Source organism: Paenibacillus elgii NBRC 100335, from assembly GCF_004000865.1.
Taxonomy (GTDB): Bacteria; Bacillota; Bacilli; order Paenibacillales; family NBRC-103111; genus Paenibacillus_G; species Paenibacillus_G elgii.
In genome coordinates, this window is the sequence record NZ_BIMB01000002.1 from 1 (window position 1) to 57671 (window position 57671).

Annotated in this window: 49 protein-coding genes (1 of these 49 running past the window's edge); 19 read left to right on the forward strand and 30 right to left on the reverse strand. The window is 52.1% G+C overall.

From position 1 onward, the window contains the following. Nucleotides 1-40: 40 nt before the first annotated feature. Nucleotides 41-634, reverse strand: coding sequence for a TetR/AcrR family transcriptional regulator (locus PEL01S_RS01565; protein WP_010497277.1), 594 nt, complete (start codon nt 632-634; stop codon nt 41-43). 103 nt (nt 635-737) lie between these two features. On the opposite strand from PEL01S_RS01565, the gene PEL01S_RS01570 reads away from it, so the two are divergent. The 4 genes from PEL01S_RS01570 to PEL01S_RS01585 all read left to right on the forward strand — a co-directional run bounded on the left by PEL01S_RS01570 (nt 738) and on the right by PEL01S_RS01585 (nt 3797). Then, nucleotides 738-1271, forward strand: a complete 534-nt coding sequence (locus tag PEL01S_RS01570; RefSeq protein ID WP_063186557.1) for a hypothetical protein — start codon at nt 738-740, stop codon at nt 1269-1271. Between the two features lie 190 nt (nt 1272-1461). Beyond that, a complete protein-coding gene (locus PEL01S_RS01575) occupies nt 1462-2226 on the forward strand; it encodes an ANT(4')-I family aminoglycoside nucleotidyltransferase (protein ID WP_127459009.1) in 765 nt (254 codons plus the stop codon). 202 nt (nt 2227-2428) lie between these two features. Continuing rightward, nucleotides 2429-3181, forward strand: coding sequence for an alpha/beta fold hydrolase (locus PEL01S_RS01580; RefSeq protein WP_063186559.1), 753 nt, complete (start codon nt 2429-2431; stop codon nt 3179-3181). Between the two features lie 4 nt (nt 3182-3185). Continuing rightward, nucleotides 3186-3797, forward strand: a complete 612-nt coding sequence (locus PEL01S_RS01585; RefSeq protein ID WP_063186561.1) for a TetR/AcrR family transcriptional regulator — start codon at nt 3186-3188, stop codon at nt 3795-3797. Nucleotides 3798-3845: 48 nt separating this feature from the next. Here PEL01S_RS01585 and PEL01S_RS01590 read toward each other — a convergent pair whose 3' ends face one another. Beyond that, nucleotides 3846-4337 carry a DUF6884 domain-containing protein gene (locus PEL01S_RS01590; RefSeq protein ID WP_127459010.1) on the reverse strand — a complete coding sequence of 164 codons (492 nt, stop codon included), beginning with the start codon at nt 4335-4337 and terminating at the stop codon, nt 3846-3848. 178 nt (nt 4338-4515) lie between these two features. On the opposite strand from PEL01S_RS01590, the gene PEL01S_RS01595 reads away from it, so the two are divergent. Then, nucleotides 4516-7653, forward strand: a complete 3138-nt coding sequence (locus PEL01S_RS01595) for a GNAT family N-acetyltransferase (RefSeq protein WP_163768608.1) — start codon at nt 4516-4518, stop codon at nt 7651-7653. Between the two features lie 6 nt (nt 7654-7659). Then, entirely contained in the window at nt 7660-8517 is an 858-nt protein-coding gene (locus tag PEL01S_RS01600) for an amidohydrolase family protein (RefSeq protein WP_127459012.1), read from the forward strand. A gap of 160 nt (nt 8518-8677) precedes the next feature. On the opposite strand, the gene PEL01S_RS01605 is transcribed toward PEL01S_RS01600, so the two are convergent. The 4 genes from PEL01S_RS01605 to PEL01S_RS01620 all read right to left on the reverse strand — a co-directional run bounded on the left by PEL01S_RS01605 (nt 8678) and on the right by PEL01S_RS01620 (nt 14035). Next, entirely contained in the window at nt 8678-9904 is a 1227-nt protein-coding gene (locus tag PEL01S_RS01605) for an RtcB family protein (RefSeq protein ID WP_127459013.1), read from the reverse strand. Continuing rightward, nucleotides 9886-11484 carry a limonene hydroxylase gene (locus PEL01S_RS01610; RefSeq protein ID WP_127459014.1) on the reverse strand — a complete coding sequence of 533 codons (1599 nt, stop codon included), beginning with the start codon at nt 11482-11484 and terminating at the stop codon, nt 9886-9888. Before PEL01S_RS01610 ends, PEL01S_RS01605 begins: the two co-directional genes overlap by 19 nt. Before the next feature lie 6 nt (nt 11485-11490). Continuing rightward, entirely contained in the window at nt 11491-12279 is a 789-nt protein-coding gene (locus PEL01S_RS01615) for a nucleotidyltransferase domain-containing protein (RefSeq protein WP_108531035.1), read from the reverse strand. Nucleotides 12280-12526: 247 nt separating this feature from the next. Then, nucleotides 12527-14035: a TROVE domain-containing protein gene (locus PEL01S_RS01620; RefSeq protein WP_127459015.1), complete on the reverse strand. Its 1509-nt coding sequence runs from the start codon at nt 14033-14035 to the stop codon at nt 12527-12529. 647 nt (nt 14036-14682) lie between these two features. Between PEL01S_RS01620 and PEL01S_RS01625 the strand changes: the two genes are divergently transcribed. The 3 genes from PEL01S_RS01625 (at nt 14683) to PEL01S_RS01635 (ending at nt 17919) form a co-directional block, all read left to right on the forward strand. Further along, complete coding sequence (locus tag PEL01S_RS01625; protein ID WP_127459016.1) at nt 14683-15999, forward strand: helix-turn-helix transcriptional regulator; 1317 nt, start codon at nt 14683-14685, stop codon at nt 15997-15999. Further along, on the forward strand, nt 15986-16807 hold the full coding sequence (locus PEL01S_RS01630; protein WP_127459017.1) for a WYL domain-containing protein: 822 nt from the start codon (nt 15986-15988) through the stop codon (nt 16805-16807). The genes PEL01S_RS01625 and PEL01S_RS01630 overlap by 14 nt, the downstream gene beginning before the upstream one ends. A 914-nt stretch (nt 16808-17721) precedes the next feature. Beyond that, on the forward strand, nt 17722-17919 hold the full coding sequence (locus PEL01S_RS01635) for a hypothetical protein (protein WP_127459018.1): 198 nt from the start codon (nt 17722-17724) through the stop codon (nt 17917-17919). Nucleotides 17920-17986: 67 nt separating this feature from the next. Here the strand turns inward: PEL01S_RS01635 and PEL01S_RS01640 are convergent, their stop codons facing one another. The 4 genes from PEL01S_RS01640 to PEL01S_RS01655 all read right to left on the reverse strand — a co-directional run bounded on the left by PEL01S_RS01640 (nt 17987) and on the right by PEL01S_RS01655 (nt 22853). Beyond that, complete coding sequence (locus tag PEL01S_RS01640) at nt 17987-19246, reverse strand: Gfo/Idh/MocA family protein (protein WP_127459019.1); 1260 nt, start codon at nt 19244-19246, stop codon at nt 17987-17989. A 51-nt stretch (nt 19247-19297) separates the two neighbouring features. Next, nucleotides 19298-20866, reverse strand: a complete 1569-nt coding sequence (locus PEL01S_RS01645) for an extracellular solute-binding protein (RefSeq protein ID WP_127459020.1) — start codon at nt 20864-20866, stop codon at nt 19298-19300. Between the two features lie 64 nt (nt 20867-20930). Next, nucleotides 20931-21815, reverse strand: a complete 885-nt coding sequence (locus PEL01S_RS01650; protein ID WP_010497303.1) for a carbohydrate ABC transporter permease — start codon at nt 21813-21815, stop codon at nt 20931-20933. Nucleotides 21816-21863: 48 nt separating this feature from the next. Further along, nucleotides 21864-22853, reverse strand: a complete 990-nt coding sequence (locus tag PEL01S_RS01655) for an ABC transporter permease (protein ID WP_082867185.1) — start codon at nt 22851-22853, stop codon at nt 21864-21866. Between the two features lie 260 nt (nt 22854-23113). Here PEL01S_RS01655 and PEL01S_RS01660 point away from each other — a divergent pair, with 260 nt between their 5' ends. Further along, entirely contained in the window at nt 23114-25345 is a 2232-nt protein-coding gene (locus tag PEL01S_RS01660; protein ID WP_127459021.1) for a helix-turn-helix domain-containing protein, read from the forward strand. 283 nt (nt 25346-25628) lie between these two features. Here the strand turns inward: PEL01S_RS01660 and PEL01S_RS01665 are convergent, their stop codons facing one another. Next, entirely contained in the window at nt 25629-26486 is an 858-nt protein-coding gene (locus tag PEL01S_RS01665; RefSeq protein ID WP_063186592.1) for a hypothetical protein, read from the reverse strand. 107 nt (nt 26487-26593) lie between these two features. Here PEL01S_RS01665 and PEL01S_RS01670 point away from each other — a divergent pair, with 107 nt between their 5' ends. Beyond that, nucleotides 26594-27523, forward strand: a complete 930-nt coding sequence (locus tag PEL01S_RS01670; RefSeq protein ID WP_127459022.1) for an AraC family transcriptional regulator — start codon at nt 26594-26596, stop codon at nt 27521-27523. Nucleotides 27524-27794: 271 nt separating this feature from the next. On the opposite strand, the gene PEL01S_RS01675 is transcribed toward PEL01S_RS01670, so the two are convergent. Together PEL01S_RS01675 and PEL01S_RS01680 are read right to left on the reverse strand one after the other, a co-directional pair. After that, nucleotides 27795-30308: an SEL1-like repeat protein gene (locus PEL01S_RS01675; protein ID WP_127459023.1), complete on the reverse strand. Its 2514-nt coding sequence runs from the start codon at nt 30306-30308 to the stop codon at nt 27795-27797. 14 nt (nt 30309-30322) lie between these two features. Continuing rightward, nucleotides 30323-30733, reverse strand: coding sequence for a hypothetical protein (locus tag PEL01S_RS01680; RefSeq protein WP_239551569.1), 411 nt, complete (start codon nt 30731-30733; stop codon nt 30323-30325). Between the two features lie 33 nt (nt 30734-30766). On the opposite strand from PEL01S_RS01680, the gene PEL01S_RS34890 reads away from it, so the two are divergent. Continuing rightward, a complete protein-coding gene (locus PEL01S_RS34890; protein WP_218032542.1) occupies nt 30767-31171 on the forward strand; it encodes a hypothetical protein in 405 nt (134 codons plus the stop codon). Between the two features lie 83 nt (nt 31172-31254). Here PEL01S_RS34890 and PEL01S_RS01685 read toward each other — a convergent pair whose 3' ends face one another. The 7 genes from PEL01S_RS01685 to PEL01S_RS01715 form a co-directional block, all read right to left on the reverse strand. Next, nucleotides 31255-31662: a hypothetical protein gene (locus tag PEL01S_RS01685; RefSeq protein ID WP_127459024.1), complete on the reverse strand. Its 408-nt coding sequence runs from the start codon at nt 31660-31662 to the stop codon at nt 31255-31257. A 22-nt stretch (nt 31663-31684) separates the two neighbouring features. Further along, nucleotides 31685-32188 (reverse strand): hypothetical protein, encoded by a 504-nt coding sequence (locus PEL01S_RS01690; protein ID WP_127459025.1) that lies wholly within the window; start codon nt 32186-32188, stop codon nt 31685-31687. Between the two features lie 445 nt (nt 32189-32633). Beyond that, on the reverse strand, nt 32634-33383 hold the full coding sequence (locus PEL01S_RS01695) for a class I SAM-dependent methyltransferase (RefSeq protein ID WP_127459026.1): 750 nt from the start codon (nt 33381-33383) through the stop codon (nt 32634-32636). Between the two features lie 181 nt (nt 33384-33564). Further along, entirely contained in the window at nt 33565-34485 is a 921-nt protein-coding gene (locus PEL01S_RS01700; RefSeq protein WP_127459027.1) for a DUF7638 domain-containing protein, read from the reverse strand. Nucleotides 34486-34725: 240 nt separating this feature from the next. After that, nucleotides 34726-34923, reverse strand: a complete 198-nt coding sequence (locus PEL01S_RS01705; RefSeq protein WP_108531051.1) for a DUF4177 domain-containing protein — start codon at nt 34921-34923, stop codon at nt 34726-34728. A gap of 52 nt (nt 34924-34975) precedes the next feature. Then, nucleotides 34976-35827 carry a barstar family protein gene (locus PEL01S_RS01710; RefSeq protein ID WP_127459028.1) on the reverse strand — a complete coding sequence of 284 codons (852 nt, stop codon included), beginning with the start codon at nt 35825-35827 and terminating at the stop codon, nt 34976-34978. Between the two features lie 85 nt (nt 35828-35912). Further along, nucleotides 35913-36641, reverse strand: a complete 729-nt coding sequence (locus tag PEL01S_RS01715; protein ID WP_127459029.1) for an ATP-grasp domain-containing protein — start codon at nt 36639-36641, stop codon at nt 35913-35915. 247 nt (nt 36642-36888) lie between these two features. Here PEL01S_RS01715 and PEL01S_RS01720 point away from each other — a divergent pair, with 247 nt between their 5' ends. After that, a complete protein-coding gene (locus tag PEL01S_RS01720) occupies nt 36889-37308 on the forward strand; it encodes a GNAT family N-acetyltransferase (RefSeq protein WP_127459030.1) in 420 nt (139 codons plus the stop codon). A 106-nt stretch (nt 37309-37414) separates the two neighbouring features. Here PEL01S_RS01720 and PEL01S_RS01725 read toward each other — a convergent pair whose 3' ends face one another. From PEL01S_RS01725 to PEL01S_RS01750, 6 genes are all read right to left on the reverse strand, one after another. Beyond that, nucleotides 37415-38482, reverse strand: coding sequence for a hypothetical protein (locus PEL01S_RS01725; protein ID WP_174806887.1), 1068 nt, complete (start codon nt 38480-38482; stop codon nt 37415-37417). Continuing rightward, nucleotides 38472-39047, reverse strand: a complete 576-nt coding sequence (locus tag PEL01S_RS01730) for a sigma-70 family RNA polymerase sigma factor (RefSeq protein ID WP_108531054.1) — start codon at nt 39045-39047, stop codon at nt 38472-38474. Before PEL01S_RS01730 ends, PEL01S_RS01725 begins: the two co-directional genes overlap by 11 nt. A 130-nt stretch (nt 39048-39177) precedes the next feature. After that, nucleotides 39178-40545 carry a sensor histidine kinase gene (locus PEL01S_RS34325; RefSeq protein WP_163768611.1) on the reverse strand — a complete coding sequence of 456 codons (1368 nt, stop codon included), beginning with the start codon at nt 40543-40545 and terminating at the stop codon, nt 39178-39180. A 1449-nt stretch (nt 40546-41994) separates the two neighbouring features. Then, the gene (locus PEL01S_RS01740; protein ID WP_127459032.1) at nt 41995-44307 is read right to left on the reverse strand and encodes a M4 family metallopeptidase; all 2313 of its coding nucleotides are present in this window, start codon (nt 44305-44307) and stop codon (nt 41995-41997) included. 396 nt (nt 44308-44703) lie between these two features. After that, entirely contained in the window at nt 44704-46359 is a 1656-nt protein-coding gene (locus tag PEL01S_RS01745; RefSeq protein ID WP_127459033.1) for an AMP-binding protein, read from the reverse strand. Between the two features lie 18 nt (nt 46360-46377). After that, complete coding sequence (locus PEL01S_RS01750; protein WP_127459034.1) at nt 46378-48339, reverse strand: NADPH-dependent 2,4-dienoyl-CoA reductase; 1962 nt, start codon at nt 48337-48339, stop codon at nt 46378-46380. A gap of 191 nt (nt 48340-48530) precedes the next feature. Between PEL01S_RS01750 and pdxR the strand changes: the two genes are divergently transcribed. The 3 genes from pdxR (at nt 48531) to PEL01S_RS01765 (ending at nt 51471) form a co-directional block, all read left to right on the forward strand. Then, nucleotides 48531-49934, forward strand: coding sequence for a MocR-like pyridoxine biosynthesis transcription factor PdxR (pdxR, locus tag PEL01S_RS01755; RefSeq protein WP_127459035.1), 1404 nt, complete (start codon nt 48531-48533; stop codon nt 49932-49934). Between the two features lie 98 nt (nt 49935-50032). Next, a complete protein-coding gene (locus PEL01S_RS01760; protein ID WP_127459036.1) occupies nt 50033-50785 on the forward strand; it encodes an HAD-IIB family hydrolase in 753 nt (250 codons plus the stop codon). Beyond that, nucleotides 50782-51471: a M24 family metallopeptidase gene (locus tag PEL01S_RS01765; RefSeq protein WP_127459037.1), complete on the forward strand. Its 690-nt coding sequence runs from the start codon at nt 50782-50784 to the stop codon at nt 51469-51471. The genes PEL01S_RS01760 and PEL01S_RS01765 overlap by 4 nt, the downstream gene beginning before the upstream one ends. A gap of 331 nt (nt 51472-51802) precedes the next feature. On the opposite strand, the gene PEL01S_RS35050 is transcribed toward PEL01S_RS01765, so the two are convergent. Both PEL01S_RS35050 and PEL01S_RS01770 read right to left on the reverse strand, forming a co-directional pair. After that, a complete protein-coding gene (locus tag PEL01S_RS35050) occupies nt 51803-51928 on the reverse strand; it encodes a hypothetical protein (protein WP_255320055.1) in 126 nt (41 codons plus the stop codon). A gap of 1 nt (nt 51929) precedes the next feature. Continuing rightward, nucleotides 51930-52139 (reverse strand): SMI1/KNR4 family protein, encoded by a 210-nt coding sequence (locus tag PEL01S_RS01770; RefSeq protein ID WP_127459038.1) that lies wholly within the window; start codon nt 52137-52139, stop codon nt 51930-51932. Nucleotides 52140-52302: 163 nt separating this feature from the next. Between PEL01S_RS01770 and PEL01S_RS01775 the strand changes: the two genes are divergently transcribed. Both PEL01S_RS01775 and PEL01S_RS01780 read left to right on the forward strand, forming a co-directional pair. Further along, the gene (locus PEL01S_RS01775; RefSeq protein WP_127459039.1) at nt 52303-53121 is read left to right on the forward strand and encodes an alkaline phosphatase family protein; all 819 of its coding nucleotides are present in this window, start codon (nt 52303-52305) and stop codon (nt 53119-53121) included. A 514-nt stretch (nt 53122-53635) separates the two neighbouring features. Beyond that, the gene (locus tag PEL01S_RS01780) at nt 53636-54673 is read left to right on the forward strand and encodes a glycosyl hydrolase family 18 protein (RefSeq protein WP_127459040.1); all 1038 of its coding nucleotides are present in this window, start codon (nt 53636-53638) and stop codon (nt 54671-54673) included. Nucleotides 54674-54746: 73 nt separating this feature from the next. Here PEL01S_RS01780 and PEL01S_RS01785 read toward each other — a convergent pair whose 3' ends face one another. Further along, nucleotides 54747-55925: a glycine C-acetyltransferase gene (locus tag PEL01S_RS01785; RefSeq protein WP_127459041.1), complete on the reverse strand. Its 1179-nt coding sequence runs from the start codon at nt 55923-55925 to the stop codon at nt 54747-54749. Beyond that, nucleotides 55897-56997: an L-threonine 3-dehydrogenase gene (gene tdh / locus PEL01S_RS01790; RefSeq protein WP_127459042.1), complete on the reverse strand. Its 1101-nt coding sequence runs from the start codon at nt 56995-56997 to the stop codon at nt 55897-55899. Before tdh ends, PEL01S_RS01785 begins: the two co-directional genes overlap by 29 nt. Before the next feature lie 215 nt (nt 56998-57212). On the opposite strand from tdh, the gene PEL01S_RS01795 reads away from it, so the two are divergent. Next, nucleotides 57213-57671, forward strand: partial view of a helix-turn-helix domain-containing protein gene (locus PEL01S_RS01795; protein WP_025849811.1) — the 5' portion only. Its footprint extends 102 nt past the window's final position; 459 of the gene's 561 nt are visible here — the first part of the coding sequence; its start codon is at nt 57213-57215; its stop codon lies off the right edge, out of view.

Genomic DNA, 57671 nt, shown 5'->3' on the forward strand with positions numbered 1-57671 from the left:
GTCCGAGACAGGCTCTTTATTCTTTCTGCCAGCGACAGCGTTACGGCACAAGCAAGCTGTCCAGATGCCGCGAAATGATCCCCGCAATTTCATCCGCACGGATAACCTCGGGCGCGATGACGCCGTGTACGAGCAGTCCGTCCACCAACGCGTGGAACCGTTTCGCTTCCAGCTCCGTGTCAAGCCCCGGCTTCAGCAGCTGCGACTCGACGAGGAATTCGAAGACGTTGCGGAACACGTCCCGCAGCGAATCGTGAATTTCCCGGCTCAGCGGCCTCAAGTCCGGCTCGGTCAGAGCAAAAGTCGAAAAGGCCACCCAGATTTGACTTTCCGCCAAGCGGTCTTCGTCCAGCGGCACGATTTGACCGATAAGCGTTTCGATATTTCTCCGGGGATCGCCGTCCTGCGGCAGCGACTGTATACGTTTTTTTATTCGTTCGGCGACAAGCCGCATGGAGAAAGCCAATAAAGCCGGTTGCGAATCGAAGTAATGACGCAGCGAGCCAAGAGACATGCCGGCTTCCCTGGCGACACTGCGCACGCTGACCCCTTCCAGCCCTTCCCGGCGAATAATCCGCCACACCGCTTCCGCCAACTGCTCCCGTCGTTCTTCATGATTTACGATTTTAGGCATGTCCCGATTATAGCACGGTTGTTTTTTTTAATACAACAATGCTAAAATAAACCCTGCTTAGTAATACAAGTGTATCAAAAAAAGAAAAGAAAGGACTGATTGTATGACGATAGCTGCATTTATTATCGGTTGTGAAATTGGCTTCTGGGTGTTCGTCGTCGCCGGACTTGTCTTCCGCTATATTTTGGGCATGAAACGAATCGGAGCTCTTTTGCTGGTCGCCACGCCGGTGGTCGATCTGGTCCTGATTATCGCGACCGTCATTGATTTGCGCAACGGGGCGACCGCGAGCTTCGTACACAGCCTCGCCGCCGTCTATATCGGCGTATCCGTCGCCTTCGGACACCGGATGATCCGGTGGGCCGACACACGGTTCGCACATCGGTTCGCAGGGGCCCCGGCGCCCGAACCTAAGCCGAAGCACGGCCCCGCCCATGCCCGTCGCGAGCGGCAGTCGTGGTTTCTTCACCTGCTGGCCTGGATGATCGGCAGCGTGACTCTGCTCGGCATGATCTGGTTCGTCGACGACGAAAGCCGGACGGCAGAGTTGTGGGGCATGATCTCGCGCTGGGCGATCATACTGGGGATCGACTTTATATGGAGCTTCAGCTATACCTTCTGGCCCAAAAAAGCATAGCCGGATTTAGCTGAAACCTTATGCTCTTCTCGCACGTAAGAGTAAGACAATCGTACATTTTTTGCCAAAAGGAGATCGATGCTCATGCCTCGCCTAAAAATCCCCCGTTAACCCCGGGGACCGCCGCCTCCGTTCGTTCGAAGCCATGCGTGAAACCAATCCCATATTTTACCAAGGAGCGTGCAAACGAATGAACGGACCACAGGCGGTAACCAAAGAAGAAAGACGGGCCATTGCCCGTGAAATTGCCGACCGGCTTAAGCAGGTTTACGGCGACAGCATTAAAGCGCTCGGCCTCTACGGCTCCATGGCGCGCGGCACGGACGGGCCGTTCTCGGACACCGAGATGCTTTGCGTACTCCGCTCGGGAGACGAGCCGGTCGACTTCAGCCACGAATGGGCGTCTGGGGCCTGGAAAGCCGAGGTGAACGTGTACAGCGAGGAAGTGCTGCTGCAGTACGCCCGGACCGTCGAGGATACATGGCCTCTGTCCCACGGCGCCTTCCTTACGGCTCTGCCGCTGTACGACCCGGACGGCTTTTTCGATGACCTGAAAGCAGCAGTCCTATCACCGGACGAAGCCGATTTCCGGGAAAATATCCGAAGCATTCTGGTCGGCGAAATGTTCGAATTCGCCGGTAAATGGCGTAATGCGAACGCCCAGGGCCCGCGGACTTACCTGCCTTATCTGGCTATGGAAACCGCGCATTACGGCGCGATGCTCATCGGGCTGCATCATCGGACGACCTACTCAACGGGAGCCAAGGTCATTCCCGAAGCAATGACCCTGCCCAACCGGCCTGACGGCTTCGATGCGCTGGCACAGCTCGTACTGTCCGGCGAGCTGTCCGACCCGGACCGCGTCTTTCTGGCATGCGAGGCTTTCTGGAGCGGCCTGCAAGCGTGGGCGGAAGAACACGACTATGCGTTTATCACGGAACAAATTCCATTTTAAAAGCAATACGGCTTAAAGGCCCGCATCCGCTGCGGGCCTTTTCTATGCCTGCGGAGATTTTTATATTGACTGTACGTTCAGTCATAAATTATACTAAAGCTGCAAGGACCATGGCATCTTTTCCCTTCGGTTCGGTTAAGCGTCACGGTCCGGTCATCATTTTATCCGCTGTTGCGGAAAATACGTCTAAGGAGGAATCACGATGGATCTTCACTACGAAATTCATGGTGCGGGCGACGAGACGATCGTCCTGCTACACGGGGGCGGGACAGATATGCGCACCTGGCGATTCGTCATTCCGAGGCTTGCGGCGAACTATCGGGTCATTGCATTCGACGGTCGGGGAGCCGGACAATCGCCGGCGCCTGTCGAGCCCGCCAATTACGTTGAGGATGTAAAAATGGTTCTTGACCACTTCGGCCTGGAAAAGGCCATACTCGTCGGCCATTCCATGGGCGGCCAGATTGCCGTCGACTTCGACCTGACGTACCCCGAGCGGGTATCCAAGCTCGGGCTTATCGCCTGCTCCGTTACGGGCTTCCGGAATGCGCCGGACATTGAGGAGCGGTTCCAGCGCGTTCTCGCCGCGGTGCCGGATGTGGAAAAAATGACCGAGTTTTCGCTTGATTTTCCGTCCTATGACGTCGTCAAAGCAAGTCCGCATCTAGAGCTTATGACCGAGATGATTCGACACAATATCAAGCGATGGTTCGATTGGAAAAGCGGCGAATCGGTATGGCCCCAGCCTCCCGCCATCGAAAGGCTGGACCGGCTTGCGGCGCCGACTTTGTTCATGATCGGCACACTCGACCGCCCAGACCTGTTCCCGCTCGCCGAGCAATTCGGGCAGCTTCCGAATGCCCGCCTCGTGTGGATCGACGGCGCGGATCATATGCTTATGCTCACCCATCCCGACGAGGTCTCCCATACGATTTTGCAGTTTCTGGAGGAGTAACGACATGCCCCGAACGCCAGAGGAAAACGAACGGATTCGCCGCGCCGCCCGAGATAAAATTTTACACGCGGCCACGGAGCTTTTTATCGAGAAAGGATTTCATTCCGCCTCCATCGACGATGTAGCCAAGCGAGCGGACATTTCAAAGGGCCTGCTCTACAATTATTTCAAAGGCAAAGAGGAGCTCTTGGCCGCCATGGTCGATCTTCGTATCGAAGAGGTGCTCGAAGTGATGCAGGCCGCGGCTGCCAAAGAAACCCCTGCCGAGCAGCTGCGCCATATCGTTGAAGGGGCGCTGGACAACGTCCGCGAGCAGCCGGAAGTATTCCGCTTCTATTTGAACTTGTTCACCTGTCCGAGACAGGATGAAGTCGTGGCCAGGCACGGAAACCGACTGCTGGGCGCCTACGCGGAGCAGTTCGAGGCCCAATGCGAAATGTTCGGCAAGCTGGGGGCTCCCGATCCCCGGAAACGGTCCCTTCACTTCTCCTCGACGCTCCAAGGCATCATGCTGATGTATACTAACTATCCTTCGGGGTTCCCGCTGGACGACATGAAGGCGCAAACGATCGAGGAGTTTTGCGGCAATCGGAATTTGCAGCCGGACGGCTCCTGACTTCCCGCAGCTTCCGCTCCGTCGATAGGACGACGGCGGGAGCTCCTCCTATTCCAAGCCTTCTTCCCTTGTTCCAACAACACCATCGAACGGTTCGTTGCGCTCCAGAGTGCGGTTCAGCTTTTGCAGCATATCCCCGATTCCCCTGCTCCCGACCAGCGGAAAATAAATCCGTGTCTCCTCGGAAAACACCTCAGGAACGATCTCGGTAAACTTTTTGCCGCCAAGCACGACAACTTCTTCAAAGCGGTCCAACCGTTTTTCGCTTACTTGACGTTTCAACTCGTGCAATGAAATGATTTCCGGGTGACCGCTGCCAAAGGCGACATTGTAATTTTCATAAAGTTTATCATCCGGAAGCAAAAAACCGTGCTTGGCCGACAATATCGCCCAATGGTCAAAATAACGGTCCGCATACGCTTGACATTTTCGGTGAAGGGGAGAAATGTACGCCTGTTTGGCCGGGCAAGGACCCGACGGTGCGGCGGCGGTATCCCATATTTTTTTGGCTCCGCAAGGAATGATGCACAGTCTGTTCACGTTCGTCCCGCTCCTTCCGTCGTTGTGCGCAATAACCTGCGCTTCCTTAGCTGCCTGCCGCTATTGCTTCGCCGCGGGAACGGTCATCCCCTTCTTTTTCCCGAACCTGCAACCTTCCCCCCTTCTCGGACGTATATCCATTATCTTCTATATTTTACTGAGCCGAGGTGGAAGCGAAATGACAACGCATGTGAACATCGTACATTACCACCCTGATTATGCGGAAAGCGTAGCCGAGATGTGGAACCGAAGCCAAGACGAATGGGGCGGCGGACCGGCCGTCCGGACAGCCGAGCAGATTCGCCAGGACGAGGAAAACTCGGATGCTTTGGCCGTCTTTCTCGCTGTCTGCGACGGTCAAGTCGTCGGATACTGCAGTTTGGGCGAATACCGCGAGGATACCGGCGCGCTGTACATCCAGCTGTTGAACGTACGCCCGGATTACCATGGCCGCAAAATCGGCAAAATACTCGTGCTGCGGGCGGTGGAGGAAACGATCCGCCTGGGCTGGCCTCGTGTCGATCTGTACACTTGGGAAGCCAATATGAAGGCGGTGCCGCTGTACAAGAAATGCGGCTTTTTCTGGGAAGACCGCGAGGACGCGACGCACTTCATGAACTTTATCCCCCAGGTGGCGGCTTGCGAAGCGCTTGCCCCCTATCTTCAAGATATCGATTGGTACGCCGATTTGAAGCGGACGATCGAAGTGAAACCGGACGGCCATAAAGCGAACGGCTTCGATACATACACTTACGCGTGGTCCAAGAACGGTCAATCGCTTCGCGTCGATATCGAGCGCAGAGGCCGCGGCATCTGCCTCATCGAAACGAAGGACTACTTGCTGTCCGCCGCCGCCGAACAGGCCGAGCCGGTGTTCGGAAGCGAGTATACTATAGAATACCGCATCGTGAACAAATCGGGCGCCCCGCTTAAGCTTGAGCTCCAGGGCGAATCGGACCGGAATGTGACCTTCGATTGGAAAAGCGAGCTGCAAGTGGACGGCGAAGAACAGATCGCCGCGCGCTTCTTCGTCGGAGCCATCGAGGAAGAGCAGAGCGAATGGCGTACCTGCCCGGCCGTGCAGACGCGGGTGCGAATTAACGGCCTGGAAGCGCTGCTCAAGGTCGGCGTCGTGCCGAAATTTCCGGCCGGCCTGACGATGCGGGTGCCGGATGCAAGGCATGCGCTTGGCGGGGATTACGTCCTGTACCTCGATATGGAAAACCATTTCCCCGAGACGGTCTCGTTCTCCTTCGAGCTGCCGGAACAAGCTTGGCTTGCGCTCGGGCAACGGGCTTTCGAAGCGCGCCTGACCGCGAAGGAGCGGATCTCGTTGGCGGTTCCGTACCGCCTGCTCGACCACGGCTTCTACCAAGCCCTGCTTCAAATCCGGGCCGTTCCGGACAACGGGCCGGAGGTGACGTTCACCCGTTTCGTTGGCGGAGCCTTCGGGGGACCCGGGGCGATGTTTACCGGAGAGACGGAGGACAACCGGGTTGCCGTGAACGGCAGCTATGAGATCGAATACGATAAAGATCACAACGAAACGTTCCTTCGGGCCTGGAACCGGAAGGACGAGCGGATCATGCTGCTCCCGCCGTCGATAGGCAAGCCGTATTCCGCCGAGTTTACCCAAAAGAAGCCGATACGTGTGGAGCCAAAAGAAGAACGGGGAGCGGTCGGCTTCCGCCATACGTACCGCTCGGATGCGTTCCCGCAGCTGCTGCTGCATCTTCACACGCTCCTGTACGCCGACGGAACGGCGAAGCTGTGGCAGGATCTGGAAAACGACTCGGACGCCCCCGTCGTCAGCGAAATGTGGGTCTCCCAGCGCATTCGTCACGACTTGTACGGAATCGTTCTGCCTTATGACGGTCAAATCGTCGAAACGACCGAATCCCACGGCATCGATTTCGAGTACTGGGACGGCTCCAAAATTAGCGAGCCTTGGCTCTTCGCCCGCGGCGCCAGAAGCGCAAACGGAATTTGCTGGTCCGATAATCACCGGATGAATATGGGCGATTGGTATTTGGAGCTGGAAACCCCCTTCGGACGGCTGGAAGCCGGAGAAACGAAAGCCTCGGATACGATCTTCTTGTCTATGGGCGGGTTCGACGATTGGACCTCGCTCCGGGATTTTGCCCTGAAGCGCATCGGGCAGGAAACGACTCCGCCGCCGATCGGCCATGTGGAGCTGACGGCCAATGAAGGAAATCCGTTCGTGCAGCCAGACGCGGAGGAAGTGCCGGTCACGCTTCGGGATGCGAAGCAGACCGTATGGGAAGGCGAGCTCTCCGCCCGCTACATGGATCCGGCCGAAACGCCGGAGCAGGTGCATTTGTCGCCTGACGAAGAGGCGGCGGAAGCCCGCTTCATGCTGCCTCGTCCGGCATCCCGCTGCCGCGTGGTCCGGGTGGAAGCGCGTCTAGGCGCGCATGAAGAGGCGTATCATGCCGCCTTGTTCCCGGTTTCCAGCGGAGAAGTCAGCGGTACGACATCGACCGAAGCCGGATATTCGGTGCTTGAAGCCGACAACGGAATCATTTGCATTTCCGCAGCGGCCGACTACTACCCTGGGCTGCGGTCGCTAGCGGTCGGGGGCCGGGAATGGCTCGCTTCCGGGTTTCCCGAATACGGGGCGAAGTCGTGGTGGAATCCTTGGACCGGCGGCTTGACCGGCCAATTCGACGAGATGGGGCCGTTATCCGTGCGCAAAGAAGAGCATTCCGCCTCCTTTGTCCGCCTCCCTGACGAGAAAGGCAACGTGTGGGCGGGCATCCGGGTCCGTCAATCTGTCCGGAACCATGATACGTTCAAAGGGACGACCATGGACAGCTACTATTTGATGCTCCCCGGTGTACCGGTGCTCGCTTATATGACGGATATCCATCAGAACACGGGAACATATCTGGACAAATCGATGCTCAGCGAGCTGTTCCTTCGTCCTGACGAGACGGACGGCTATGGGTGGCTGCAAACCTGCGCTCCGAACGGAAAAGCGCTGCGTTATCCCCTCGGAAAAGGGGAGCTCAGCGTGCGCGAGACGAAGGATTACGTGTTCGGACTGGATAGCCAACCCGGAGTCATGCACCTCGTGACGGACGAGGCAGCCAACCGCCCTTCGGTTTATACGAACAAGGAGATCAGCTGCCTATCCTTCACGCAGAGAGTCCGCCTCCCTCACGGAAGCGTGAACCGCTCGGCTCCGGTGTTCCTCGTCTTCCCGGACGCCCCGCTGCCCGCGGACAGCTTGGAGGCTTTACGCAGACTCGCCTTCCCTCTTATACTTGAAACCAGTGACACGGAAGGAGAGTAATACGGAATGAAAATCATTGATGCGCACATGCACTTGTCTCATATTGCTTCGTTCAAGGAAACGGCCGAAAACCGCTCGCATGTCGATTACTCTGTTGACGGGCTGCTGCGCGAATACGCCGAGAACGGCGTCGTGCTGGGGATCGGCATGGGAGTGACGGAGACCGCCGCCGGAGGCTTCCCCGACCGGGAAGCCCCCACGCCGATGGGACTCGACATGGTGGAGTCGTATCCGGGGCAGATCGTGTACTGCCCCGGCGTTAACCCGTTCAAGCTGGGCAACGCCGGACTGGATGAGCTGGAGCGAGCGCTGCAGCGGCCGGAAGCGGTCGGGATCAAAATTTACCTCGGCTACTATCCGTACTATGCCTATGATGACGTTTACCAGCCGGTCTACGAGCTGGCGAAGCAGTACAAGGTCCCGGTCGTCTACCATACGGGCGATACGTACTCGGAGCGCGGCCTGCTGAAATATTCCCACCCGCTGACGGTGGACGAGGTTGCCGTCGCCCACCGCGACGTCAACTTCATGATCGCCCACTTCGGCGACCCGTGGGTGCTGGACGGAGCCGAGATCGTCTACAAGAACCGCAACGTATTCGCCGATTTGTCCGGCCTGATGGTTGGCGATGCCGCGGAATGCGCGCGGCTCAAGGATTCCCCGCTCTTCTTCGCCCATCTGCGCCACGCGGTGACGTATTGCGACCATTACGAAAAGATGCTGTTCGGCACGGACTGGCCGCTCGCCCCCGTGCAGCCTTACCTGCAATTCGTGCAGGAGTTGATTCCGGAGGCGTATCATGAGCACGTCTTTTACAAAACGGCCCTGCAGGTGTTTCCGAAAATCGCTCCGCTTGTGGAGTAACTGCAAATCCGACGCCGAAAACGCAAAAAAAATCCCCGCCTCGTCGATGGCAGCGACGGCGGGGACCAAAGATATATGTTAAGTAACGGGATCTTCTTTAGTATGCAGCCCGAAGCTTAAGCACACCTTAAAAGAAGTTCAAAATTTGATTAAAAGAGGCTTAATCCTTATACGGATCGAATTCGTCTGCTCCGGCCATGCATACGCCGATCGGCTTCAGCACATGCAGCACCTCGATCGTCTCCGCATGGGCGTCCAGCACCTCCTGAAGCTTCCGGTACACGAACGGGCTCTCGTCCGTCCCGGCTCCGCGAAGCTCGACGCCGAAACTCCGCACGGCCTCGTGCATCTGCGTCTCCGAGATGAGGCCGCCCGAGCGGGTGCGCGTCTTCCAGTTCATTTTGCCGGCCGCTTGCGTGCGGCTCATAATTCTTCCCGCGCCGTGCACCGTGCTGTAGAAGGCCGCCCGGTTCTCCTCCGTATCCTTTCCCCGGACAATGACCGAGATGTCGCCCATGCTGCCGCCGATGAACCCGAGCTGGCCGGGAGCCGACGGCGTCGCCCCTTTGCGCACGACAACCGTTTCGCGGCCGTCGTGGGTCTCTTTCCACGCATAATTGTGGTGGTTATGCACCTCGAATTCCGCATCCGCTCCCAAAATCGCTAGCACCTGACGAATGACGGCATCTCTTCCGGCGTACGCGTACCGCCCAGCCAGCTTCATGGCGCGGTAATACATATCGCCAAGCTCGCTGTCCAGATCGAGCAGCACCGGCGGCTGGTCCATCTTTTCCCCCGGAGCGTTCGCCAAAAACTCCCTGCCCGCCGCAAGGTTGATAAAGCCGCTGGCCGTCTTGTGGCCGAACCCGCGGCTGCCGAAGTGGTTGCCGATCCACAGCCTCCCCGTCCCTGCTTCTTCGAACAAATCGACGAAATGATTCCCGCTGCCTACGGTCCCCAACTGATCGCGGGCGAGCTTCTTCAGCTTATCGTGCTCTTGACGCCCGATGGCGGCATACACCGACCAGTCCGGATCGTCGAACAGCTCGTGATCCACCTTCTCGCTGTTTACACGCCCGATGCCGAACGAAACGTTCCGTGCGATCTCATCCATAATGTGCCCTAGCCATGGCCGGATATCTGCAGCCAGCAGGTTCGTTCGCACCGCTTTGTTCCCGCATCCGATATCGTACCCGACGCCGGACGGCGAAATTTGTCCCTCGTAGACGATCACCCCGCCGATCGGCTGGCTGTAGCCCTTGTGGTGGTCCGCCATCAGCAGCGCCTGCACGACATTTCCGTGCTCCGCACACGTTTTCGCTTGCGCCAAGGCGCCTGCCTCCGGGTTCCCCCAGACGCGGACGCCGTCTATAATTTGATAAGCCATGCCGTCAGCTCCTTTTCCTGCAAAAGCTTCGCAATGCGTTCCCTTACTTGTTCATTCGGCTCGAAGACCGTTAGTTCCTGCAAGGCGGCCGCCGCTTCCTCTCCCCAGACCGGAAGAGGCCATGCCTCCAAACATTTCAACGCCATGTTGCGGTTCATCGTTGCCGGGCTCCGCAAGCCGGCGGCAATCAGCTTCGTCCCGAGCCCCTCGAACACGTCCAATGCCTGCAGTAGGCTTTGCAGGCATTGATGCGGCCCATACTGCTCCCCGTAGCCAATTTCGTCCTTCGGACCGCTGGCAATCTCCTTCAATGGAAGATTCGCTTCCGCATAGCGGACCAAGCGGTCCATCCGCTCCGGTTCGTCCGTGTGCACGAGCTCATAATACAGGTGGCTATCCAGCGGATGCGCCTGTAGCTGCCCGAACAGCTCCTCCCAGATGTCCAGCCGGAGCCGTTTGGCCGCATGGATCGCATGCTGCCGTACCGCGCTGTCCTGCGACCGGATGTCTTCCCATATTTTGCCCGGCCATCCTTCGTCGCGGATGACGTTCTCACACAGCCGCTTACAGGCTTCGCGCCGGTCATCGGACCAGCCCCTGTCATACCGCTGCTCCCAACGCTGACCGTCTTCGTTTAGAAAATCATAAATATCCGTCACAACCGACAGCTGCGCTGCGGTCACGCACATTGTCTGCGAATGCCTTAGAAAATCGCTTACCGCCGATGCTGCGTCCTCATAGTCGTCGATATCTTCCGCAGGTCCACCGGATAGAAGTGCCGAAAGGATGACCCCCGCCCCGTCATACAGCTCCAGATCCACAGAAGCTTGCGACAGCGCTGCAGCCAGCCCGCCATTACGCGCGCAATAACAGGCCAAATATTCGTTCATGACGCTGTTACGGCAGCCGTGGCGAAGCAGCCAATCCCGGATTTCCTGCGTTTGCGGCTCCAGACGCTCGACCAGTTGGATTTTTCCCCAGCCGTCTACAGCCTTGGCCAATTCGAACAGCGTCTCGTTGGCGTTGTCCTGACTGCCCCGAATCGCAACCGCCGAATAAAGCGTAAATTCGTCATGCTTACCCAGCGTAACGACCAGCTCCCGGTGTCTCTCGGTTTCGAACTGGCCCAGCAGCACAATCCCCAGCTTGACGACATTGCGGTGCGCCCCGGATCTCGCAAACCACTCCGCTTCCTGGTACAGATTCGATATCACGACGCCGGGGTGCTCCCGCAGCGACTCCAGCAGCGGGTCAATGATACTCAACACATCCTCTTGCATCAGCTTGAGGTATGTGGCGCGTCTTGTTTTGCTGCCCGGATTCCGGCTCTGCTTGACGAGAAGCTGCACCAGCGCTTGCACCTTCGCCGCATCCGCCTGCCCGCCGGCATGATGGCTGAACGTCCCGTCCATGCCCCCCGCGACCCAGCGCACGGAATGCCCGGCCCAATACTCTTCGTCATCCGGCAGCCCGGCGTCATTGAACCGGCCCCGGTCATCCAGCGCGGACACGATGTATTCATAGATGGGAGGCTTGCCGGCCCATGGATAAAGCGTATTTTGATTGAATCGGTTTATCATCGTTCATCACCTGTTCTCCCACACTTCGCCAAGCACGGCGCGGAACAGCCCGTCAAGCTCGTGAGCCTGTCCGCCTTCGGCGCTTTTCAAATGAACGGCCGTGCGTTCGAAATGATTCATTTTTTGTTCCAAAAAATCGTTGATGGGGTTGATTCTTGGCTCGTAGTCCATTTCATCCCCCGCCATTTTGCGTTCAACCAGCTCCCGGATTACTTTTTTCAGCTCGCTGCCCTCCGGCACCAAGCGGTCCACCAGCACGTCGAATTCCATCGGCGGCATCGCGTTAAACCGCTCGATCCATTCGCAGGCCAGCACCGGACGAAGCACGTAAAAATATTTTTTGATCTTGACCTGCTCCCCCTGCAAGTAATCCCGGTAATTCCCCTTTGCCATATTGAGATAGTGATACATACACGATTTCGGTGAAAAGGTCAGCGGCGAGATGCTGCGGATGCGCTCCGCCGCGGAGTATTTCTCGTAGTACGGGATCGGCGATTGCAGCCACTCCAGCAGCGGCGGGTTCGATTTGCGGAATAAGTTCAGCGCCTTCTTCAAATCCCAGCCGTTGATATCGAGCTTGTCGCTGATCGGCCGCTCGATTACGTCCCGTTGATCAAATATCGATAAATACCACTCGACAGGCCGGACGTACAGGAAACGGACATCGTAGTCGCTGTCCTGCGACGGGAACCCCCATGCCCGGCTGCCCGATTCGCAGGCGTACAGGATGCGCACCTGCTCCTGCCGCTCAATGTGGCAGAGTTCTTCTAATATAGGTTGACGAAAGTCGGTCATCGCGGTTCTCCCCCTTCGGATCGAGATGGTGGTAACGGAAAAAGCCATCGACCTCAATGGTCCATGGCCCGATGTTGTTTATAGATGGTTTTACGGTGTGCGCGTAAAATGTCATCCGAATAGGACCGATGAGATGCGGAAGTCAAAGTTTCCATGATTTGGAAGTCTGCGTTTGTACTTCAGGATGAACTTCGTCGTCGTAATCCCTGCCATCTTCATCGGCCCTCTTTTTGCAGAAAATGGATCGTTACTTTTCGGTATCGCCAAGCTCTATGGCGTCGATTTTCCCGGTCATGCCCGAGTAGCCCTGTGCCGCTTGCGCAATATAGGACAGCACCGTGTCGCTCCAGCCGTAAATGTAGAACGTATTCCGGTCGGCCGGAGGCGCCATCGCATAGCGGTACGGCGCAATGTCGACGATGAACGCCTTGACGTGCGGGTTCACCTTGGCGCGGTATTTCGCCAGCTCGGCGTAAAACGGGCTGCCGCTGTTCTGCTGCTCATCCGTAATGATGATGATCTGATCAACCCGCTTGTTTTCATAAAACAGCTTGCGCACAGGCGCGCCGGTATCGGTTCCGCCGCGGGAACGGATGCGGTCCGCCTGCGTCAAAATGCTGTCGTGACGCGACGGCTTGGCGTCCGTCACCTCTGTGTCGAACAGCCAGAACAACGAGTTCCCTTGCGTCTTCTTGTACAGCGCCAAGGCGAATACGGACCCGATCTGCAAATATTCCCCTTGCATGGAGCCGGAAATATCGAGGAAAATCGCCGTGTTCTCGCCGATCTCCGGCAAGTTCGCGAACGTCAGCTCCACCGCCGCCCGAAGCGCGTCGCGCAGCTCCGGACGCTCTACCTCCCGGAACGCCTTGGCGAACCGGAACGGCAAAATCTTCGCTTTGCGCAGCGCCTCGGCATTCGTCAGACGCTCCACCGCGAACGCCAGGTTCGCTTTCTTCTCGAACACGCCTGCGCGATCCAGCGCGTTCAAATGGCGCAGCAGCGCGAACGTAGGCATCTGGCGCAGCAGCGCCTCCCAGACCGCCTTGGACGGCTTGATCGCGCCCGTCACCGTTTCGTACGGCAGCTTCCCGCGTTCGATGCAGGCAAGCTGCTCGGCTTCGCTTCTCGCCCGCTTCAATTGCTCCAGCGCCTCCACCTGCGGGAGCATCGCGAGATTTGTCTCCTGCCCGCGCAGATAACGGAACAGCGCCTGCTGCTTGAGATCGGCCGGCTTCGGATGCGCCGTCGCGATCGCGTCGCCCAAGCTGAACCCGCGTCCCCGGCCGTTGTACTTCAGCGCCCAATATTCGGACACCCTGGATAGGAAGCGGGCGACCTGCCGTTTCACGGCCCGACCGCCCTGTCCGCGGCCAAGTCCCCGCAGGATCGTCAGGAAGTCGGACAAATCGGAAGGAATCCGGACCACTTGGTCAAACACATTGGCGAACAAATCGGGCCGGTAAGACGACAGTATGGCGAGTCCGAACAGCGGCTGCAGCCTCATGAATCCCTCGTTGCGGGCGAACACCAGCGCTTTGGCCATAAATTGCGGGTTCTGCTGGGCCATTTCGTGATGCAGCTCCAGCGCATCCTTCAGGAGCTCGTTTTGATCGGCGTAAAATGTGTTTCCGAGCGTATTGGTCAACAGCGTCTGCACGTACTGCTCTTCGGCCGAGCGCGCATAAGCGGGGAATCCGTCTTTGTTATGTGTCGTTGGCAGCATCGCGCCAAACATTTTTTTTGCGAAACTCATGGTTGGGGACCTCCTTTTTGCGTAGCAAAACCACTTCGTAAGCATATTCTTAGTTTTTGCCGCAGCAAAAACGGCTTCATCTAAACTCCGGCGAGGAAAAGTGAGGAAGGTCGGTGCAGGACTCGAACCTGCCGTGTTGCCCAATAATCTTTTGGCCGCTTGTATGCGAAGGAACCCTCCCCGGCGCCTCGCCGTACTATTAACTTGTTAAGAACGAAGCGAGGGAAAAACGAAAAGGCGCATGGCGTCTCCGACGCCCGGCTTCCGCCGTCAATTCTTTTCCCATAAAAGTCGAAGGAGCCCTTTCAAGCGCCTCGCTTCGGTATTCATATGGTGAAGATCCCCGAGGAAGTGGGCGGAAAGGTACATAACCGCTCTACCATCTGAGCTATTCCGCCATATAGCGGAAGCCGGACTCGAACCGGCGACCTGTCGCTTAAGAGGCGAAGTAACCCTTCCAAGCGCCTCGGTGATCTTTTGCCGTAAGGCTTTTGCCTTTCGGCGTCGGCCTTACGTGTACTATCATCGCTTATTTTCGGCCCCGCGAACATGGCGAAAGTATTACGACGAGAGAGAAAGTTTTCCTTTTTCTCCAATTCCCTTCCCTGTTACAATAAAAGGAACAGCTACGAAAGCGGAGGTTGTCCATGGCCAGAGAAAGCTTCGATAAAGAAATCCAGTTTTTGCGCATGCTGGTGCTGACCAGCGGCGCCTACAGCCGTCAGCAATTCGCGCAGCGGCTCGGTATCTCCGTACATACCTTCGATAAAACGATCCGGCGGCTGAAGGACATCGTGAACACGGTGTACCAGCAGCTCCCGCAGGAGCAGAGCAAAGAATTCGCCGAAACGCTTCGCTTCAGCTATTACGAGTCCGCAGACCCGATGCTGCTGTTCTTATACCGCGCCAAGTCGCTCAAGGAATCGGAGAGCCACCGACTGTCGCTGCTGCTCGCCGTCATGCAGGATGAGGGTCGGACCGTCATGGAGCTGCTCGATGCGTGCTGCAGCGATCTTCCCGCGGAGCTTCCGCTGCCCGACGAGAAAACGATTCGCTCGGACCTGAAATATTTGGAGGAAGTCGGCGTTATCGTAAAAGAGCCCGGAGGAAGGCCATACCGGTACCGCGTTCACGACCGGCTCGTCAAAGATCTGACCTACGAAGAGCTTCTCGATCTCTACGATTACGTCGACATTATGGCGAATACGCAGGTGCCGTCCGTTCAAGGCTATCTTTTGCGGGATAGTGTGAAGAAGGCTTTACAGCAAGCGGGCGGGGCGGAAAACGTTACCGGAGAGCCTTTTCTGTACAAGTACCATTATTACTCGCGCATTCTGGACGAAGCGCATTTGTTCACTCTGCTTGGAGCCATTCGTCAGCGCCGGAAGGTGCGTTTCCTCTATTTCTCGCCCAGAACGCGCAAAAGCTACGCCTCGAAAAATACGAACCCGCTGTTTGAACGCGAAACTGAGGGAAAAGAGGTCGTGATGCTGCCGCTCAAGGTGATCTACGATCACCAATACGGCCGGTGGTATTTGCTTGGCTCGGAAAGCCGGCAGGGGATCGTGAAGTTCCGTTTGGAAGGCTTGACTCAACTGAACGAAGACGAGGCCGTATCGGAAGAAACGTTCAACGAGAAGCTGCACCTATTGGAGGAGAAAACCCGCTACAGTTGGCTTATCGATACGGGAAGGCCGCTTACGGTGCGGGTGCGGTTTTTCAGTCCGGAGGCTCCGCAGCCCAATTTTGTCAAGGAGCGCGTGCTGCTCCAAGGGCAGTGGGGACAAATTACGGAAGAAGACGAGGCTTCTTTTATCTATGAAATTAAGGTGCACGGGACGACCGAGATCAAGCCTTGGCTGCGCAGCTTTGGCTCCAGTTGCGAAGTGCTCGCACCGGAGCATCTGCGCCGGGAGCTGATTGAAGAGTGGAAGGAGATCGCAGCGTATTATGAATCCGTTTGAGAAAATTTTTAATTACCAGGTCATGTCCCGCCTCCACGAAACGGGTACGCTCGCCGTCACCTCCCACGAACGGACATGGCTTAAGGCGATGCTGGAGCATCCAGCGTCGGAGCAAGCTTTTACTCCCGAGACGCTGGAGAAGCTGCAAAGCATGCTTGAAGGCGACCCAGCGTTGGAGATGAAGGAAGGCTTCGGGGAAAAAGCCAAAAGCCGGGAACAGCAGGTCTATCATCCGCTTTTGCGCCCCTTGCGGCGGCTCATGGCGAGGAAGAGCGGTATACTCATCAACCACCGGATCAGAGACGGGCGGATGTTCGAGGAGCAGCCGGGCTTTCCGTTCAAGCTGGAATATTCGATGGTCAAACGGGAATGGTACTTGATCTGGTATCATCTCCGGCATCGGGCGTTGATGAATACGAGGCTGCAGCATATTGTGGAGCTTGCGGAGCAACCGGTTTCCGGGGAGGAGGTTGCGGCTATCGAAGCGGACATCAACCGCATGCTGGAAGGCCGGAAGGAATCGACGGTCATCGAGGTGGTGCGCGAGTATAACAACGAGCTGTCCCGCATCCTGTACGCCTTCTCGTGCTTCGAAAAGCAGGTCGGGTACGACGACGCGGCGGACCGTTACATAATTCGGCTGACGTTCCTCGGGGATGAGAGCGAATATATTTTGTCCAAGCTGCGCTTTCTCGGCAAGCGGGTTCGGGTTGTTGAAGGCGACAAGCTCAAGCGGCGCATGCGAGAATCGGCAGCCAAGGCGCTGAGCCGGTATGGGGTAACGGAGGAGCAGCAGGTTGCACCGTAAACGGCGGCAGACCGGGTCTTGCTCGGGCCTCGGCCCGAGCCGGTCGGCAGCATAGTGACGCCACTGTTAGGATGACGCGTCGGGCGTCGGATTGATCTGTCGGGAAATCGAGGGACATCCTTGTGAGGCCGGAGGACGCTAGAGCGCTGGTGAGTTGGATGACGCCTGAGGAGCTCTCGATGATGCTGGATGGCTCCAGGCTCTATTGATGCGCTAGACGCCAGACGGATACTTTTGATACGCTCCACGATACTCTATATGCCCGATGACAACATCTCTACAATGCTGCTATGTGGCGCTCGATGACACTTCACGCTGTGACACTCAATGTGCACTTGGAAGTGCCTTTCAACTCACAGTGCTCGATTACGTCCGATGGAAACCTACTCCATGCGGCAATCCTTATCTCAGTAGCGACCTTCGCAAAACCAATAGAGGAACTCAGATGCGTTAAGATACTTCCAATAGCCCTATTCTGAAAAATAGAGGAACTCAGGTGCGCAATTATCCCGCCTCGACAACATAATCCGGCCAATCCTGAATCATTCGCCAGAATAAAGGCACCAAGTTCCTTTATCGCCCCCGGTAACGAGCAAAACAGTCAAATAGCGAACGTCAGTTCCTCTATCTTCGGAAGTCTCTCCCTGCGATCCGCCATCCAAGACCCATCATCCAAGAGAAATCAAAGCCGCACAGGGCTTAACAAACCGCATACAGCAGCGCAGCGCCAAACGCAAGCTAGGGATTCGCATACACCAAATCCGAATCCCAAGCCCGCCGCCTTAACGACCTTGCCTGCGAACGATATCTACAGCGGCCAATTGCGAAATGGAACAAAAGCTCCGCTCAACAGCATCACGGCAAGTCGTGCAACGCTCATAACTAAACGAACCGAAAAAAAAGGAGGTGTCCTTATGTACGCAATTCATTGGCCTAATGCGATTTTGTTCGCTATTCTTTTCCTGGCCTTTCCGATCTATGTCGTTTACCGGCTGCAAACGATCTCCCGCAAGCTCTCCCGTATCGAACAGCAGCTTCTCGACCAGAAGCGGGCGGAGCTCAAGGCGGACAACGCCCGCATCGCAAAATCGCAAGAGCCCCCCACCGCCTAAGACTGTTTTGGCAACAGCCCTTAAGCGACGGGGAGCTCAGCGCATGCCTCCCGGTAAAACCGACGACTTATGTCGCCGCTATAACCTGCTTATAGTAATCGTCGATGAGAACGGCCTTGCCGCCGTTCAAGCGGGACTCCTCGGCCGCGAAAGCCATCAAATGGCTGCGCACAGAAGCGCTGGCCGAGGTCAGGCTTTCCCCGCCGGCATTGCTCCGCACCTCGTGCAGGAAGCTGCGCACGATGCCGCTATCTCCGCCGCCATGGCCGCTCACCTGCGGCGGAATCTCGATCTCCGTCTTCTGGTGCGTCAGAAAATCCATCAGCGTAATGGTGCTCTCTTCCCCGCGAAGCTCGCCGCGCGTGCCCATGATCTGGATGCGGCGCTCCTGCTCCCGCGTGAAGCCGCTCATGCTGAACATCGCCGTAGCTCCGCTCGCGAATTCCATGTTGACGACCTGATGATCGACCACGTTGTTGTCGCACTTGTAGACGCAGCGGCCGTACGGCGACTCGCGCAGGCCCTTCACGATGTTCTCCCGCGTCAGCTCCTCCGTATAATGGCGCGCCCAGGCTTTGCCTTCGCCCAGGTAGAACCGGGGGGCGGAGTACGGACATTCCGCCTCCACCGCGCATCCGTCGATACAGTACTCCGTCGATCCGGCCGGCGCGTTCCCCGAATGAAAATGCATCAGCGAGCCGAACGAGCTGACCTTCACGCAGGGCTGGTCCATCAGCCATGACAGCACATCCATGTCATGACAAGATTTTGCAAGAATCATCGGACTGGATTTGTCCGAGTTGTTCCAATTGCCGCGGACGAAGCTGTGGGCGATGTGCCAATAGCCGACATTTTCGTTCAACTGAATCGACACGACCTCGCCGATGCGGCCTTCCGCGATGATCTTTTTCAGCGTGGCCCAGAACGGCGTGTAGCGCAGCACATGGCAGATCGTCAGCAGCCGGTTGTTCGCCAAGGCCCTCTGTTCCATCTCCACGCATTCGCGCGGATCCGGGGACATCGGCTTTTCGAGCAGCACGTGGTATTTGAGATCCAACGCCTGCAGCGTCGGTTCGTAGTGCATCCGGTCCTGGGTGCAGATCATGGCGATATCGGCCATCTGTGGACGGCTGAGCAGCTCCTCCCACGTCTCGAAGCAGTTTTCCCGGGAAATACCGTGCTCGGCTGCGAACTTATCCCGGCGCTCGGCGCTAGGCTCCGCAACGGCAACGAACTTCAATTCATGCGGACAATCAAGCGCGTATCGCGCATAGCCACCGGCCCCTCTTGCTCCGGCTCCGATCAAGACGGCTGTCATTGGTTTCATGCTCTCGGGCTCCTTTTTCCGGATATCGTACTCTTCAGCCGGCCTTAAACCTTACTGCCAGCCAACTTTGGCGTTGTTGTCCTTGATCAGCTTGTTCACTTCGTCGACGACTTCCTTGCCGCCCTTCGCCATAAATTCGTCTACCATCTTATCCCAATCGGAAAATGGCCGCTGGCCGACGATCATTTTCGTTTTCTCGTCGTTCAGGAACTGGGACAGCTCGGTCCATTTCGTGTTATATAGTGGCGATTGAACGGCCATCACGGGACTGAGATAAATTTTCGACGTCTTGAGATACGAGACCACCGATTCGTTAAACTGCTTTTCGAGCGGCGACTTCGAGCCCTTGATGAACACTTCCAGGTCTTGGTCGTTCGGCGCCCAGCCTTCGGTGTTGATGTATGCGCTCGGCGCGACGTTAGAACGGTTTTCCTTAACTGGAATCGGCACGCCGTCTTCCATTTTGTAGCCTTTGCCTTCTTTACCGTTCAGCCAATCGTACTTTTCGTTCTTCGCATTACGCTGGTCCGCCGGGGTGAATTCACGGAAATAGTCCATGATTTCAAGAATGCGCTGCACTTTCTCCGGATCGTTCTTCAGCTTGGCGCTCAGCAGATACATTTTGTAGTACCCGGCCAGCGAGCGGATACCTTGCGTACCGTCCGGCGCTTTAAAGGCGGGCAGCGGCGCAAGCACGGCATTCGGCGCGTTCTCGGCCAGCGTCTTGTAGTTGATCAGATTGCCGCCAGGCTCCTCGTACCAGATCCCGACTTTTCCGGCGTTAAACGCCTTGAACACGTCGTTGTAATTCGTAACCGCCCAGTCTTTCTTGATCGCGCCTTCCTTGTACAGGTCCGCCAGGAACTTGACGACTTCCTTGCTGCCTTCGCCGATGTCGGGGATGTACTGTCCGTTCTTGTCCTTTTCGTACCAAGCGCCGTAATACGGGCTGAACGTAGGGCTGTAGTAAATGTTTTTGGCCAACCCGAGGCCGATCGTGTCGTCCTTGCCGTTGCCGTCCGGGTCCTGCTTGGCGAACGCGATGGCGACTTTTTTCAACTCCTCGTAATTCGTCGGCATCGGCAGTCCCAGTTTATCGAGCCAATCTTTGCGGATGACCGGCTTTTTGCCGCCCTTGGCGTTGAAGAAGTATGGAACCGCATACACTTTGCCGTTCACCTTGAGCATATCCCAGACGTTGGAAGGCACCGGCTTGAACGAGTTATATTTGACGAGATAGTCGTTCAGCGGGAGAAAAGCACCCTGCTTCGCCCATTTCATATAATTGGCATCCACCAGCTCCATGCCAATGACGTCCGGAATATCGCCGGAAGCCATCGTGACGCTGAGCTTCTCATCATACGTGTCCCAAGGGACATACTGCGGCTTGAAGTCTACGTTGAACTTCTCGTTGATCGCTTTGACCGCTTCGCTGTCCGGCCCGGGCACCGGATTTTCCCACGTGCCGGAAAACCAGGTGATCGTTATCTTTTTATTTTTGGCGTCCGCGCTGCCTTTGCCGGCGTCCGCCGCACCCGAATTCGCTCCTCCGGAGCAAGCTGTCATACTGCCCGCTACGGCGAGCGAAAGCAGAACGGAAACAGACCGTTTCATTGTCATGGATGCATATCCTCCTTAAGGTGTAAATGCTATGGTACATCAGTCAAACCGAATAGCCAACCCCCTAGCCTTTGACCGAGCCCAACATCACCCCTTTCGCAAAATGCTTTTGCAGAAACGGATATAGCACGAGAATCGGGATCGTCGACACCAGAATCGCCGCCATGCCAATTGTTTCCGCGGGTGGAACCTGCAGCCCCCGGGCCGCCTGCACCCCTTCGGACAAAATATTGCCCGCCTGGCTCAAAATCACGATCTGACGCAGCATAACCTGCACCGTCCATTTGGCCGGATCGTTCAAGTACAGCAGTGCCGAGAAATACGTGTTCCAATGAGCCACGGCCGAGAACAGCCCGAAGGCAGCCAGCGCCGGCTTGGAAAGCGGAAGAATGATACGGGCGTAAATTTGCAGGTCGTTGGCCCCGTCGATCAGGGCCGACTCCGTCAGCTCGTGCGGAATATTGAGAAAAAACTGCCGCATGACGATCAGGTTGTACGAGTTGATGGCGACGGGAAGAATTAACGCCCAGTACGAGTTGATCAGGCCGGTGGCGCTGACGATCATATACGTCGGGATAATGCCCGCCCCGAAGACGAACGTGAACAGGACAAGGAACAGAAACACCCGTTTGCCGAGAATGTTGCGCGACAAGGCGTACGCCATCATCGAGGTCAGCAGCAGATTGACGAACGTGCCCACGACGGTGACGAAGATAGTCACGCCAAGCGAACGCACGAACGAATCCGATTGAAAAATATAAGCGTACGCATCGAGCACAAAGCTTGTCGGAACGAGCAGCAGCTCGGTCTTCACGTACTCCGAATAGGAAGTAAACGACACGATAGTCATATAGTAGAACGGGAACAGCATCAGCAGGGCGATGATCACCAGGAGCACCCCGTTGACGGCCCCCAACGCTTTTTCCTGCCATGTGCGATTACGAATCATAGCGTTTGCACCTCCGTATCTTGCTTTATGCCACAGCCGCGGGTAAGATTAGAACACGCCTTCTTCGCCGAAGCGTTTTGCCAGACGGTTCGCCCCGATAATCAGCAGCAGGCCGACGAGCGATTTGAACAAACCGACCGCGGTGGCGAAGCTGTAGTCGGATTCGGTCAGACCCTTGACGTACACATACGTGTCGAGCACGTCGCCCACCGATTTGTTGAACGGGTTGAGCATCAGGAAAATCTGTTCGAAGCCCGAATCGAGCACGCTGCCGAGCCGCAAAATAAGCAAAATCACAATCGTGCTGCGAATCGCAGGCAGCGTAATATGCCAGATTTGCCGCCAGCGATTGGCTCCGTCGATGACGGCCGCTTCGTACTGGCTCGGATCTACGGCGGCCAGCGCTGCGAGGAAGAGGATCGTGCCCCAGCCGGATTCCTTCCAGATCACTTCGAGCACGACGAGAGGCATGAACCAGCCCGGCTCTTGCAGGAAGGCAACGGGTCCGATACCGAACAATACGTGCAGCAGCTTGTTCACCAGGCCTTCGGACTGGAGGAACACCGTGACCATGCCGATCACGACGACCCAAGAAATGAAGTGCGGCAGGTAGACGATCGATTGAATGAGGCGCTTGAACCATTCGCGACGCACCTCGTTGAGCATCACGGCGAGCACGATCGGTACCGGAAAGGCGAAGGCGATTTGCAGCAAGGACAAGTACAGCGTGTTCCAGAGCACCCGGAGAACTTCCTTGTCCTGGAAGATGCGCTCAAAGTGCTTCAATCCGACCCACTCGCTATCCCAGAAGCCTTGAAACGCGCTATAATCTTGAAAAGCCATCATATTACCGGCCATGGGCAAGTACTTGTAAACGATAAAGTACACCAGGCCCGGAAACAGCAGCAGATACAAGTAACGCTCTTTCCACATCCGGGTCAACAGCAGTTGCCGGCGCGAGCTGCCGGATACGGACTCCGCTATCATGCGGGAAGGGCCCGGATCGGGCGATGCCTTGGCTGTGAATTCCGTTTCCATAAGAAAACTCCTTTCTCGGTTTCATTGGGACTTGCGGCAGGTTCGCACCCCTTATCTTGGAACCGCTTCCAGTCTATTTTGAGACTTAAGGGCCGCCCCCATCCCGGGGCTGTAATGTTATAATATAGGGAGAACTCGTCTCCGAAAACCGTCGCTATTGCCGTTTTATCACAGTTTTCGGGATTTCCGTAAATCCGTGAAGCATTCGAAAAACAGACATATTTGCATCCGAGCCACTGCACGAAGGGAGTAAACCGCCTTTGCCAAGCATCCTCCGCATCAAAATGAAAGCGCGTTCCGTCTTTTTTAAGCTGCTGCTCAGCTTTCTCGGGGTGATCGTGCTTCTGGTCATCTTCGAGCTCCTGACCTATGGAGTTTTCCGGCAAAGCCTCCGCGATGAAATCATCAAATACAATACTGTCAATTTGACGAATACGACGAACGATTACGAGAAGCATTTTGAGCTGCTGGAGAACACGATGCTGAGTTTGTACCTGAACCCCCGGCTGCAGGAGTTGAATAGCAAGCCGTATCTCGATTACGTGGCGGCCAACAAGGTGACGGACTATCTCAGCAATACCGTATCCAATCGGGCGCTGTACTTGAACAATTTGTTCATCTATGACGTCAAGCATTCGCTGATGCTGGAGAAATCGCGAGGCGCGAGCCCCGAATCCATGTTCACCGAATATTACGTCAATCCCGTTTACACTTACTCGTTCTGGAAAAAGCAATTCGAGCAAGCCAGCCCGATGACGATCTATCCGGCCGCTTCCTACCTGCGAAACGACTCGCCGGGCGATTCAACCGGTCCGGTCTGGCCCATGCTGGTCAAAAGCCGGTTTTATCCGGATTTCATGATGCTGGCATTCGTCGATGCGGACCGCATGTTTCAAGCGTTCCACCGCTCGGTGAACGACAACTTTTACGTATTGGACGCAAGCGGCCGTCTGCTGTTCGCTTCGGGCTCCGCAGCCGATGAGCCCCTGCCCGCTCTGCCTCCGGGACAAGATTGGGTGAAGGCGGATAACCAGTACTTCTTCTACACCACCGGACCGAAAACCGGATTCACCTATGTGAATCTCGTGCCGGACGGCCATATTTCGTCCCAATTGATCAAGCTGAATCTGACCTTCGTCGCCGTCCTGCTCGTCGCGATCGCGGCCAGCGTCACGATATCCGTCTTGTTCACTGTCCGGTTCAACAATCCGGTCCAGCGCATTGTCGACTCGATCAAAAGCTTGAACGAGCAGGACACCGTACCCCGGCACGACAACGAATTCGAGCTCATCCGCGGCAATATCGGCTTTTTGCTCCAGCAGCGGCATTTGCGGCATCAGGATCTGGAGGAGAAGCATGCGCTGCTGCGCTATCACAGCTATATGAACAAGCTGAAAAAAATCCGCGGGCTGCCTGTCGCCGGTATGGAGCAGCTAAGCGAGCAAAAGCCGTTCCGGGTCGTTCTGTTCCATCTCTCGTTCAATCACCCGTTTCACACGGAGATTCAAGCGGAAGAGGAACGCGCCGCGTCGTATATTCGCGAATATATCAACCATGTCGTCACGAAGGATCTGGAAGGGTCGCTCACGTTCCAAATCGAGCGAAATCAGATTTTATCGATCATGCATCCGGAGCCGGGAGAGGAAGACCGCTTGCGTACGACGCTGGATGATATCGTCGGCGTGCTGAGCACGGACAAAGCCTACTGTTTCCTCACCATTGCCGTCAGTCCGCTGCATGCGCATACTGCAAGCCTGACCGACGCCTACGAAGAGGCGCTGGAGATAATCCGGCACCGGCCGTTCGACGACGAGACGGTCGTGCTCGAAGCACAGAACGTCCCGCAAGAGCCGTTCGTTGTGCCCGATGCGACGATGCAGGAGATTAAAGCGAATTTGCAGGCGGGGAACGCCGCGAACGTGCTGCAGACATTGCGGCGCCTCATGGCGCAGATGGAGAAAAGGAAGGCCGGCGCGCTCGCCTACCGCGAGTTTGCCCGCGAAATCACGCACAAAACGACCCGGCTGCTGCATGGCATGGGGCTGGACAGCGGAAATTTAACGGACCATGAGCCGGAGCAGCTCCATACCGTCTCCAAGCTGAACCGTTATTTCGAAGCGATGATCAGCGAAGCCTGTCGGCGCGTCAACAATAAAAAAGAAGCCGCCGATCCGATTATTACCGGAGCGACCGCTTATGTGACGGAGCGATATACGGAAGATATTACGCTGGATCTCGTCGCCTCTTGGCTCAACATTACGGGAGGCTACTTATCCACTTACTTTAAAGAAAAAACGGGGATCAACTTCCTCGATTTCGTCAACGACGTGCGCATCGGCAAGGCGAAAGAGCTGCTGCGGCAGACCGATCTGCGCATTCAGGATGTCGCCGGGCAGGTTGGCTATCAGAACATGAACTCGTTCAACCGGATGTTCAAGAAGATTACCGGCGTTACGCCGAGCGAGTACCGGCGGTCAGGGACGCAGATGTAGGCGAGCCGGGGGTCCGGCCGCCTTCCGGGCAATGGCGCCCGCGAAAGCGGTCGGATTCATGTTTTCTGTGAAATCAACCATAATATTGCCGCTTAGGCAAGCTTATGCTTGATTTTCAGTTTGGCAACCATATGCTTGATTTTTTATGGGGCAGTTATGGATTCGACGGGGATAGAACGAGCACGGCATCATTACCGACGAACCGGAAGAAGCCGGTCGCATCGTGAAGGAGATGCAAGCCGGCAGGTTATCCGGGACGTTCGATATCCAGTGTAAGACGCGGCTAAGCTTTGCGCAGGATGAGCCACCAATGCGCGCTGTCATAGCCATCCAAGCGGATTTCCGCAAGGCCCAGATCGGCTTCTTGAATCCACTGGCGCGTCAGCTCGATGTAGGCGCTGTGGAACGAGGTGGAATACCCGATGTCCTCGTAGCCCTCGAAGGTGCAATTATCGAAAATCATGTACCCGCCCGGCTTCAGCAGCTTGGCGCACGTCTCGACAATGCGGATGAAATCGCCGTAGACGGCCGCTTTTAATTCGCCGCGTTCATGGTATGCCATAACGGCCTGCAGCATCTGCGGCTCGATCGACCACCAGTCGCTGCCAACCGTATCGATGCCTTCTATGCCCGACAGGATCGTCTGTACGATATCGTTGACCGCATGGTGAAAAGCGACGACATCCACCGTACCTTCTGGCACATAGTCCAAAATCCGGACTCCATCGTCTTCAATAATCCGGATGCCGATGTTCAATCCAGCCGTTTTGTCAATAAACCGCTTCGTCAGCGCCTTATTCAGATTGGCCGTAACATAGCTCGCGCTTTCGGAATAAGCATCGAGCGCCTTCGGAATATGAACGGTATCGCCGGCGGCGATTTCGAACACTTTGGCTTCGGCCGGAAGCTTCAGCTTGGCACATAGCTGCTGCCAGGACACCATGTAAAAGAGCTGATACAGTTCATAGCTGGTCGGGCCCGACAAATCAAGCGGAATTTGAATGACTTGCTCCAGCTGCTGCTCGATCGAATCGACGCCCATCTCTTGTAAACGCGCAACCGCCTCTGCGGGAAAATCGTTCATCAACGTTTCCTTTAATGACCCGGATGCAATGCGTTCGGCTAGCTCGCGTAAATTCATGGATCACCACTCCAACCTTAATCTTTTTCATTTACGCTATTATTGTACTAACTGGATGCCGCCAAAAATGAATCAATCTTGCTCAAAACGAGGAGGCCCGCACGCCCGTGAAGAACAAATGGATGGACAACATACGAACTGCAGCCGACTTTATCGAACATAACGTACGCCGGAAACTGACGCTGGACGAAATCGCTGCCGAAGTCGGCCTTTCCAAATACCACTTGCACCGGATCATGAGCGCGGCGGCGGAACGGCCCCTGATGGACTATGTCCGCGCCCGAAAGCTGGCTTCCAGCCTCGACCTGCTGCTGCATAAAGACATGACGATCCTGGATATCGCCTTGGAATTCGGTTTTGAGTTCGAACAGTCGTACATCAATGCCTTCACGAGCGAATATGGCGTAACCCCCTACAAATTCAAAAAAGGCAGCTATACCCTTCGAATCGCGCCCCCTATCGACGTATCGCAAATGAAAGCGCTCGACGAGGGCATTATTTTCAAGCCGCAATATGCGGTAAAAACGGCATTTACCCTGGCCGGCGTCCGCCACCGCTTCTCTCCGGAGGAAAATTATAACCATAACACGGCCAATGCGGTCGGAAACGATTTTTTCTACCGGCGCCGGCAAGAAATGAGAAACCCCGTACGCCCCGATACGTATATCGGGTTTACGAAGTGGACAAGTGGTGATCCGGACTCCAATAGCTACATGCCTTCCGTCGAAATGTACGAAACGAGCCGGCTGCCGGAAGGGTGGGACCGCGAGAAGGTGGCCCCTCACCAGTATGCCGTGTTCAAATTTATCGGCCAGTTCCATCCGCGGAATCTCACTTATCATCATCTGGAGGAGATTTGGGCTTACATTAACGAAACTTGGATGAATGACCCGGACCGCAAAACCGCGGATACGTTCTTTTTCGAGCAAATCGATATGGAGTTGGCCTCGGATAACTATTGCGAGGTGGAGCTGTACATTCCGATAAGCATAAACGGCTGGCGCCGTCCTATCGGCGCATCCGGAATATGCTTCTGATCGAAGCACCATCTTTGCGAGCATACTCTCCAAAGTCACCTTCGTTCAGTGCTGCAACGAGAACGTATTTGGCTCGCTCGCTTCCATATCCTTGTAACAGATTGGAATTGCGTAGAATTCCCATTGATCTTGGGAATATGGTTGTTGCAAGGTATAAGGAATACAGGGCTGAACAAAAAAACAAGAAAAACTTACGGCAACATTATGATTGATATTTTTGGCAACATTATGATTGAAGTCACATTTTCTTTTCAGCGCCGCTCAATTCATGTCAGATGTCGTCCGGGATATCCAATCCGGCCCTCTCGGCCTGTTCAAGATGATACTTCGCCAAGCTCTCATCCGCGAATTCCTTTTCGTTTCGGTAGATTCGAGCCAGCTCGATATGGGCATGCGGATAATCTCTTTCTAAAGCAGCGTTAAAATAAGCGATGGCCGCGGCGGGATCTTTGGCTACACCCAAGCCTTGACTGTATACGATTCCCAAGTTATAGGCCCCCACACTGCTGCCGGCTTCGTAATCCCGAAGGTAATAATGCAGCGCCTTTTCGTAGTTCCCTTGATAATCGTACAAGTAACCAAGCCACCCAAAGTTCGGCGAACCCAAAGCTTCGCCTTGTTCGTAGTGCCAGAGCGCCTTATCCAAATTCTGCGGCACCAGTTCTCCCTCAAAATAGACGGAGCCCAGATTGTTTTGGGCCAGCCCGAGACCCTGCTCTGCGGCTTGGCCAAACCAATACAGCGCCTTGTCCGCATCGGGGTCCGTCCCAATGCCGTGCTGGTAACAGCAGCCCAGACCGTTCATCGCATAGAGATTACCTGCCGCTGCCCCCTTCTCGTACCAGTAAAAGGCTTTATCATTATCGATATAGCCATCCTCCGCGTAATACATTTGCCCAAGGTTGTTCATCGAAGGGGCGTAGCCTTTCTCGGCCGCAAGCGTATCGTATTCGATCGCTTTGTCATAATCGCCCGAGTCATTAGCCAGCACGGCCAGGCTGTACAAAACTTCTACGGATGTATACTCGTCTACGCCGCCGGAATCGGGGCTGTTCGTTTTGGCGTAAGCCAGCAGTCGCTTACGTACGTCGGTGTCAAAATAATAGTCGTAATATTTGTCCGAAGCATCCTCCAGCACTTCGGCTTTATCGGCCCTCGACATTCCGTAGTACCCTGCCGCATAAACTTGGGGACCTTTGAAGGCATACGCAAAACCGTTCACCGGCGCTTTTCGCACTACAAGATCGAATTCATAGTCGCTCAGCCGCTTTTCGGGCGAATAGGCAATGCTCCATAACCCGTTGCGCTTCAACGCGAAGGCACCCTCATACAGCCACATGATGTCCTCGTAATCGTCCAAAGGAAATAGCCACGAAGGCTCGTCCGGGTCCCCGTTAAAAATGCCTTTTTGCCCGTCCTTTTGCGCCAGAACCAGATTGCTCGACATGGAATCCACGACGGCTTGCAGATCGATCAGCGCATCGTATTCATAAGGCAGCAGCAGGCTTTCCTGTTGCTTTCCGAAAGCGCCGTGCTTTTTGCCTTTGCGCAGAATGAGCAGATTCGGGAAATGGGTTTGGCGGTTCAGCTTATCGAAGCCCGATACGCAGACCGTGCCGTCTTTTTTGTACAAGGTGTGGTGACTGGCGTCCTTGTGCGGCTTGATCAGAATAAGCCCCTCGCCGATCGGCTCCACCGCAGTTAATGGAAAGTCCCCGATATAGCTCCAAGATTCGTTGAAGATTTTACGGCTTTTTCGCCCTTTCACTGCCGTATGGTAATACTCCCCGCCGAACTGGAAGGCCTCTTCATGCTCGAAGGGCACGATGACGGAGCCGGATTGGTCCAGCACGCCCCAGCCGCCGTCTTTTTTTCCAGTAAAATAAATGCCGGCCAGCGCTTCCAAGCTCTCGTATTCGGTTGGCGCCACCGTCCGGCCTTCGAGATTGATGAGACCGAATTTATCGTCCCGTTTGACAATGGCGGAAACTGTGCCGTATTCAAAATCGAAAGCATCGTCCCATACGAGCGGGATGACGATTTTCCCAGACTTATGTACATAGCCGAATTTGCCTGCCCGGGAGACCACGGCAAGATCTTCGCAGCTGAAATCGTAAAATTCGTCAAACTGCGGGCTGAGCAGGATGCTGCCGGCCTTGTCTTTCAGGCCCCACAAGCCGTTTTCCTCAAAAATCTCCACATCCGTCTCGTCTTCATAAGGCTGCCAAATCGACGCCCAGCCGTATTCGTAATTCGGGTAATTGAGCAGCTCTTCGAACGAAGTAAAGCCGGGGCTAACATCCATGAATTCGGAATAGCGCAGCAGCGAGACATCTTCGTTGTCCATTGCCTTGGTGATGATCTCGTTGTTGTGGGCAATATTCGCCCGCCATGTTTCCGCCTGCTCGGCATGGGGAATATCGTCCATATTGAACACGTCCCACGCATCCAGATGGAAATACGGGAGGTCTAATTTTTCGAGATAGCTCGTAAGCTTCGTTTTGGCTGTGGCAAAGGCTGCTTTGTCGGCAATCAGCCCTCCCTGCTTCTCCAGGAACTCGTAAAACCGCTTCAGGTTTTCGATTCCCGCCCGGGCATTATAATACAGTCCCGCATTATCCGGCTCCGTATGGTTGTTATAATTATTACCGTCGATAAACCCTCCCTCAACCAAGAGAGGCTGTAACAATAGGGGCATCTCATAGCCCCATTCCATCATCATCGTATCGTCATCCCGCCCTTCGGAAGGGACGCTGACATTATATAAATAGACTCTGTGCGACATCGCTGTTCTCCTTCTTAGGCCGCCGCAGTGGACAGCCTTTGTTTATGTATGTTTGTCGCGCTTCCAGACACGGTAGCGTTCCGAAATGACCGGCTCAATGATCCGGTAATTCTCGATCGTATCTTCCACATGGTAGATCGTCGGCAAGCCGGCAGCCAATATTTCCGCGAAATCCGTGGCCAGCCTTTAGCTCTCAGCTCGTCAGCTAATGCGTTCAGCCGATCGACGGCTTCCTGCTTGGCGGGATGCGGCTCGTAGGTCGGATTCATCGTCTTTTTATTGGGATACAGCCGGCCTTTAATGACATTCAGGATATAGACCTGCGGTCCTTCCGTAATGGTCAGATGCACATAATCTTTAAAGGTCTTTCTCTGCTTGGTTACTACCGTTTCGATCTTTTTCGTCATCGTTCTCCCCAAATCCATACGAAGTCAAGCTTCTGTAGTTACCAGCTTACCTTGGAATGCATTTTATGGGAATCCTGCAAAATTACCAAACTCAACCTGCTCTCTTTCAGAGAAAATCACGCTCAATACCGCCTGCAGCAGGCTGGCATTTTTTCTGAAAAGCCTATTTCTGCATATCATTTTGCTATATACTGGTACTATTGTGCATGTTGGATACAAATTTTAGAAAAAATTAGCGGAGAGAAGCATGGAAAACTTATTTTTACGAAAGCTGACAATATTCATATCGGTACTGGCTTTATGCTCGGGGTGCAAATTAACGACGAATACCCCATCATCTGCTCCTGCAGAATCAGGAACAACGACCCAGATGGCGACGCAGGCTCCTTAAACGCTTATTTCAGGGACAATCCCGAGATCACAGCCTTATTGAGCAAGTATGGATTTAACAAATGATACCTGGAAGATCCGGAAAATAACTTTGGGGTACGGCTTTATAGGCAGAGTAGCCTTTCGAAGGTTACTCTGCTTTCTTTGGGTCACGATCCACTTTCAATCTTCCAGCTTACTTTTATATATCCATTTTCCATCTTATTTCCTTTTATGACGAAGAAATACTCCCCATCCTTCTCAGCCATAATACTTACTGTGCCTCCTTCCGGAATAATTTTAACAAACTTGCCATTCTGATCTAAAAATGACGTGGAGAGTCCTCCCTTTCCGCCGATTGTGTAGTCTACTTTTATTTTACTGCCCTTTATAGCTTTAATCGGGATTCTTTTCTCACCATCGAAATAGTCATATTTTAGTTCAATGCCATTACTAAACTCTTTCTCGGACCAGTTCGTTTTTATATCAATAAATTTAGGTTGATCGACGTAATAATAAATGACTGCCAGAAGAAATAGAACAGGGGCTACAATTAAAAATAAGCAAATTCTTTTCAAAAGATCACCTCAATCGTATCCCTCATCGGCTGGAGTCCTTATAATCCCATTTCGACAGATAGGATACGGAAGCCAAAGGTCTAAAAACATCTCTTCCACGAATCGGATAAAGAATCCCCCACTCCTTGGAAACAAGAACCAAATTTCCATCTTGTTCGTTATAACGAGGACCTTCTCGTTTCTCTAACACTCCCTTAAGGATAAATCTGTTTTTCTTGCCTCCCGACGACCCCTGATCATAAATAGTTAGAAACTCGCTTAGCTCATCCATCGGATTTGCGCCTTCAACATACATGTAGCCGTTAGCGGAAGGAAATAGATGATTATTGTAGCCAAGTATTTTCCAATCGGCTCCCGATGCATCCGAATGCTCGGCGATGATCTCAATTTCACCTAAAGGAAGCCCCCCTTTAGGGATGTAATCAAACTCAGCGGACACGGCATGTTTAACCGGTAATTCTTGAACGCAAAGATATGCCACTAAAATTAAAGCAGCGGATACCATGATCAATTTATTTTTTCGCATTGGTTCACCTTTTAGGTTCAGAGGAATCAGGACTAGCGTACATTTAATAGTAACTTCGAACAAAACCAATAAATAATAGACTGATGAAAAGAAGTAAAAAACCAACTGCTCTTCTAACAACGATTATAAAATATGGGGGCTCCGGAACCGGCAAGAAAAGCTCATCAGTTCTATAGTACTTCATATATTTGGGAAAAAATAAAAATCCTATTGATAATAATAGTAGAACGATTGCTTGTATTATTAACACGAATCATCCCTCACATTAGACTTCCGCCCCATTTTGCCAAGCCTTGAACTTAATATATATCGGACATATTCATGTTCTATTTTATGTAAGTTCACACACACATCGGATAAAGTGAAAACTAAATAACCTTAGTCCGGAATACTGCCGAACTAAGGTTAGCTGAAGGAGGTCCTTCCTATTGCCCACAGGATATCCCTATACCCTGGCAATGATCATAAAACGTTCCGAGTTGGTTTTAATTCCTTTTTCAGTTTGATTTTCCGCAATAAATTGTTGAAGTATTTGAAAATCAAATTCGGATTGCCCAAAGTTAGGAATAATTGGAGTATGCTTCAAAAGAAAAATCAGGTCCTCGGCCGTCTGGTAAAATTCAATGACGTTACAATCAAATGACTGTATATGTGTAAAGCCCGCTTCGCTCAATTCGGCAATGCATTGATGTTTTAATGTACCTCCAGTTATCCCTAACGCTTGCCCTCTTCCAAACGCTTCTTTAATATTTAACTTATCATTTTCGCTTACTTGCTGAGTCAGGAATATGCCTTCCTTAACCAACACTTTTGCTATTTCTTTAGCATAGAAAACCGAATGTCTACAAGAAACTATATTAAAGAAATTCTCAGGGAAAAGTAGTTCTTGGGCGTCCATCTGTAGAAAACGAACATTCGCTCTACCTGAATTGGCCAAATTGTTAGTTGCGGTTTCGATCATTCCAGTTGATTGATCAATCCCCACTAGCAGCAATGCGGCTTCAGCTATGGTTAAAATCGCTTCGCCACCGCCTGTGCCGATATCCAGTAACAAATCCGACTTCTTGCATGCCTTTGTTACTTCGCTGTAGAAGTCCCATTTTATTCCTTCCGAGATACATTTCACATTGCTGAAATCCCATCCGTTGGTTTTTCCAACTTTATCATAAAATTGTTTATAGTCTATTGAATTCATTATTATTCACCTTCTAATGAGGATAATAACCACAAAACAGATGACCGATATCATTCAATGTGTAGCTTCTGGATCAAAAGGGCAGACCTCCCCCTTGATGGCTGGTACGCGTTTTTTCCAGCCCGAAAACTACATACCTCGAACGATACGGAAAGACATCCATTTCACCTCATTTATCGGTCTAAACCTCTCTTTTATCTTCAGGACGATAAATGATTCTCACATAATCTGAATCTTTACTATCCATATCGCCCAAGTATCTTCTTTCATGCTCCGGGATAAGCTCGTACAGTTCCTTAAGTTTCTCCCTAGAATAGTCAGAAGGATATTCAAGATATCTATAATAGGCTTCTCTACATTTTTCTAATGACGTTTTCTTATCATTCAGTTCAGAGTATAGATCGATTAGTTCCTTATACTTATCTTCTTGTTCAGTTGCATAAAGCCCCTTTTCAAGCGTTACTTTCGCAAAATTATCCAAAACAATTTCAGTTGGAGTATTGAAATCGGTGAAGAAAGTTCCATTTCTAAATAATTGTTCTAATTCAGATAAATCATAATTAAATTCAAAACTCGAATTATAACAAGTCACTCGTCCATCTTTATAAACCACTAAATTTACCAAATAACTGATGTCCTTGTGGTTCATAAAGATCGTGAACCCTTTACCATCAATTGTTTGATAAAACATTTCACTTTTCACATAAAAATCTTTTGCTTCGGGTGAGTATGTAACTTTCCTCTTTTCCAATAATTCCTTTTCGTGTTTTGAAATAGTGTAAATATTACTCATTTTAGGATTTAGCTTTTCTATTGTATTCTTTATCTGCATATAATAACTTTTTTTGTCATAATTCCATCTTGCTGATTTAATTTTATATGCTCCTAACCCAAAAATGGATAGAATCTCTCCATTCGGAACATTTGGAACAAGCCAATTGATTTCTATTTTTTCTTTGAGCCCTTTTAAATCAACTAACTCCCAACAATTGATCATTCCATCTTCGTATACATCAAGATTTATATAGTGATATTGCATATTTTTAATAATACCCGGGATACGAGTACCCTCTATTGTTTTTTGTCTACTAATTTTTTGCATTGGAATGATAACCCTCCAAAATAGAGATTGTTACTAGAATAATGAGCAATATAAGTATAACAAATTGTAGAAATTTGGATTGTTTCGGAGTAATTATATTATTAGATAAGAGATACTCATTAATAGAACGTAATACGAACATGGTTATTAGAATTAGTACAGCGCGAATTAATTTATCTGTTATGTCCAACTTTGAAATACTCCCTTAACGCAGCTCCAATAAAATGGATTTTTCATTGCCTATTTCTTTCTTTTGAACACACAAATGACTTCTTTTGAAGATCCTTGATGTTGGCTTGTATCAAAGCAGGATACAAGTTCCCATCCATTTGATCCCATTGCATTAAGTTCGTTGTCAAATTCTTTTATATCTAACGTTCCTCCAGTAAAGAAACCTTTTGTGAAGAACTTAAGAGTTCTATATTCCCATCGTTCCATAGCTCCATATTCCTTTCTTTTATCTGAATAAAGGCGCTGGCCATAAAATCTATTAATCAGATACTATTTTTACACCTCTGTATTCTAGTGTTTCAACAAGAGCCTCTATAAGTGGCCTATTAGCCCGTTCTTCAAAATAAAACTCTGGTTCGTATACAAGTTTATTTATAAAACGTCGTCTATAATTAACTTGCTTCCTCCATGAATGTTTATCTAAGTACTTTTGAGCGACACCGTAATTCTTCCATGTAAGAGTGAACGGTCCGGTAGTACCAAATCCCCCACATAAGCAATCATTCAGCGAGGGTAGATCAAAACCAAAATAGCCTCCAGGACCATTGATCGCTTCTCCCATTGCGCAAAAGAAGGAGGGATAATCCGTCACGTATGTTCCATCTAAAAAGAAATTCTCTTTTTCACTATCTCTATTCCATTCCCGTGTAGTCAGATTATAGTTTTTGACAGCTTTGAGCCATGCTCTTCTCCCTGGTACATCTAGAATGGCCCATTCATTGATATGTACAGGAGGAGATATTCTCCACTTGTTCCAAATTTCTATTTCCGTATGATTTGCAAACGATTCTAAAGAGCCTTTAAATTGAATATCCAGCAAATCCTCTGGAAATCCGATTTTATGATAATAAATTTCATCATATATGAGGAATGTATAACTCCCTATGGGATTCTTGTCATTATCGAGAATACAGACATCCACCGATCTATTCATCGATTGTTTTTTTCTTACAATATATTCCTTAAACTCGTTGCAAAAAACAAACTGTTTACATTGGATTTTATGATATAAATGATCCTCATCTTCATAGATCTTTCCGCTCAGACCTACGATTTCACTACAATATCCGATTGTTAATTCACTGTCATGATCAAGAATGGAGTAGTTCAATTTTTCGCTTTATCTCCCACATTAACATTGATTTTTTCCACACACGGGACTTCCATAATATGGTAATCACAAGAAATCCGTTTCATTAGAAATCACACTCATCTATTGTATTGGTCAATTCAGCCCATCTAGCCGATAATAACTTGGCATAATCCAGCGAAAATAACCCATAGTATCCTAATGAATATCCGTCATTAACCTCTATTAATAGGGTTTGCCCTTTATCTGTTAATCCAAAATCTACTGCATATCCTTTAGGAGCAGTTCTGTATTCTTTGACAACATCTTCAACCACTTTATAATCATATTGTACTCTCCAGTCGCCTCTATATCTTCGAATGTCTAAAATCCTTCCGTATCTAACAAAACATCTCCATTCTGCTACAAAGTTCACAACCTCCGAACATAAAATCTCTGGATCTTCACCATATGTACCACAACCAATTAAATCCTTAGTACTTCTAACTACTACCCCTGTAAATTTTTTATCCTCTACTGGTTTTATAAATACATTCCAATTCTCAGGGTTATTCGCGATTATGCTTAGTTTGGAATTCCAAACCTTTCTGCCTAGGTAACCCCTTAATTCCTCTGGATAGTCAATTTCAGGTGTAATTATGCTATGTTTAAAAAGTGCTTTTCTCACATCGTCAACATAGCCAACAACTATATCCTCTTTTTTACTATCAGATAATTCTGCTATATTTTTGAAATAATTAATTTCAAATCCCATTTGTTTAAATCCGTCGTAGGCTGCATAAAAATTGTGGCTTGCAATTTCGTTGTCAAAATTATTTCTTATAAATATCTTCATTTAAGCACCTACATTCAAAGTGGTCTTGGTTTTCGAGTTGTTTCAATAGTAAAATTATACCACATCTCATAAGACAGAAGTCGAAAAAGGTAGATCGTTTCAATCGTTGTGTAACTCAAGCATAAGGAATATACTTGGAATATGTGGAAGGGGGCTGAAAAACATGGAGTTCACAATCGGAAAATTCAAATAATCTATGGTGGTTCCTATACAAGCGACCACCAATTCTAAAGACAGGTGGTTACATATGTCGAATAAACCGTACGAAATCATCGAACGTCCCCCAACCGTTCTGGAACATAAAACACTATGGGAGGCGGTTGGTTGGGGACAAGTCAATATAGAAATGACCGAGCAATCCATTGCTAATTCAGTATATTGTTTAGTTGCAATAAGCGCCGGAAACGTAATCGGTATGGGACGGATTGTCGGCGATGGAGCAATGTACTATTATATACAAGACGTAGCTGTATTACCCGAGTATCAAAATATGGGAATAGGCAAGCAAATTATCGAGAAGCTGCTGAACTTTATAAATGATCATTGTTCTGGAGCCGGTTTTGTCGGTCTATTCGCCTCACATGGAAAAGACGCATTTTACGAAAAATTCGGATTCAAAAACCATTCTCCCGGCATGACAGGGATGTTCTTGGTAGTAGGCGATTGATCTAATAAAACAAACAGCGTAGTCCGGGACATGAAAATAAAGCCCTAGACTACGCTGTTTTTATTCAACTATCGATATCCTAGCCAATCTCATCCGCCTTAACTTGCTACTTCTTCAATGTTGTTTCATTTTTGTGTTCAATAACGTAGACTACTTTTGGTTCAATTTCTTTCATCATTTGTTCCATGAAAGGTTTGCTATTTTCTTCAGCTGGAAACTGTTTTTCAACCTGTGTTTTTGCAATCACATCAATCACTTGTTGTTTAGAGACATTTTTGGAAGCTGCAACCTCCACAACAGATTTATCTTTTGCTAATTCTTGTTTTAAATCTGTCGGGCTCATTTTTAGCAATGAAAATAGTTTTTCATCGTTTAAAAAGTCATCAGCAAAATAATCAGGCTTGCCATTTTTGGAGAAATAACCTTCTACTTTATTGATTGAAGGTGTCGTCTCACCTCCGACCACCCCAACACTGATTGAATTGCCCTGAACAAATACTTGGTAGAACGGTGTTTTTGATCCCTTTTTGGTGTAATTCAACATAAACGTTTTTTGATCCGAGTTCTCCATTTGCTCCATAGCAACCTCGTACTCTTTGATGTTGCCATACATTTTATCAATAAGGGAATTTACCTTCGCCTTGATTTGCTGATCGCTTAAAGTAATGAGCGGCTTCTCCTTAGGCTCCCAATTCTCTTGAGTCAGGTCTTGGATCTCACCCGTAATACCGTTAGTATGAAGGGTAACCTTTTTGCCGGTTCCTCCTTTTTCCTGCAGTACGATGCTTTGTTGGATCGTTTTCGTACCGGTTGAATTCGTGGAGTCTCCAAGGTAGCTTGCATCGATAATCTCAAACGATTTTGTTTCGGGAAATGCGCTATACAGCTTCTCAAGTGTTGCTTTGCCGACCTCGTCCACCTTGACTTGTTCAGCAGTCATTGGTTTTCTCGTAAGCATTTCAATCAGGGGAGGGGCCGCAAATGCCGCGGTTGGAATCAAAATCGCAGCGGCAACTAATCCGCCAATTAATCGTTTTTTCATGGGTTTTTCGCTCCTTTTTCGTTGTACATATTGAGAATACGATTGTTCAATTCGTTTGGTAATGGCCGGAGGGCACTCCATCGTTTCTGCCTCTTTGAGCAGATGTTCACGGATTTTTCGTTCAATAGGCATTGGTCTTTTCCATCCTTTCCGGGAGGAGATTCCCTATGTTTTTTCGAAGCGCCTGGAGACCAGCATGATATCTGGACTTGACTGTACCCAGCGGAATACCAAGCAATGTCGCGATTTCCTCAAGAGTATAGTCGTGAAAAAAGCGGAGGATAATCACCGTTCGCTGTTTGTCAGTCAGTTTTTGGATTGCCTGCGATATCTCTTGGTTCGTCCCCTCCATGATCACAGTGGGCTCATCCCAATGATGCTCTTCCCGAGAAAAGATACGAATGCGTTCAAAAATTCGGAATCTCCTCCAGCTCTTGACCCGAAATCTCTGCACTTGGCGGATGACCAAGCCGTGCAGCCAGAAGTGGAAAGGACGGTTCGTATCGTAATTGGCAAGTGAGGTCCACATTTGCATATAGATCTCGTTCATGACATCTTCCCGATCCTGCTGATGATCCACCAGAAAGGAGACGGTCCGGTATACATCCCGATAGGTGGCATCATACATCGTTTGAAACGCCTGTTGATCACCATCTTTCATTTTTAAGAGTAACTGGTACATATACTCACTTTGCATTCAGAGGGCCCTCCTGAGTAAGCAGCTTACACCCTATATTGTCTCTATATCGGAAAAAGGTTCGGTTCTTTATTCCCAATAGCAAAGAGGGGTTCGCACCCCTCTTCTTTAAAAGACAAGCGTATTCAGCTCAAACGGACATCGTCTCCCGAACCGGAATCGTCACGACAAGCTTCGTTCCGGCGCCCTCGCGCGAATCGAGCTCCAGCCGCCCGTTCAGATGCAGGACGCGGCCTTTCATCTGCTCTACGCCCATCCCGGAAGATCCAATCTCCATGCGACGCGCTTCCGTACTTTTGAATCCGACACCGTCATCCTCATAAGTTAATACAAAAGCATGGTCCGCGACAGTCATGGTAAACGTTACATTTGAAGCGTGCGAATGCTTTTTCGCGTTGTTAAGCAGCTCCTGAATGATGCGAAAAATATGCTTCTTCGTCGTCAAATCCTTCGCTTCAATGGCGGAAGCCCTCTCCTCCTTGAACTTGAGCACGAACGGCGCGTGGTACGCTTCCTTGTCGAGATACGACCTTACCGTTTCGATCAGCCCAATTTCCTTCAGCAGAAACGGGTTCAATTCGAAGCAGCTTTGGCGCAGACTGTTGTTGATCATCTCTACGAAATTGACGATGTTGTTCAGATGCTCTTTATCTTCTTTATTCATCGCGTATTTGTCCAGCAAAGAAATGAATCTCCGTTTGAGGAAAAACAAATCCTGCATCGTCGTGTCGTGCAGATCGGCTGCGATCCGCAGCCGCTCCTCTTCCTGCAATTCGAACATGACTTTGCGGAACCACTGAATATCCTGCGCCGATTGCTCATTCGGAAGCTGCGAAGCAAGAAGCTGCATTTTCGCAGTCAACTTGCGTATCAGGTGAACATTCTCCAAACTGACCTCCAGGTACGAGGTAATCAAATGCAGCCATTGAATCTCTTCTTTGCCGAGCAAGGTATTCGCTTTATTCCGCGTGATAACCAAATAGCTGGTATATTGTTCATGCCGGTGAATCTCGATACAGGTGTACAGCGGGTGTTCGGACAAAGCCGACGTTTGGAGCAGCTGTTTAACTTCGGCCGCATCGATGTCCCCTTCAGCGATGATCTCGGTATCATGCTCGTACCGGAATACAATGGCCCCGCCCATCACTTCAAGCGTCTGAACAATATCGACAAGTACGATGTCCTTCAGCTCGCGAAAGCTTGAGATGACTCCTAGGTTCTTGGAAATTTTCTTCAAAGCGGTACGCAGCCTGAACTTTCTCGGAAATAAAAACGCTTCAAGTCTCGTTGTAAAATATTCAACCGAATATAGAACGAAGGAAATCATGGCGACAGAGCCTGCAAAAACAAACAAGATCTGCTTTTCATCGGCCAGATTTTGAAATAGGAATGCGAAGATTGCGGTAAACAATCCCGACGGCACAAGGGCAAGCAGACAAGCAAAACCGAAGCGTCGTAGCACCAGACCGATATCGTACAATTGGTTCGAGGCAATCAAGTATGCGAATGAGATCGGGAAGTATAAAATGAACCAACTTGTATAGATGGCATCTATTATTCGATAGGAGGCAATCAATTCAGGGATAAACGAGAAACAGATAACCGGTAAAAACGAAATAAATAAGGAGAATAAAACACTCTTAACAATACTTGATAAATAAGACTTTTCTCTGCGTACTTTGAAATACAATACTATCAGGATGCCGATATTGAACATGAAGCCCGCAATAAAACATAACAAAGTAAAGGCACCTGTATATTTATAAATGGTGGACGTCAGTGGCGGATAGAAATGTAAGGCATTTATTCCGGTCCATATAATAAAGATACAGTACCAGTAGTTCAGAATCCATGCAGGTAACCGGATATTTCCTTTTTCCCTAAAAAAAACAACTAGAAAATGAAAAAAAATAAGTGGCAGTAAAATCATAAACTCACTCATTAGAAACTTTCCAACAATATCTCCTCGTACAGAAGCTCCCAAGCTCATGTAAATGATTGCACATGTAAGAAAGACAACGGCTAGAAACTGAGCCGATTTAGAATGTCGCATCTTCACAAACAACAATCCAGCCATAAACAAACATAAACCTTCCTCAAGTAAGGGAACAATATCGTAGGTCATGTCGTTTGGGTTATCAATTAGAACTTCGTGCTCAAGCCCATCGCGAAAAATAATTAATTTTTCGGCTTGCTCCACTGATCCCCATCTAGAAATCATAAGATTTACATTAGATGCTTCTCCATCTATTTGTTTGACGATATCTCCAATTTTTATGTCAAGATTACTAGCAGCGCCTTCCTTGGATATTTCTGTAATAACCCACTCATTTTGTTGATTTAGTTCAAGATCAATTCCGATAAAAATGAATTTAAATACGGTAGAAGAGCACCAAATTTGAATCCCCGCAAAAATCGCTAAAAACAACCAGACTACAATTTTATTTTGCATAACAACTCCCTATATACTTACTTTTGTGAAATTTCCTTGATATACTACTTCTAGTAAAATATGATCAGAAGGGATGTACACCATGAAAACCATCCAGATAACTTCACAGTTACACTATGTCGTCCATAAATTAAAGAACGTCGATTTGCCCCAAAATGTAAACCATCTAATAAATGATTTACCGTTATCTTCCGTAGAAACATATGCTGTTAATAAAATCTTCAACCAACCTATGACTACTAGATTGAATAGTTTAATAAAACCTTACGGTAAATGGTATTAATTCCAAGTATTATATTACCAAATTAATAAGGGATTGTATATCCGGTCCCGGCGAGTATAAGCTGTCTTTATTTAATTACATAAATTTAAATATACAAAAAGTCTCTGACTTCAAAGAGCCAGGGACTCGACATACCATTTACTCTGCCCTATTACCAAAAAAAGACCGCACCTGCTAACAGGTGCGGCCCCTTATCACTCAACTCCGGACGCTTAATCCACCAAGCTCCACAGCGCCGGCACGAGCGCCGGCTCCCATCCTGGCAGCGAAGTATGGGCTTGAAGCGCTTTATACGTTTTGCCCCCATAGGATACGAGATCATTGACGTTATACGCTACGTATGGCGCCCATGGCTGCACCGTCGATGCCGTATCTGTCGTAACCGTCACCGAATTGCTTGCAGCCGATACGTTGCCCGCGGCATCTTTCGCTTTAACCGTGAAGGTGTAGGCCGTTCCGGCCGTCAGTCCGCTCACCGTGGCCGTTGTTCCTGCAACCGATGCGGCTAAGGCAGAGCCATTGTACACATCGTACCCGGTAACGCCGATATTGTCCGTAGAGGCATTCCATGACAAGGATACGCTCGTCGAGGTTTTGCCGGTCGAAGTCAGGCCGGTCGGCGCGGTCGGCGGCTGCGTATCCGGGTCGGTGGACGTGGACGTCGTCACCGTGACCGAGCTGCTTGCGGTCGATACGTTGCCTGCCGCATCCTTCGCTTTGACCGTGAACGTGTAGGCCGTTCCAGCCGCCAATCCGCTCACTGTCGCCGTCGTTCCTGTCACGGATACGGCCAGCGCAGAGCCGTTATACACATCATAGCCCGTCACGCCTACGTTGTCCGTGGAAGCGTTCCACGACAGGGTTACGCTCGATTGCGTTTTGCTCGTCGAAGTCAGGCCGGTCGGCGCCGTCGGCGGCTGCGTATCTTGGGCCGGGGGGCTACCTACGCCTACAGCGCCGTAAGCGGCTTTTACGGAGTTGACCTGCGTGGAGTTCGCCCCGAACAGGTCGGTAGCCGCTTGAATCGCCGCCGCGCGGATCGCCGCAAAATTGGAGGATGGCGTCAAGTATAATGTAAGCGTTTTATACATAATTTTTTCCGCATCGCTGCGACCGATTCCGTTGACCGTCACCCCGTAATGCGTGCCGCCTTGCGCCAGCAAATAAAACGCTTTGTTATTAATGCCGCTGTTCGTATGCACACCTCCGTTATCGTCAGAGCCCCGGTACAGCTTGCTGTAATGGTCCGGCTGATTGTACAGCTCCGGATTTTCCATCGACCGCAAAGCGTCGCCCGGTATATTCGGCGTGTAGATGTCGTCACCGATCAGCCAGTTTTTCCCTTGAATCGCATTGCCGAAAATATCCGATATCGACTCGTTGAGCGCGCCGGATTCGCCTTGGTAAATCAGCCCGGCCGAATGCTCGGTCACGCCATGCGTCAATTCGTGGCCGATGACGTCCAGATCCCCGGAGAAGGTGCGGAATAAGTTGCCGTCCCCATCGCCGTAGGCGATCTGTACGCCGTTCCAGAACGCGTTGTTATAGTTCCGGCCGTAGTGAACGCTGGATTTGATCGCGAGCCCGTTGCCGTCCAGACTATCCCGGCCAAATTTGTTTTTGTAGTAGTCGTAGACGACTTCGGCGTAAGCATGCGCGTCAACCGCTGCCGGGTCGGTCCATACGTTGTCCGAATCCGTCAGCAGCGTGCCCGGGAGCGACTGGCTATAATTCGCAGAATACGTAATAATGCCTTTTCCGCGCGTGTTGTCCTGAAGCAAGTACTGCGACCCGCTTGCCGTAGTCGTAAAGGTCTTTGTATCGCCAAGCACACCCACGCCCGTACCGGTAGCATGATCGAGCATGCTGAACTTGTTGACGATATTTCCGTTGTCCGCGTTAATGAAATAACGCACGCGCTGCGGGGAAGGCTCCAGCACGTTGACTTCGGTAACGTAAACGAGAAGGTTTTGCCCGTTGTACGGGTAAATATTCAGCTCCGCCGTTTGCTCCCTCTGCTGGCTGCCCAGCTTGCCGATCCGCTTCTCGGTATCTTGATTGGCGATCGCAATCGCCTTCTCTGCGCTAATTTTGGGCGTCAGAGGGACCAAGGATTGCTGTCCCGAATCCGGAACAGTGCTTCCGATGTACGAGGTAACATTGCCCTGCTTGTCAAAATGCAGCGTTTGATCCGCGCCGAATACGGGAATTCCCTGGATATACTGCTTCAGCCGAACGTGTCGCGTTCCGGTCTCGGCATCGGTCACCTGCTGCGTAATTCGGATGCTTTGCTTCGTATCCCCGGCCAGTCCGAGAACGCTCTTCTTGGACTCCAAATATCCCCAAACCTTGTCCTCGTTCGACATTCCCTGCGGGGCGCTCCACGTTTCCCCGATAAATCGCGGTGCGGCCGTTTGCACAAGTCCGTCTTCGGAAACGTTCGGCACGTTCGATGCTGCCCCCGCCGGCAAGGCAGCCGTCGTCATCATGGCCCCCAGGGCAATGACGGTAAACATTTTTTTCATAAACAAACTCATCTCCCATCGTTCGATTTTACTTCCAGCCAAGCCTGCAATCGGTCAATCTATAAGTACTCATCCCTCCTTACATGGTTTTATGGCAGACAAAAGCTTCTATGTGAGTACAACAAGATGTCCGCACCAGAAAACAACAAAAAAAGGATAGCTGTTCACCATAGCGAAAACGGGCTCACCCCTGGGTGTCTGCACGCGTTAGCCTATTTTGAAACCGCTTTCCTTTTTCTTAGAATACTGTAATCTTTCATTGGTGTCAATTATCCTTTGGTCAATTTTTTATAAAGTTAAGTCTGTCGCAGAGGTCTCCATGGCAGCCTGCCCCGGCACGGTCTTATAAACAAAAAGACCTCTGCAGCATACTACAAAACCGCTCTATCCATCCGTCTACGTCTTTTGAATCTGATTCGCCCGTTCGTACAGTGCCCTGCGCAGCAACTTGCCCGATCCGGTCTTGGGCAGCTCGTTCAAAAACTCGACTTTCCGCGGATATTTGTATACGGCCATATGCTCTTTGGCCCACTCGACGATGTCCTGCTCCGTCACATTCCCGATGGCTTCTTCCTTGAGCACGACATACGCTTTCACTTCCTCGCCCCGGTAATCGTGGGCTACGCCAACGACGCACACTTCTTTAATCGCGGTATGCTTGTGCATGATGCTCTCCACCTCGTTAGGGAAGACGGAGAAGCCCGACGATTTGATCAGTTCTTTTTTACGCCCGGAAATATGGACGTAGCCGTCCTCATCCACGTGTCCTAAATCCCCGCTTAAAAACCATCCGTCGACAAACGCGGCCGCCGTAGCCTCCGGATTTTTCCAATAGCCCTTCATAACCATCGGTCCTTTGAAGGCCAGCTCCCCCTGCTGTCCGGGCGGAACCTCCACGTTCGGATCGTCTATGGCAACGACGCGAACGTCCGCATCCATCAGCGGGATGCCCGCTGAGCCTACCCTCGCGTTTTCAAAAAAGTTCATCGTAATCTGGGCCGTTGTCTCGCTCAGACCATAGCCTTCCAGCAGCCGGGTGCGGGTGACTTCGTAGAACCGCTCAAAGATTGGCCTCGGCACCGGAGCGCCCCCCGACAGGCAGCCCGACAGGGAAGACAGATCGTAATTCGCCGCGTTCGGGTGGTTTATGACCGCGATATTCATCGTAGCCGTGCTTACCCAATGCTGGATTTGCAGTTTGTGAATCGCTTCCAAAATAACGTCCGGCACAAAGCGGTGGAACAGCATAATCGCTCCCCCGTTGCAGAGTGGCGATCCCATGCAGTTGACCAGCCCGATAACATGAAACAAAGGCATTGCCGACAGGTGGCGATCGCGCGGCTTCGTTCTCACTCCGTCCCTGAACGAGAACGCGTTAGCCACAATATTGCGGTGCGTCAGCTCCGCGCCTTTGGGCATGCCTGTCGTTCCCGAAGTGTATTGCAGCACAGCGGTATCGTCCAGGCACGCATTGGCGGGAGGAATCGGATCGTCGTAATGGATCAGCTCCAGAATACGCTCCTCTCCCGGCAGCCTGCTTATCGTTCTTTCCATTGGAGCGAACGACATCGGAAATTCCGGATGATCCGGGGCAAAATCCGTCAGCGCCGTCGAAATGATCCGCAGCCCGGGAAACTCCGGCAAAATCGGACACAAATGCGCCAGCAAATTTTCCTGGATGAAGATGGCCTTGGGCCCCGCATCTCCTAGCAGATGGCTCAGCTCCGCCCGTTTGAACATCGGATTCATAGGCACGGCTATTGCTCCCAGACGCTGCACGGCCAGAAAGGCGATGATAAACTGCGGGCTGTTCTCCATATAGAGGGCGACCGTGTCGCCCTTGCCCACGCCTCTTGCATGCAACTGAGCGGCGAGCTGCAAGTACATGTCCGCCAGCTCGCCGTACGTGATGATCTTGCCATAGAAGTAAACCGCCGTATCGTCGGGATTCGTTCGCGCATGTTCCTCCACATAGTTTTCCAGGACCTTGTCTTCAAAGATGAAATGCTGCGGAACATCTTTGGGCCACACCTTGTACCATGCTTTTTCCATGCTTACCCCTCCATATCGTTATTCGGTCTTCGCAAGCCTGCCTTCCTCGTAAGCAACGCACGCGCCTTCATAGATGGCTCGCTTGGCATCCAGCTCTCCCGGGAATCGGGCCCCGCCGATTGTGACGACAGGAATGCCGGCCCGCTGCACAAGCTGGTCATCCCATGCTTCGGATAGTTGTCCGGCGGCAAGGATGACGGTGTCGGCGGGAATTTTTTTCGTTTCCGAACCGCTCTCCGTCTGCAGTTGTATGACAACTCCGTCTTCGTCAATGCGCTCGTAGCTTAAATCGGTCACAAATTGAACCTTCTTCTGCCGCAGATGCGAGAGGAGCGCCCAACGGGTCGTTTTGCCGAGCGTTTCGCCGGGCTTGCCTTTTCTGCGAAGCAGATAAATCTCGCGCTCCGCCTGCTCGGATAAATAATGCGCCAGATCGCAGCCGATCCCTCCCGCTCCGATGATCACGACCCGCTTACCAACCTCCGCCTCTCCCCGGAGCACTTGCTGATACGTAAATACGTGAGGGAGCGAGGTGCCCGCCAGCTCGGGGATTCGCGGCTTGATGCCGCTGGCCAGTACGACCAGGTCCGGAGCAAGAGCGGCGATTTCCTCCGGCGTCGGACTATGGTTTAAGCGAATCTCTACGCCCAAGCGGCGCAACTCATGCTGATAATAGCGCAGCGTTTCGGCAAATTCCTGCTTGCCGGGAATCCGCTTCGCCAGATTCAACTGTCCGCCCAGCCGGTCTTCCTTTTCGTACAGCACGACGCGCTCGCCAATCTCGGCCAATGCCCGTGCCGCTTCCATCCCTGCAGCCCCACCACCGATGACCGCGATGTGGCGGGAACGTTGCACCCTGAAAGGCTTCCACTTCGATTCCCGGCCCACCCTCGGATTGACCAGACATGAGGCAGGCAGGCCGTCAAATACTTGATCGAGACATGCCTGATTGCAAGCAATACAGGTGTTGATCCGGTCGAACTGCCCGTCGCGGGCTTTGCGCAGCAGGTCGGGGTCCGCCAGGAACGGACGCGCCATCGATACCAGATCGCAGGCTCCGCGCTGCAGCAGCTCATCGGCCAGCCGGGGATCGTTAATCCGGTTGCTGCCGATTACCGGAATGTTCACCGCCCGTTTGATCGTTTCCGCGATATGAATATATCCGGCCCGGGGCACCATCATGGAGATCGTCGGCACCTGGGATTCGTGCCAGCCGATTCCTACGTTAATCGCATCCGCTCCGGCGTCGGCCACCATGCCGGCGAATTGCAGCGTTTCTTCCTCGGTCGTGCTGTCCGGGATCAGATCGGCGCCGGATAGCCGGAAAATAACCGGATAGCCGGGTCCGACCGCTTCGCGGACGGCTTGAACGATGCGCAGCGCAAATCTTGTCCGATGCTCGAACGAGCCGCCCCATGCATCGGTGCGCTTATTGGTCGCCGGGGATAGGAATTGATTGATCAAATACCCTTCCGACCCCATAATCTCGACGGCATCGAACCCGAGGTCCGCCGCCTTCTTCGCGCTGACCGCATAACGGGCGATCAGTTCCTCGATTTCCTCGTTGGTAAGCTCCCTCGGCGTGTGACGATGGATCGGCGAACGGATGGCGGAAGGCGCTACGGCGAGGATGCCCGTCAGATCCGAGTAGGCGTACCGCCCCGCGTGAAACAATTGGGCCCCGATCCGCCCTCCGGCCGCATGCACTTGAGCCGTCAGATTTTCCATATGCTTGCAATGCTCATCGCTGTAAAATCCCATGAAGTTATGGCCGCCGTCCCCTTCAGGCGACACGGAAATGCCCCCCGTCACGATCAGTCCGGGACCATCCTGACCGGCCCTTTCCTTATAGAAATCAATCAAGGCTTGACTGCCAGCCTCTTCCCCCTCCAGCCCGGTATGCATAGAACCCATAAGAACACGGTTGGGAAGCTCCAAACGGCCCAAACGTATCGGTTGAAACAGATGATCCAGCTTCATTGTCTCTCTCCCTTTCGTTTCACAGGACCTGCTATATTGATCATTTATATGCAGGACTTGCCATTTATAACATCCGCTTTCAAGGTCGGTTTACATCCCGGATACAACCTGCGTATAATTAGATTTATTTATGTCTATTTATAATGAAACAGCATCAATTCATACGATTTTGTTGAAGTTGAGGGGTTCCGATGCGTGAGCTTTCTTTAGAACTTTTGCCGAATCAGGCGCCTTTGTTTTTTCAAATTTATGGTTATTTCAAAGATGGAATTCGACAGGGGCAGCTGCCGTACGGCTCGTTTCTCCCCTCCATTCGAAGCTGCGCCCACACGCTGAAAGTCAGCAAAAATACGGTTGAAACCGCGTATCAGCTTCTCGTCTCAGAAGGCTACCTCCGCACCATTCCCAAAAAGGGCTATCAGGTTGTTCATCAAGCCGAAACGCCCGTTCCTGATCCGGGATCGGCTTCAAACGACGCTTTGAACAAAGAGATCCAAATCGATTTTCGATACGGGAATATCGAGCTGTCTGCTTTTCCATTCCACCCGTGGAACAAAGCGCGCAATACGCTGATCGCTCATTATCAAAGCAAGTATGAAGTGGAAGGAAATTCCCAAGGCGAGTACCTGTTAAGAAACGAGCTGTCACGGCTGTTGTATGAATCCAGAGGCGTCGTGTCCGGGCCCGGGCAGATGATTATCGGCTCTACACCTCAGCAGCTCTTATCCCTGTTAAGTCAGCTTCTGGACAGGAACCGGAATGTCATCGGCGTCGAAAACCCCGGCTATGACGGGGCAAGAAATACGTTGATCAACCATGGCTTTCAAGTCCGTGCGATTCCGCTGGCCGAAGACGGTATTTCGATCGAAGAGCTTGAGAAGAGCAGGGCGAATGTGGTGTATGTGAGTCCTTCCCAGCAATTCCGAAACAAGCTGGCGATGTCTCAAGACAAACGGCAGCAGTTGATTCGGTGGGTCCGTTCACGTGCAGGTGCGGGTTCAGTCAAATACATCATCGAGGATGACTACGAATGGGAGTTCAGGTATGACGATCGTTATTTGCCGTCCATCCAAAGTCTGGCCCCCGAAAAGATCATGTATATCGGAAGCTTTTCCAAAACTTTGCTGCCGGTCGCCAATCTAAGCTATCTGGTGCTTCCCAAGGCGATGCTGCCTTTATTTCGCTTGAAAGTAAGGGAATACGACCAGCCTGTTTCGCGGCTCGATCAGTTGACCTTGGCCCACTATATAGCCGATGGTTATTGGCATAAGCATTTGCTCAAGATGCGGAAGCACTATGAAGAGAAACGGGAAGCTCTATTCGAAGCCATATCCCGGTACGAGTCGTACTTTGTGGAGGTCGAGGGAAAAGATACCGGGCTGCACGCTATCCTAACCGTGAAAACAACGAAATCCGAATCGGAGCTCATTGCGTCAGCGTTGGAAAAAGGCGTCAAGGTTTACGGGACATCCAGATACTGGCTTCATCCTACAAGCGAGTATCCTACCATACTGCTTGGTTATGGAGCCTTGAGCTGCGATGAGATTCGTATGGGCATCCGGCGGTTGACCGAAGCTTGGTTCGGCCCTGCTTGAAATTGGCTTGTCCCACCGATTTTCGCGATTCTGTCCCTTTCGCTGTCACCCAAATTCATTATGATTGGTAGTAGTACTGCTAGCGAGGTGAATGACAGATGAACTTTATTTTCGACATGGACGGGACGATTTGCTTTAAAGGGCAGCCCATTTCCAAGAACATTCTGGATTGTTTGCTGGAATTACAGGAAGCCGGCCATTTTATCGGCTTCGCTTCCGCACGGCCTTACCGCGATATGCTGCCCGTTCTGGACGAGCGGTTTCACGACCACCTTCTCATCGGAGCGAACGGAGCGATGGCTCATTTCCGGGGACAGCCTCTCTATCTGAATGCCATTCCCGCCGAACTGGCCCGCGAAATCGTAGCCATTCTGGATGAATTCCAGGCCGAATATTTGATTGACGACAAGCTGAACTATGCTTTAAAGTCGCATCGGCCTCATCCTCTGCTCATGAGTCTGGACCAAAACAAGCTTGCGGAACGCGTAGACGCGACCCGGATCGAAGCTTTCGTTAAAATTGTCGTGTTGGCATGCGACAGGTTTGAAGAATTGGCGGACCTCATTTCCCGGCTGGATGTGACGATTCATTATCATTCGGCGGAAGGCATCCTGGATATTACTTCGAGCAACGTCAACAAAATGAGAGGCCTGAAGCAAACCGGCCTTGAGCTGGAGCCGTTTATTTGCCTGGGCAATGATATGAACGATCTCCCGCTGTTCGAAAAGGCTCTCCATTCCGTCGTCATCGGGGAATTCGCGCCCCTGCTTCGTATCGCCAAGGAGCAAATTCCAATGGACGACCGGGTGGAACAAAATATTATATCCAAGCTGAAGGAGCTTAGCGCATGAATGATATGACCCAACGACACTTATCGCTGCGGGAAGCCGAGACGAAAGCGGCCGAGCTGTTCAGAGCGATCGAAGAAAAAGGCCTGCTGCGCAGCGGTGTAACCGAAAAGCAAATCAATCGTGAAATTTACGAGCTGGCGTTCCAAATGTTCGGCATTAAAAAATATTGGCACAAGCGCATCGTACGGGTCGGCAGAAATACGCTGTACCCTTACCGGGAAAATCCTCCGGACTTGACCGTTTCCGAGGGAGATATTTTGTTTCTCGACTTTGGCCCGATCTTCGAAGACTGGGAAGCCGATTTCGGCCGCACCTACGTGCTGGGCGACGACCCGATCAAATTAAAGCTGCAGAGCGACATCGCTCTGGCATGGGCGGAAGGGAAAGCCTTCTTCCAATCCCAGCCCCAGATTACCGGCAGCGAGCTGTTTGCTTTTGTAAGCGGGCTTGCGGCAAAATACGGCTGGGAATTCGGAGGCACGCACGCGGGACATCTCATCGGCGAATTCCCTCACGAGCAGATCCAGGGCGAAGAAGTCGAGAACTACATTCATCGCGACAACAACATTCCCATGAGAGACCCGGATCAGAACGGCCGTCCGCGGGATTGGATCTTGGAGATCCATTTTATCGATCGGGAGCTTGAAATCGGCGGTTTCACGGAACAGCTCTTGACCGTTGAATAGATTGGGTGGGGTATCTACTTCCGGTCGCTCTTGTCTGCAGGAAATTTTCATTAGAATCCGCTTAACAGCGGATATTTCCCGCAGACAAAGGCGAACGCTATCGCTCCTCCAGTAGATACCCCACCTATTTCAGTGAAAAATCTCTTTCTCAACACCCTATCCCCCTTCCAACGGGGGTTTACTTTTTTTGATCCCCCCCACGTCAAACCGCGATGCGGTTCCAAGCCATTCCTCCTTTCTTCTACAACATTGCGTTGCTTTTCCTTTCTTTAAACATCCTTCGACGTTATTCCTATAAATTCCTCCTATGGAAATATAATGTTCCTTCTATTTACAGCTTCTCTCGGGCCAATTTTTTAAACACATCAATGGCATGACTGCCGAGCGAAAAGAATACGTCGTCCTCGTCTTCCTCATCGATTTCCACTTCCAGGTTGTCCACCTGGCCGGCGAGCATGTTAATAAACTCTGCGGTACATCTCCTCGACCGACAAAAAATCCAAAGCGTAAACGACGCCGTACTGGTGATTTTGCCCATTATTCAGCATGTACAGCTGCTTCAGCTCCGAAGGCATCTCTATTCCCATTTGGCGCTCGATGTTGGCGATATTTTCCGGCAAGACCGGATCGTTTAAATAACAGTCGAAACGGCCGGCTTTTTGATTCATGGCACCGACGAATGAAGTCTATGCAGCAGCAAGAGAAGCGTTGTTGTTCAAAGGAGTTCCTCTTTTCTTCAAATGTGCATTTTGTTGCGTTTTGTTGTAATTTGTTTGACTTTTTCCCCTAACGAGGATTATGATAAACGTAACGAAAGGGGAGAGCTCATCCATGAAACCAATCGCTCGTGTCATTATTATTGGCTGGGACGGAGCAGGCAATTTCGTAACGTCCGCGAATACGCCGAATTTGGACCGGCTCGTCCGGATGGGAACGTTCGACTTCCACGCCCAGACGGCGATGCCGACGATCAGCGCTCAATGCTGGGGATCGCTTTTGCATGGCGTCGCAGCGGACAAGCACGGGTTGACCAACGAATCCGCAAGCAGCCGCACATACCCGGACGACTCGCCGTATCCGTCGATCTTTCGGGTCGTGCGCGAAGCCTATCCCGACGCCGTGTTGGCCGCATTCAGCGCGTGGTCCCCGATCAACGACGGCATTATCGAACCGTCCATCAGCGTCCATAAAGTATCGATGAAGGACCGCGACCTGTCGCTGGCCGCAGCCGCTTATATCCGGGAACACCCCGAACTAAAGCTGATGTACGTCCAGCTGGATTTGCCGGATTCGGCCGGTCATCGGCACGGGTACAATACGCCCGAGCAACTGCGGGCGATCGAAGAAGCGGATGAGCATACGGGATTTATCCTCGGTGCGCTCGAACAAACGGGACTTTTGGACGACAGCCTGCTCATCCTCGTGTCCGACCATGGCGGCGGCGGAGCCGACCCACGGGACCACGGCAGCGATCACCCGATGGACAAGACGATCTTCTGGGGCTGCGTCGGTCCGGGCATCGAGCGCGGCACTTTGCTTCAGGGCACGATGACGATCACCGACACGGCGGCTGTCGTCGTCCGGGCGCTCGGCATCGAAGCTCCCGCCTCATGGGAAACGAAGCTACCGGAAGGAATTTTCGCGGAATAATCCGGGCCTGGCAACTCTGTAAGCACTTTCAATTTCTTTCTTGTGCAGCGTACAATTCGTTCAATGTCGTTGAGATGTCGTTTTGAAGGGCCCCATGGCTGTTCGCCCGTTCCTCGGGGCCCTCAATCACAAGGAAATCCACATCCATTCCACGGAAAAGCGCCAACGGGACAAATTCGTCGCCAAAGGTCATTCCGCCCATAGATCTCCGGTTGCACGCAGCCCCATTCCCCCCATTACCCACTAATGAATAAAGCCCTATTCTCTCTATAAAATTTTAACATAGATATTCACTCGATGTTTTAACATGTCGTTTTCGTGAAGATATAAACTATTCGTCGGGTGCGGTCGAAATATATTTTAGAATTAAAATGTTGGATAATAAAGGAAACCAACTTAGCAAAAGCTGGTCTTTAACCTTAACAGGAGGTGGTGCGTTATAAATTTGTAGCAAAACCCGCACGCCCTACATCTGAACAGCAAATCAAGCACGACACTAGAGGAGGAAAATGATATGAATTACAGAAAGGCACTGAAGGCTCTTGCCGTCACGGCTTTGTTAGCATCCGCGCTCTCCGTCAGCGTGACAAAATCCTATGCGGCGGCGCCAACGATTCTCGGATATTATACGGAGGATTCTACCGAAGCTTTTCCCAAGTTTCACAGCTACATGAATCAAATTTCCACAGATACGTTTAATACCGATATCAACGGAAATATCGTCGGCAAGGTACCGACGCAAGCCGTGAACTACGCCAATTCGGTGAAGGTGCTGCCTTACGCCTTGGTATCCAATTACCGCAATCACGATTGGGACAGCAATATCGCGCACAATGTCCTGACGAACCCGACAGCCAAAAGCAACCTGATCAAAAATATGCTCAATCTGGTGAAAAAAAATAAATACAAAGGGATTAACATCGACTTCGAGGCAGTTTTGCCCGAGGATCGCGAGGCGATGACGAAATTCGTTCAAGAGGTGGCCGGCAAAATGAAGGCGAACGGCTTCCTGACCATGGTCTCGGTACCTGCGAAGTCGGAGGACGATCCGTCGGATTCGTGGACGGGCGCTTTCGATTTTGAGGAGCTGGGCAAAGCGGCCGACGTCATCCAGGTGATGACCTACGACGAGCATGGCGTATGGAGCGATCCGGGGTCGGTCGCGAGTAATCCTTGGATCGAAGCCGCTCTCCACTTCGCAATCACGTATGTTCCTTCGGAGAAGGTGCTTATGGGGCTTCCGGCGTACGGCAACGACTGGAACTTGTCCGATCCGACGAACAAAAGCAATCGATTAATCGAATGGAAGGATATGCCCCAGCTGCTTGCTTCTACCAAAGCCACCCCGATACGGGATGCCGTTACGGGATCGATGGTTTTCAACTACACGGATGCGGGCGGAGCGAAGCATGTCGTTTGGTATGAAGACGAGGCATCGATCAAGCAAAAGACGCAATATACCAAAACCTACTGGCTTGCCGGCGTATCGGTATACGCTATGGGCATGGAAGATCAAAGATTCTGGGATGCCGTCTCGGCAGGTCTGAAATAGAATAGCAATATCGCAAGTAACAACAAGCGGCCGCTTCTCCCTATGAGAGACGGCCGCTTGCTCTTTTCCCCTTTTATCCCAGCAATCCCAACTGCTTGCCCGCGCGCTCCAGCGCGTTTAATGCAAAATCGAGATCCTCCTGCGTATGCCCGGCGGTCACGATAAACCGCACCCGGCCTTTGTCCATTGCAACCGTCGGATAGACGATGCCTTGTGCGAAGATGCCTTCCTCCAGCAGCAGGTCGGAGAAGCGCATCGTCTTCGCCGGGTCGCCCACGATGACCGGGACAATCGGCGTCTCGCTTCCGCCCGTATCGAATCCGAGCTCCTGCACCTTCGAGCGGAAATACGAGGCGTTCGCCCACAGCTTCTTGATCAGCTCGTCGCTTTGCTTGAGCACTTGAATCGCCGCGAGGCAGGTAGCGGCCACCGCTGGCGTCTGCGACGTGCTGAACAGAAACGGACGCGCTTTATGAATCAAATAATCCTTCAATACCTGCCCGCACGCGACGTAGCCTCCAACCGCGCCGACGGCTTTGGACAGCGTGCCCACTTGGATGTGCACGCGCCCGTGCAGCCCGAAGTGGTCGGTCGAGCCTTTGCCGTTCTTGCCGAGCACGCCACTCGCATGGGCGTCGTCGACGTAAACGAAGGCGTCGTATTTCTCCGCCAGCTCCACAATGTTCGGCAGCGGGGCAATGTCGCCGTCCATGCTGAACACTCCGTCCGTCACGACGACGCGCTTTTTAAAGCCTGCGCTTTCCTTGAGCACGGCTTCCAGTTGGTCCATGTCCTTGTGCGCGAATATTTTCCGGTGCGCCTTCGTCAGCCGGATGCCGTCGATGATGCTCGCATGGTTCAGCTCGTCGCTGATGACGACATCGTCCGGACCGAGAATCGACGAGAGCACACCTTGATTCGTCGTAAAGCCGGATTGGAATACGAGCGCCGCTTCCGTCCCCTTAAACTGGGCCAGTTCCTGCTCCAGCTGGTCGTGAATGTCCAGCGTGCCCGTAATGGTGCGCACCGATCCGCTTCCAACGCCATACTGCTCGATGGCCCGAATGGCCGCTTCCTTCAAGTCCGGGTGATCGGTGAGCCCCAGATAGTTGTTCGAAGACATCTGGAGTAGCCGGCGGCCGTTCAGCGTCATCCAAGTGCCCGAGCGGCTCTCCCAGACTGTAAGCGGACGATACCGCCCTTCCTGCTTCGCTTGCTCCAATTCATCCCGCAGTGAGTTCCAATTGACCATGAACTAGCTCCCCCTTATTGATTGTATCCGTATCGTGATGAAATACGATTTTGCCGCATTGACCGGAAGCCGCGAGCGCGAAAGCTTCCTCGTACTGATCCAGTGTAAAAGTGTGCGAAATGAGCGGCTTCAGATCGATCCGCGTCCGGTCAAGCAAGCCCTTGAGCTGGTACCAGGTCTGGTACATGCGCCGTCCGGTGATGCCTTCCACGCGAATTCCCTTGAAAATAATATGCCGCGACAGGTCAAGCGAAACCTCCCGGGTCGGGATACCCAGCAGCGAAACGCGGGCTGCCGGAGCCGCCGCTTCGAATCCGCCGCGGATCGCGTCCGGGTGGCCGGACATTTCCAGCACCACTTCCGCCCCTTCCCCGCCGGTATGCTCCATGATCGCCTGCACCATGGACGTTTCCTTGCTGTTGATCGTCACGTCTGCTCCCATCGTGCGGGCTAGTCCTAAGCGGTAAGCGTTTACGTCCACCGCCATCACGGTGCCCGCTCCACATGCTTTGGCGACCGCTACCGCCATCAAGCCGATCGGTCCGGTGCCGATGACAGCTACCGACTTGCCGACGATGTCGCCGGAAAGCACCGTCTGTACGGCGTTGCCCAGCGGGTCCTGCAAGCAAGCGAGCTCGAAAGGCAGCTGCGGATCGTTGTGGATCACGTTGGTCGCTTTGACGACCGCGTAGTCGGCGAAGCAGCCCGGTGCAGTAATGCCGAAGCTTTTCGTGTTCGGGCAGACGTGCGCGTTGCCCGTCCGGCAGGCTTTGCAAACGCCGCAGACGATATGCCCTTCCGCCGAGATGCGGTCCCCGAGCCTCACGTTCGTGACGCGGCTTCCTACGGCTTCTACGACACCGGCGAATTCATGGCCGAATACGTTAGGCGTGACCACCGTTTGCTCCGCCCAGGCATCCCATTGGTAAATATGTAAATCTGTACCGCAGATTGAAGTCGTTTTCACCCGGACCAGCACTTCATCGGGACCGCACTCTGGAACGGGTACCTCCTTCAATACCGCACCGAACGCCCGCTTTTCCTTCACAAGCCCTATCATCGTTGTTCCCATCGTGCATCCCTCCGCCGGATGTTGTATAATATAATAAACCATTGTGCGCTATGATGTACTTACAATATATTATACATATGTACGCGATATTGTACATAGGGTAAAGCGTCACCTTGGAAAAAAATTTTTGTTCCCGCCGGCAGTCCCAACGAAAACGTTGTGCGCGACCGCCGTTCGTTTATAATGGAGAGAGTAAAGCAGCATGGGAGGATATCATGGAGCACGAACAAATTCATAAGAAAATCGGCAAAAGCCTTCAGGCCATCCGCAAAGCCCGCTCGCTGAGCCTCGACCAGGTAGCGGAGCTGACGGGGGTCAGCAAAGCGATGCTCGGACAAATCGAACGCGGCGATTCGAACCCGACGATCTCGATTCTGTGGAAAATCGTCAACGGGCTGCGCATCTCGTTTACGTCTCTGATCGAAGAGGAACCGGCCAAGGTGACGCATTTCCGCTTTGAGAATTTGGAGCCTTTTGTGGAGGAGGAGGGCCGGTACCGGGCGTTTCCGCTCGTTCCGTTCGACCAGCAGAAGCGCTTTGAAATTTATACGGTGGAAATGGAAGCGAACTGCACCCACATTTCGGAACCTCATAACGAGGGGATCGAAGAGTACATTTTGATGATGCAGGGGGAGCTGGACATCACAATCCAGCAGAAGACGTACACGCTGAAG

Bases quoted from the DNA above. Each gene is read 5' to 3' on its own strand.
- PEL01S_RS01700 (WP_127459027.1), bottom strand. From the start codon at position 34,485: ATGCAAAAAATTAGTAGACAAAAAACAATAGAGGGTACTCGTATCCCG.
- PEL01S_RS01665 (WP_063186592.1), bottom strand. From the start codon at position 26,486: ATGAATTTACGCGAGCTAGCCGAACGCATTGCATCCGGGTCATTAAAG.
- PEL01S_RS01635 (WP_127459018.1), top strand. From the start codon at position 17,722: ATGTACGCAATTCATTGGCCTAATGCGATTTTGTTCGCTATTCTTTTC.
- PEL01S_RS01770 (WP_127459038.1), bottom strand. From the start codon at position 52,139: ATGAATCAAAAAGCCGGCCGTTTCGACTGTTATTTAAACGATCCGGTC.
- PEL01S_RS01760 (WP_127459036.1), top strand. From the start codon at position 50,033: ATGAACTTTATTTTCGACATGGACGGGACGATTTGCTTTAAAGGGCAG.
- PEL01S_RS01680 (WP_239551569.1), bottom strand. From the start codon at position 30,733: ATGGATTTGGGGAGAACGATGACGAAAAAGATCGAAACGGTAGTAACC.
- PEL01S_RS01740 (WP_127459032.1), bottom strand. From the start codon at position 44,307: ATGAAAAAAATGTTTACCGTCATTGCCCTGGGGGCCATGATGACGACG.
- PEL01S_RS01585 (WP_063186561.1), top strand. From the start codon at position 3,186: ATGCCCCGAACGCCAGAGGAAAACGAACGGATTCGCCGCGCCGCCCGA.
- PEL01S_RS01575 (WP_127459009.1), top strand. From the start codon at position 1,462: ATGAACGGACCACAGGCGGTAACCAAAGAAGAAAGACGGGCCATTGCC.
- PEL01S_RS01605 (WP_127459013.1), bottom strand. From the start codon at position 9,904: ATGGCTTATCAAATTATAGACGGCGTCCGCGTCTGGGGGAACCCGGAG.
- PEL01S_RS01745 (WP_127459033.1), bottom strand. From the start codon at position 46,359: ATGGAAAAAGCATGGTACAAGGTGTGGCCCAAAGATGTTCCGCAGCAT.
- PEL01S_RS01730 (WP_108531054.1), bottom strand. From the start codon at position 39,047: ATGCAAAGTGAGTATATGTACCAGTTACTCTTAAAAATGAAAGATGGT.
- PEL01S_RS35050 (WP_255320055.1), bottom strand. From the start codon at position 51,928: ATGCTCGCCGGCCAGGTGGACAACCTGGAAGTGGAAATCGATGAGGAA.
- PEL01S_RS01750 (WP_127459034.1), bottom strand. From the start codon at position 48,339: ATGAAGCTGGATCATCTGTTTCAACCGATACGTTTGGGCCGTTTGGAG.
- PEL01S_RS01645 (WP_127459020.1), bottom strand. From the start codon at position 20,866: ATGACAATGAAACGGTCTGTTTCCGTTCTGCTTTCGCTCGCCGTAGCG.
- PEL01S_RS01775 (WP_127459039.1), top strand. From the start codon at position 52,303: ATGAAACCAATCGCTCGTGTCATTATTATTGGCTGGGACGGAGCAGGC.
- PEL01S_RS01580 (WP_063186559.1), top strand. From the start codon at position 2,429: ATGGATCTTCACTACGAAATTCATGGTGCGGGCGACGAGACGATCGTC.
- PEL01S_RS01615 (WP_108531035.1), bottom strand. From the start codon at position 12,279: ATGACCGACTTTCGTCAACCTATATTAGAAGAACTCTGCCACATTGAG.
- PEL01S_RS01720 (WP_127459030.1), top strand. From the start codon at position 36,889: ATGTCGAATAAACCGTACGAAATCATCGAACGTCCCCCAACCGTTCTG.
- pdxR (WP_127459035.1), top strand. From the start codon at position 48,531: ATGCGTGAGCTTTCTTTAGAACTTTTGCCGAATCAGGCGCCTTTGTTT.
- PEL01S_RS01600 (WP_127459012.1), top strand. From the start codon at position 7,660: ATGAAAATCATTGATGCGCACATGCACTTGTCTCATATTGCTTCGTTC.
- PEL01S_RS01620 (WP_127459015.1), bottom strand. From the start codon at position 14,035: ATGAGTTTCGCAAAAAAAATGTTTGGCGCGATGCTGCCAACGACACAT.
- PEL01S_RS01640 (WP_127459019.1), bottom strand. From the start codon at position 19,246: ATGAAACCAATGACAGCCGTCTTGATCGGAGCCGGAGCAAGAGGGGCC.
- PEL01S_RS01675 (WP_127459023.1), bottom strand. From the start codon at position 30,308: ATGTCGCACAGAGTCTATTTATATAATGTCAGCGTCCCTTCCGAAGGG.
- PEL01S_RS01650 (WP_010497303.1), bottom strand. From the start codon at position 21,815: ATGATTCGTAATCGCACATGGCAGGAAAAAGCGTTGGGGGCCGTCAAC.
- PEL01S_RS01695 (WP_127459026.1), bottom strand. From the start codon at position 33,383: ATGAATTCAATAGACTATAAACAATTTTATGATAAAGTTGGAAAAACC.
- PEL01S_RS01570 (WP_063186557.1), top strand. From the start codon at position 738: ATGACGATAGCTGCATTTATTATCGGTTGTGAAATTGGCTTCTGGGTG.
- PEL01S_RS01630 (WP_127459017.1), top strand. From the start codon at position 15,986: ATGAATCCGTTTGAGAAAATTTTTAATTACCAGGTCATGTCCCGCCTC.
- PEL01S_RS01785 (WP_127459041.1), bottom strand. From the start codon at position 55,925: ATGGTCAATTGGAACTCACTGCGGGATGAATTGGAGCAAGCGAAGCAG.
- PEL01S_RS01690 (WP_127459025.1), bottom strand. From the start codon at position 32,188: ATGCGAAAAAATAAATTGATCATGGTATCCGCTGCTTTAATTTTAGTG.
- PEL01S_RS01655 (WP_082867185.1), bottom strand. From the start codon at position 22,853: ATGGAAACGGAATTCACAGCCAAGGCATCGCCCGATCCGGGCCCTTCC.
- PEL01S_RS01565 (WP_010497277.1), bottom strand. From the start codon at position 634: ATGCCTAAAATCGTAAATCATGAAGAACGACGGGAGCAGTTGGCGGAA.
- PEL01S_RS01610 (WP_127459014.1), bottom strand. From the start codon at position 11,484: ATGATAAACCGATTCAATCAAAATACGCTTTATCCATGGGCCGGCAAG.
- PEL01S_RS01705 (WP_108531051.1), bottom strand. From the start codon at position 34,923: ATGGAACGATGGGAATATAGAACTCTTAAGTTCTTCACAAAAGGTTTC.
- PEL01S_RS01715 (WP_127459029.1), bottom strand. From the start codon at position 36,641: ATGAAGATATTTATAAGAAATAATTTTGACAACGAAATTGCAAGCCAC.
- tdh (WP_127459042.1), bottom strand. From the start codon at position 56,997: ATGGGAACAACGATGATAGGGCTTGTGAAGGAAAAGCGGGCGTTCGGT.
- PEL01S_RS01725 (WP_174806887.1), bottom strand. From the start codon at position 38,482: ATGCCTATTGAACGAAAAATCCGTGAACATCTGCTCAAAGAGGCAGAA.
- PEL01S_RS01595 (WP_163768608.1), top strand. From the start codon at position 4,516: ATGACAACGCATGTGAACATCGTACATTACCACCCTGATTATGCGGAA.
- PEL01S_RS01780 (WP_127459040.1), top strand. From the start codon at position 53,636: ATGAATTACAGAAAGGCACTGAAGGCTCTTGCCGTCACGGCTTTGTTA.
- PEL01S_RS01765 (WP_127459037.1), top strand. From the start codon at position 50,782: ATGAATGATATGACCCAACGACACTTATCGCTGCGGGAAGCCGAGACG.
- PEL01S_RS01625 (WP_127459016.1), top strand. From the start codon at position 14,683: ATGGCCAGAGAAAGCTTCGATAAAGAAATCCAGTTTTTGCGCATGCTG.